The 57,671-nt window shown below is 68.5% G+C and carries 51 protein-coding genes and 1 tRNA gene (2 of these 52 only partly in view); 41 read left to right on the forward strand and 11 right to left on the reverse strand.

Annotated elements, in window-relative coordinates; genetic code table 11:
- A protein-coding gene (cydC, locus tag E3T22_RS09175) for a thiol reductant ABC exporter subunit CydC (protein ID WP_134480795.1) crosses the window boundary here: on the forward strand, positions 1–1,694 show its 3' portion. Its footprint begins 61 nt before the window's first position; the window shows 1,694 of its 1,755 coding nt (coding positions 62–1,755); its start codon lies off the left edge, out of view; the stop codon is at positions 1,692–1,694.
- Here cydC and E3T22_RS09180 read toward each other — a convergent pair.
- Positions 1,666–2,319 (reverse strand): DedA family protein, encoded by a 654-nt coding sequence (locus tag E3T22_RS09180; RefSeq protein WP_088456090.1) that lies wholly within the window; start codon positions 2,317–2,319, stop codon positions 1,666–1,668. The genes cydC and E3T22_RS09180 overlap by 29 nt on opposite strands.
- A gap of 117 nt (positions 2,320–2,436) precedes the next feature.
- On the opposite strand from E3T22_RS09180, the gene E3T22_RS09185 reads away from it, so the two are divergent.
- The 6 genes from E3T22_RS09185 to holA all read left to right on the forward strand — a co-directional run bounded on the left by E3T22_RS09185 (position 2,437) and on the right by holA (position 11,680).
- Positions 2,437–2,817 (forward strand): hypothetical protein, encoded by a 381-nt coding sequence (locus E3T22_RS09185; protein ID WP_134480794.1) that lies wholly within the window; start codon positions 2,437–2,439, stop codon positions 2,815–2,817.
- A 62-nt stretch (positions 2,818–2,879) separates the two neighbouring features.
- Positions 2,880–4,478: an anthranilate synthase component I family protein gene (locus E3T22_RS09190; RefSeq protein ID WP_241983649.1), complete on the forward strand. Its 1,599-nt coding sequence runs from the start codon at positions 2,880–2,882 to the stop codon at positions 4,476–4,478.
- A gap of 94 nt (positions 4,479–4,572) precedes the next feature.
- Positions 4,573–7,149, forward strand: coding sequence for a leucine--tRNA ligase (leuS, locus tag E3T22_RS09195; RefSeq protein WP_088457983.1), 2,577 nt, complete (start codon positions 4,573–4,575; stop codon positions 7,147–7,149).
- Between the two features lie 222 nt (positions 7,150–7,371).
- Positions 7,372–8,169 (forward strand): helix-hairpin-helix domain-containing protein, encoded by a 798-nt coding sequence (locus E3T22_RS09200; RefSeq protein WP_088456092.1) that lies wholly within the window; start codon positions 7,372–7,374, stop codon positions 8,167–8,169.
- A gap of 11 nt (positions 8,170–8,180) precedes the next feature.
- Positions 8,181–10,610, forward strand: coding sequence for a ComEC/Rec2 family competence protein (locus tag E3T22_RS09205; RefSeq protein WP_166789292.1), 2,430 nt, complete (start codon positions 8,181–8,183; stop codon positions 10,608–10,610).
- A gap of 26 nt (positions 10,611–10,636) precedes the next feature.
- On the forward strand, positions 10,637–11,680 hold the full coding sequence (holA, locus tag E3T22_RS09210) for a DNA polymerase III subunit delta (RefSeq protein ID WP_088456094.1): 1,044 nt from the start codon (positions 10,637–10,639) through the stop codon (positions 11,678–11,680).
- A gap of 36 nt (positions 11,681–11,716) precedes the next feature.
- Here holA and E3T22_RS09215 read toward each other — a convergent pair whose 3' ends face one another.
- From E3T22_RS09215 to E3T22_RS09235, 5 genes are all read right to left on the reverse strand, one after another.
- On the reverse strand, positions 11,717–12,421 hold the full coding sequence (locus E3T22_RS09215; RefSeq protein ID WP_088456095.1) for a hypothetical protein: 705 nt from the start codon (positions 12,419–12,421) through the stop codon (positions 11,717–11,719).
- A 127-nt stretch (positions 12,422–12,548) separates the two neighbouring features.
- Positions 12,549–12,809: a 30S ribosomal protein S20 gene (rpsT, locus tag E3T22_RS09220; protein WP_088456096.1), complete on the reverse strand. Its 261-nt coding sequence runs from the start codon at positions 12,807–12,809 to the stop codon at positions 12,549–12,551.
- Between the two features lie 119 nt (positions 12,810–12,928).
- Positions 12,929–13,696 carry an alpha/beta fold hydrolase gene (locus E3T22_RS09225; protein ID WP_134480792.1) on the reverse strand — a complete coding sequence of 256 codons (768 nt, stop codon included), beginning with the start codon at positions 13,694–13,696 and terminating at the stop codon, positions 12,929–12,931.
- On the reverse strand, positions 13,696–14,352 hold the full coding sequence (locus tag E3T22_RS09230; protein WP_088456098.1) for a response regulator transcription factor: 657 nt from the start codon (positions 14,350–14,352) through the stop codon (positions 13,696–13,698). The genes E3T22_RS09225 and E3T22_RS09230 overlap by 1 nt, the downstream gene beginning before the upstream one ends.
- Positions 14,349–15,614, reverse strand: coding sequence for a sensor histidine kinase (locus tag E3T22_RS09235; RefSeq protein WP_240632449.1), 1,266 nt, complete (start codon positions 15,612–15,614; stop codon positions 14,349–14,351). The genes E3T22_RS09230 and E3T22_RS09235 overlap by 4 nt, the downstream gene beginning before the upstream one ends.
- Before the next feature lie 112 nt (positions 15,615–15,726).
- Here E3T22_RS09235 and lepA point away from each other — a divergent pair, with 112 nt between their 5' ends.
- Genes lepA through hemW form a run of 3 tightly spaced genes read left to right on the forward strand, consistent with a single transcriptional unit; the run spans position 15,727 to position 19,464 of the window.
- Positions 15,727–17,580: a translation elongation factor 4 gene (gene lepA, locus E3T22_RS09240; protein WP_088456099.1), complete on the forward strand. Its 1,854-nt coding sequence runs from the start codon at positions 15,727–15,729 to the stop codon at positions 17,578–17,580.
- Between the two features lie 5 nt (positions 17,581–17,585).
- A complete protein-coding gene (locus E3T22_RS09245) occupies positions 17,586–18,233 on the forward strand; it encodes a DUF1990 family protein (RefSeq protein ID WP_088456100.1) in 648 nt (215 codons plus the stop codon).
- A 4-nt stretch (positions 18,234–18,237) separates the two neighbouring features.
- Complete coding sequence (gene hemW / locus E3T22_RS09250; RefSeq protein ID WP_088456101.1) at positions 18,238–19,464, forward strand: radical SAM family heme chaperone HemW; 1,227 nt, start codon at positions 18,238–18,240, stop codon at positions 19,462–19,464.
- A gap of 19 nt (positions 19,465–19,483) precedes the next feature.
- Here the strand turns inward: hemW and E3T22_RS09255 are convergent, their stop codons facing one another.
- Both E3T22_RS09255 and E3T22_RS09260 read right to left on the reverse strand, forming a co-directional pair.
- Positions 19,484–19,858 (reverse strand): DUF4870 domain-containing protein, encoded by a 375-nt coding sequence (locus E3T22_RS09255; protein ID WP_088456102.1) that lies wholly within the window; start codon positions 19,856–19,858, stop codon positions 19,484–19,486.
- 109 nt (positions 19,859–19,967) lie between these two features.
- Entirely contained in the window at positions 19,968–20,369 is a 402-nt protein-coding gene (locus E3T22_RS09260; protein ID WP_088456103.1) for a DUF4870 domain-containing protein, read from the reverse strand.
- A 202-nt stretch (positions 20,370–20,571) separates the two neighbouring features.
- On the opposite strand from E3T22_RS09260, the gene hrcA reads away from it, so the two are divergent.
- From hrcA to leuA, 15 genes are all read left to right on the forward strand, one after another.
- Positions 20,572–21,591: a heat-inducible transcriptional repressor HrcA gene (gene hrcA, locus E3T22_RS09265; RefSeq protein WP_088456104.1), complete on the forward strand. Its 1,020-nt coding sequence runs from the start codon at positions 20,572–20,574 to the stop codon at positions 21,589–21,591.
- 59 nt (positions 21,592–21,650) lie between these two features.
- Positions 21,651–22,757 carry a molecular chaperone DnaJ gene (gene dnaJ, locus E3T22_RS09270; protein ID WP_088456105.1) on the forward strand — a complete coding sequence of 369 codons (1,107 nt, stop codon included), beginning with the start codon at positions 21,651–21,653 and terminating at the stop codon, positions 22,755–22,757.
- Between the two features lie 11 nt (positions 22,758–22,768).
- Positions 22,769–23,530, forward strand: a complete 762-nt coding sequence (locus E3T22_RS09275) for a 16S rRNA (uracil(1498)-N(3))-methyltransferase (RefSeq protein ID WP_088456106.1) — start codon at positions 22,769–22,771, stop codon at positions 23,528–23,530.
- Between the two features lie 19 nt (positions 23,531–23,549).
- Positions 23,550–23,912 carry an HIT domain-containing protein gene (locus tag E3T22_RS09280; protein ID WP_088456107.1) on the forward strand — a complete coding sequence of 121 codons (363 nt, stop codon included), beginning with the start codon at positions 23,550–23,552 and terminating at the stop codon, positions 23,910–23,912.
- Between the two features lie 64 nt (positions 23,913–23,976).
- A complete protein-coding gene (locus E3T22_RS09285; protein WP_088457985.1) occupies positions 23,977–24,990 on the forward strand; it encodes a PhoH family protein in 1,014 nt (337 codons plus the stop codon).
- Positions 24,987–25,454: an rRNA maturation RNase YbeY gene (gene ybeY, locus E3T22_RS09290; protein ID WP_088456108.1), complete on the forward strand. Its 468-nt coding sequence runs from the start codon at positions 24,987–24,989 to the stop codon at positions 25,452–25,454. Before E3T22_RS09285 ends, ybeY begins: the two co-directional genes overlap by 4 nt.
- Positions 25,451–26,779, forward strand: a complete 1,329-nt coding sequence (locus E3T22_RS09295) for a hemolysin family protein (protein ID WP_088456109.1) — start codon at positions 25,451–25,453, stop codon at positions 26,777–26,779. Before ybeY ends, E3T22_RS09295 begins: the two co-directional genes overlap by 4 nt.
- Positions 26,763–27,665 carry a GTPase Era gene (era, locus tag E3T22_RS09300; RefSeq protein WP_088456110.1) on the forward strand — a complete coding sequence of 301 codons (903 nt, stop codon included), beginning with the start codon at positions 26,763–26,765 and terminating at the stop codon, positions 27,663–27,665. Before E3T22_RS09295 ends, era begins: the two co-directional genes overlap by 17 nt.
- A 193-nt stretch (positions 27,666–27,858) precedes the next feature.
- A complete protein-coding gene (locus tag E3T22_RS09305; protein WP_134493534.1) occupies positions 27,859–29,682 on the forward strand; it encodes an HNH endonuclease signature motif containing protein in 1,824 nt (607 codons plus the stop codon).
- Between the two features lie 139 nt (positions 29,683–29,821).
- Positions 29,822–30,706, forward strand: coding sequence for a ketopantoate reductase family protein (locus E3T22_RS09310; RefSeq protein WP_134479973.1), 885 nt, complete (start codon positions 29,822–29,824; stop codon positions 30,704–30,706).
- Between the two features lie 102 nt (positions 30,707–30,808).
- A complete protein-coding gene (locus E3T22_RS09315; protein ID WP_240632450.1) occupies positions 30,809–32,752 on the forward strand; it encodes a sensor histidine kinase in 1,944 nt (647 codons plus the stop codon).
- Positions 32,745–33,434, forward strand: coding sequence for a response regulator transcription factor (locus tag E3T22_RS09320; protein WP_134409405.1), 690 nt, complete (start codon positions 32,745–32,747; stop codon positions 33,432–33,434). Before E3T22_RS09315 ends, E3T22_RS09320 begins: the two co-directional genes overlap by 8 nt.
- Positions 33,435–33,557: 123 nt before the next feature.
- Entirely contained in the window at positions 33,558–34,319 is a 762-nt protein-coding gene (locus E3T22_RS09325; RefSeq protein WP_088456114.1) for an ABC transporter ATP-binding protein, read from the forward strand.
- On the forward strand, positions 34,316–35,692 hold the full coding sequence (locus E3T22_RS09330) for an FtsX-like permease family protein (protein ID WP_134409404.1): 1,377 nt from the start codon (positions 34,316–34,318) through the stop codon (positions 35,690–35,692). The genes E3T22_RS09325 and E3T22_RS09330 overlap by 4 nt, the downstream gene beginning before the upstream one ends.
- A 156-nt stretch (positions 35,693–35,848) precedes the next feature.
- Positions 35,849–37,615, forward strand: coding sequence for a 2-isopropylmalate synthase (leuA, locus tag E3T22_RS09335; protein WP_134479974.1), 1,767 nt, complete (start codon positions 35,849–35,851; stop codon positions 37,613–37,615).
- Positions 37,616–37,693: 78 nt separating this feature from the next.
- On the opposite strand, the gene E3T22_RS09340 is transcribed toward leuA, so the two are convergent.
- Complete coding sequence (locus E3T22_RS09340) at positions 37,694–38,314, reverse strand: hypothetical protein (protein WP_174776225.1); 621 nt, start codon at positions 38,312–38,314, stop codon at positions 37,694–37,696.
- Between the two features lie 198 nt (positions 38,315–38,512).
- Positions 38,513–39,250 carry a trimeric intracellular cation channel family protein gene (locus E3T22_RS09345; RefSeq protein ID WP_088456117.1) on the reverse strand — a complete coding sequence of 246 codons (738 nt, stop codon included), beginning with the start codon at positions 39,248–39,250 and terminating at the stop codon, positions 38,513–38,515.
- Positions 39,251–39,326: 76 nt separating this feature from the next.
- Between E3T22_RS09345 and recO the strand changes: the two genes are divergently transcribed.
- The 14 genes from recO to E3T22_RS09415 all read left to right on the forward strand — a co-directional run bounded on the left by recO (position 39,327) and on the right by E3T22_RS09415 (position 54,890).
- On the forward strand, positions 39,327–40,049 hold the full coding sequence (gene recO / locus E3T22_RS09350) for a DNA repair protein RecO (protein ID WP_088457987.1): 723 nt from the start codon (positions 39,327–39,329) through the stop codon (positions 40,047–40,049).
- Entirely contained in the window at positions 40,046–40,873 is an 828-nt protein-coding gene (locus tag E3T22_RS09355; RefSeq protein WP_088456118.1) for an isoprenyl transferase, read from the forward strand. The genes recO and E3T22_RS09355 overlap by 4 nt, the downstream gene beginning before the upstream one ends.
- A gap of 52 nt (positions 40,874–40,925) precedes the next feature.
- Complete coding sequence (locus E3T22_RS09360; protein WP_088456119.1) at positions 40,926–41,606, forward strand: DsbA family protein; 681 nt, start codon at positions 40,926–40,928, stop codon at positions 41,604–41,606.
- A 209-nt stretch (positions 41,607–41,815) separates the two neighbouring features.
- The gene (gene dusB, locus E3T22_RS19395; protein WP_134479976.1) at positions 41,816–42,979 is read left to right on the forward strand and encodes a tRNA dihydrouridine synthase DusB; all 1,164 of its coding nucleotides are present in this window, start codon (positions 41,816–41,818) and stop codon (positions 42,977–42,979) included.
- Positions 42,972–44,270: a deoxyguanosinetriphosphate triphosphohydrolase gene (locus tag E3T22_RS09370; protein ID WP_241983650.1), complete on the forward strand. Its 1,299-nt coding sequence runs from the start codon at positions 42,972–42,974 to the stop codon at positions 44,268–44,270. Before dusB ends, E3T22_RS09370 begins: the two co-directional genes overlap by 8 nt.
- On the forward strand, positions 44,258–46,117 hold the full coding sequence (dnaG, locus tag E3T22_RS09375; RefSeq protein WP_134479980.1) for a DNA primase: 1,860 nt from the start codon (positions 44,258–44,260) through the stop codon (positions 46,115–46,117). The genes E3T22_RS09370 and dnaG overlap by 13 nt, the downstream gene beginning before the upstream one ends.
- 157 nt (positions 46,118–46,274) lie before the next feature.
- Positions 46,275–47,903 carry an ABC transporter substrate-binding protein gene (locus E3T22_RS09380; protein WP_088456123.1) on the forward strand — a complete coding sequence of 543 codons (1,629 nt, stop codon included), beginning with the start codon at positions 46,275–46,277 and terminating at the stop codon, positions 47,901–47,903.
- 91 nt (positions 47,904–47,994) lie between these two features.
- Entirely contained in the window at positions 47,995–49,098 is a 1,104-nt protein-coding gene (locus E3T22_RS09385; protein ID WP_134479982.1) for an ABC transporter permease, read from the forward strand.
- Between the two features lie 2 nt (positions 49,099–49,100).
- Positions 49,101–50,168, forward strand: a complete 1,068-nt coding sequence (locus E3T22_RS09390) for an ABC transporter permease (protein ID WP_088456125.1) — start codon at positions 49,101–49,103, stop codon at positions 50,166–50,168.
- Positions 50,165–51,874 (forward strand): ABC transporter ATP-binding protein, encoded by a 1,710-nt coding sequence (locus E3T22_RS09395; RefSeq protein WP_134479984.1) that lies wholly within the window; start codon positions 50,165–50,167, stop codon positions 51,872–51,874. The genes E3T22_RS09390 and E3T22_RS09395 overlap by 4 nt, the downstream gene beginning before the upstream one ends.
- A 5-nt stretch (positions 51,875–51,879) precedes the next feature.
- A complete protein-coding gene (locus E3T22_RS09400) occupies positions 51,880–52,779 on the forward strand; it encodes an ATP-binding cassette domain-containing protein (RefSeq protein ID WP_134479986.1) in 900 nt (299 codons plus the stop codon).
- Positions 52,776–53,768: a D-isomer specific 2-hydroxyacid dehydrogenase family protein gene (locus E3T22_RS09405; protein WP_134479988.1), complete on the forward strand. Its 993-nt coding sequence runs from the start codon at positions 52,776–52,778 to the stop codon at positions 53,766–53,768. Before E3T22_RS09400 ends, E3T22_RS09405 begins: the two co-directional genes overlap by 4 nt.
- 85 nt (positions 53,769–53,853) lie before the next feature.
- Positions 53,854–53,926 (forward strand) — tRNA-Asn (locus E3T22_RS09410).
- An 88-nt stretch (positions 53,927–54,014) separates the two neighbouring features.
- Positions 54,015–54,890: a sensor histidine kinase gene (locus E3T22_RS09415; protein ID WP_241983651.1), complete on the forward strand. Its 876-nt coding sequence runs from the start codon at positions 54,015–54,017 to the stop codon at positions 54,888–54,890.
- 21 nt (positions 54,891–54,911) lie between these two features.
- Here the strand turns inward: E3T22_RS09415 and def are convergent, their stop codons facing one another.
- Positions 54,912–55,478, reverse strand: a complete 567-nt coding sequence (gene def / locus E3T22_RS09420) for a peptide deformylase (RefSeq protein ID WP_103459751.1) — start codon at positions 55,476–55,478, stop codon at positions 54,912–54,914.
- A gap of 40 nt (positions 55,479–55,518) precedes the next feature.
- On the opposite strand from def, the gene E3T22_RS09425 reads away from it, so the two are divergent.
- The gene (locus E3T22_RS09425; RefSeq protein WP_088456131.1) at positions 55,519–56,433 is read left to right on the forward strand and encodes a DMT family transporter; all 915 of its coding nucleotides are present in this window, start codon (positions 55,519–55,521) and stop codon (positions 56,431–56,433) included.
- A 201-nt stretch (positions 56,434–56,634) separates the two neighbouring features.
- A protein-coding gene (locus E3T22_RS09430; protein ID WP_134479989.1) for a glycosyltransferase crosses the window boundary here: on the forward strand, positions 56,635–57,671 show its 5' portion. The gene runs 214 nt beyond the window's last position; only the first 1,037 of its 1,251 coding nucleotides appear in the window; the start codon lies at positions 56,635–56,637; the stop codon falls past the right edge of the window.

Raw genomic sequence — 57,671 nt, forward strand, 5'->3', positions numbered from 1 at the left:
GACTCGCCCAACCGCCGGCACGCCGCAGCCTGCCCGGCCTCGCGGCCGGGGTGGGCAGCGCCGCCAGTGCGGTGGCGCTCCTGGCCTGCTCGGCGTGGCTCATCACCCGCGCCTCCGAAATGCCGCCGATCCTGTTCCTCGGCCTGGCCGTCGTCGGTGTACGCGCGTTCGCCCTGTCCCGCGCGGCGCTCCGCTATCTGGAGCGACTGCTCAGCCACGATGCGGCGTTCCGCCAGCTCGGAGAACTGCGGCTGGGCATCTTCGCCCGTCTGCTGCCCCTGGCCCCCGCCGGACTCGCCGGCACCAGGAGGGGCGACCTACTGACCCGGCTGGTGCGCGATGTCGACGACCTGCAGGACCTGCCGCTGCGGGTAGTGCAGCCCCTGGCGACCTCTGGCCTGGTGGCCGTTCTCAGCGTCGTCGGGGTCTGGTGGGTGCTGCCGTCGGCGGGGCTCACCCTGATGGTGTGCCTGATCGTGGCCGGCATCGTCGGCACCCTCGCGACAGCGGCGCTGTCGGCTCGCTCCGAGCGCGACCTGGCACCGCTTCGAGGTGCCCTGGCCGACGAGGTGCTCGAGGTCGTCGAGAACCTCGACGTGCTCACGGCCTTCGGCGCCCTCGAGACCCGACTGACCGAACTCGCAGCGGTGGAGAACAGGCTGCGGACGGCGTCGCTCCGCAGCTCAACGGGAGCCGGAGTGCAGGCCGCCGTGATCTCACTGTGCGCCGGCGCCGCGACCGTACTCGCACTCATTGCGGCAATCCCGGCCCTGGGCTCCGGCGGTGTGTCCGGCCCCGCCCTCGCCGTGGTCGTGCTGATTCCCATGGCAGTGTTCGAGGTCTTCGCCATGATCCCCCCGGCCATCAGTGCCTGGCGCCAGGTCCGCTCCAGTGCCGAGCGGGTGGCGACGGCGGTGCCCGAGACGATTCCAGCCGAAATCCCGTCGGATGTCGCCCTGCGAGAGGCGTCAGAGCCGACCGCCGTCGTTCCTCAGACCGGCAGCCCGCTCATTGAGCTCACGGCGCTGGGAGCCAGCTGGCCGGGAACAGATCATCCCGCGCTGGCCGGGGTGACGCTACGGCTGAACGCCGGCGACCGCGTCCACCTGGCGGGGGCCAGTGGAGCGGGCAAGACCACCCTCGCGCAGACCTTGGTGCGTTTCCTCGACTACACAGGGTCATACAGGGTCAACGGCGTCGAAGCCAGAGACCTGGCTCCGGCCGAGGTGCGGCGGATCGTGGGACTGTGCGAGCAACGACCGTGGCTGTTCGACGACACCGTACGGCAGAACCTGCTCTTCGCGCGGGACACCGCCACCGACGATGACCTTCTCGACGTGCTCGCCCGGGTCGGGCTCGCCGACTGGGTTCGCCGGCGCGGCGGCCTGGATGCCCGGGTGGGCGAGCGCGGGGCCCTCGTCTCCGGCGGCCAGGCCCAGCGGATAGCCCTGGCCAGGGCGCTGCTGGCCGACTTCCCGGTCCTCATCGTCGATGAGCCCACGGCCAACGTAGACACCGGACTCGGCGACACTCTCGTGCGGGACATCCTGTCGGCGGCGGCCGGCGCCGGCCGGGCCGTGCTGCTCATCTCGCACACCCCGGTTCCGGTCGGGCTGATCACGAGCACCTACACTCTCACGGCCGGATCCGGCCTGAAGCTGGACCCTACTCCGGGGGAAGCTCTCGTTCCATGAATCTGGCCTCCCGGCGCTTCAGCCAGCGCTTGACGAGGACCACAACCACGCCGAAGGCAGCGATCGCGCCGACGAACAGGTACCCCGCGAAGTGCAGCTGGTCTGAAATGCTGCGGTATCCCTCGGCCGCCGCGGCGCCGACGCTCACGTAGGCCACGGTCCAGAGCACACAGGCGGGCACCGTCCAGGTCAGGAAGGTGCGGTACCGCATGGTGCTCATGCCCACGGTGAGCGGGATGACCGAGTGCAGCACCGGCAGGAACCGCGAGAGGAATACGGCGATCCCGCCGCGCCGTGCCAGGTAGCGCTCCGCGGCCGCCCAGTTCTTCTCACCGATGCGCCGGCCGAGCCAGCTGAGCCGGATCCACGGGCCGAATCGGCGCCCCAGATAAAAACCGATGCTCTCGCCGGCCAGTGCGCCCAGGATGACCGCCAGCACCAAGCCGACGTATTCGACGGGTCCCTCCACGGCCGTGCTCGCCACGATCACGATGGTGTCGCCAGGGACGACCAATCCGATCAGCACCGACGTCTCCAGGAGCATGCCCACGCCCGCCAGCAGGGTGCGCACGACGGGGTCGACGGAGCTCACGGCGTCCAGGATCCAGTTGAGTACGTCGTTCACCTCGCCAGCCTAAAGCGTGTGCCTGCGCGGGTGGTGTGCGCCCGTGCGTGCGGGCGTGGCTGGGGATCAGTCATCCCCTGAACTGGGTGCTGGACCCTGCAGAATGCGTGCACGACCATGGACCATGGCAACAAGGATGCGCGGCCCCCACCCTGGCGAAACCGTCAGGATGGTGCGCACCGCCGCCGCATCGTGATCCAGCGCCGAAGCGCCCTGCACCTGCTCTGGGCGATGCCCCTGGTTTTCGTCGTCAGCCTGCCCGCGCTCGCTATCGCCAGACTCAGCTGGTGCCCATGGGGCGGGTGCCGCAGCTGGCAGGGCCCGTACCCCGCAGACACCGGCACGGCGATCACCGCCTGCATCGCTGCCGCCGTGGCCATGACCCTGGCTCTCGCACTTATCCCGTGGCTCAGGCCGCGTACCATCAGGATCGCCTTGGCTCTGCTGACTGGTGCCTGCTGGGGCCTCGTCATCGCGCTCATCGCCCACGAGCTGTAGACAGGGCCACGAGGACAGGCCTGCCCCTCCGGGAGTCATCTCCGCGGCTCTAGGCTGAGGGGATGCCGTCGACACCCAGCCTCCCGCAACCGGACGTCACCCAACGCCCGGCCCGGATGCTGCCCGACCCGGTGTTCTCCCGTCGGCTCCCGCACTGGATCGACCCGGCCGCGGCCTTCGATCTATTGCACCGCGAGGCCAGCCATGCCGTCTGGCTGGACGCCGGAACCGGCGCGACGGCAGGTGTGAGCTATCTGGCGGCCGCCCACGACGGCTCTCGTTTCGTCACCGCCTCGGCCCGGACCGGAACGGTAACGTGTTCCCGGCCGCTCGACGCCGCCACTGAGGCCCGTACGACGGCCGGCACCATCTTCGACTTCCTGCGTGCCGACCTGAACACAGTGCGCGCGACGTCGGCGGTCGGGACCTCTCCGGACGAGGTCGGTTTCCGGCTCGGCTGGATGGGCTGGTTCGGCTACGGTCTGGCGGCGACCGCCGCCGGTCTCCGGGCGGGGGAGCAGGCCGGCGATGCTCCCGATGCCGCGCTGCTCTACGTCGACCGTGTCATCGCCTTCGACCACGCCGCCCGCACGGTCACCCTGCTCGCGAGCAGCGGACCCGACCTCTCCCCTGCCGCCATCGAGGAGTGGGCACTGCACATCTCTCGGGACCTCAGCTCTCGGAACCTCAGCTCTCGGAACCTCAGCTCTCGGGACATCAGCAGCCGGCTGCCCGACTCCGCTCCGCAGGACACGCCGGCGCGACCGCTGCTGCATCTGGCATCCGCCACGGCCGTCGACGTGCGTTGGCGGCACGACGCCGGCGAGTACGCGCGCCTGATCGAGGCCTGCCAGGATCGCATCGAAGCCGGCGACGCCTATCAGCTCTGCCTCACCAACGAGGTCACCATCGCCGGCAGCTTCGACCCCGTCACGGTGTACCGGCAGCTGCGCGCGGGCAGTCCGAGTCACCACGGCGGCCTACTCAGGTTCGGCTCGCATGCGCTGTTGAGTGCCTCTCCGGAGGAATTCCTCTCCGTGACACCACGGGGTCGGGTGCAAACGCGTCCCATCAAGGGCACCAGGCCTCGATCTCCCGATCCGGTCACCGACCGGATGCTCGCCACCGAACTGCTCGCCAGCGACAAGGAGCGCGCCGAGAACCTGATGATCGTCGACCTGATGCGCAACGACCTCGGCCGGGTGGCCGCCCTCGGTACGGTCGCGGTGACGTCGTTGCTGCAGGTCGAGAGCTACCCGCACGTGCACCAGTTGGTCAGCACCGTCGTCGCCCAGCTGGCGCCGGGGATGACCGCGGTCGACGCCATCGAAGCCACCTTCCCGGCCGGGTCGATGACCGGGGCGCCCAAGGCCAGCGCCATGAGCATCCTCGCCGCGCTCGAAGGTGGCGACCGTGGCATCTACGCGGGGGCCTTCGGCTACCTCGGCAACGACGGCGCCGTCGATCTGGCCATGGTCATCCGCAGCATCGTGCTCGGCCCGGCGGGCGCCTCGATCGGAACCGGGGGAGGCATCACGGCGCTCTCGGTGCCCGCCGAGGAGATCGAGGAGACCCGGATCAAGGCCAGGGCCCTGATCGGCGCGATCCTGGCGTCCGCCGCGGCGCCGGACCCGGCGGATGGTCAGGGTTTAGTAACCTAGGAGCTTGGGCGTCGCCAACGGGGTACAGACCCGCTGTGCAGAACGCCACCTCACCACAATGAATGAGAGTCACGTGGCACACGAGCACGACACCATGTCCAACGGCCCCGAGGACGAAGACGGTTACGACTTCGCCGCCATCCAGGCGAAGTGGGCGCCGATCTGGGACGAGCTGGAGCCGTTCCGCACCAGCGACCCCGACGACACCCGGCCGCGCAAGTACGTGCTGGACATGTTCCCGTACCCGTCCGGCGACCTGCACATGGGCCACGCCGAGGTGTACGCGCTCGGCGACATCGTCGCCCGCTACTGGCGCCAGCAGGGTTTCAACGTGCTGCACCCGATCGGCTGGGACTCCTTCGGCCTGCCCGCCGAGAACGCCGCCATCAAGCGCGGCATCGACCCGCGCGGATGGACCTACGACAACATCGCGCAGCAGAAGAAGAGCATGAAGCTCTACGCGGCATCCTTCGACTGGTCCCGCGAGCTGCACACCAGCGACCCCGAGTACTACAAGTGGAACCAGTGGCTGTTCCTGCAGCTGTACAAGAAGGGCCTGGCCTACCGCAAGGACAGCTGGGTCAACTGGGACCCGATCGACCAGACCGTGCTCGCCAACGAGCAGGTGCTCGCCGACGGCACCAGCGAACGCAGCGGCGCCGTCGTGGTGAAGAAGAAGCTCACCCAGTGGTACTTCAAGATCACCGACTACGCCGACCGCTTGCTCGATGACCTCAACCAGCTCGAGGGCACCTGGCCGGCCAAGGTCCTGAACATGCAGCGCAACTGGATCGGCCGCTCCATCGGCGCCGACGTCGACTTCACCATCGAAGGTCGCGCGGAGCCGGTCAGCGTCTTCACGACCCGCCCGGACACCCTCTTCGGTGCCACGTTCATGGTCGTCGCCCCCGACGCCGACCTGGCTGCCGACCTCGTCGCCGATGCCTCACCCGAGGTGCGCGAGCGCTTCGCGGCGTACCTGGTGCAGGTGCAGAACAGCACCGAGATCGAACGCCAGGCCACCGACCGGGAGAAGACCGGCGTCTTCCTCGAACGGTATGCGATCAACCCCGCCAACGGTGAGCGCCTGCCGATCTGGGCCGCGGACTACGTGCTGGCCGACTACGGTCACGGCGCCGTGATGTCGGTTCCGGCCCACGACCAGCGCGACCTCGACTTCGCCCTGCGGTTCGACCTTCCGGTACGCGTCGTCGTCGACACCACGGCGCCGGTCACCGGTGTCATCCCGGTGATCACCCCGGGGATGCTGGACGGCTCCGAAGAACTGCCGTCCCTCGACTCCGACGCCCTCGACCCCGCCCAGACCGGCGTCGCGCTCACCGGCGACGGCCGCCTGGTCAACTCCGGGGCCCTCAACGGCCTCACCAAGGCCAACGCCATCAAGCGGATGATCGACAAGCTCGTCGCCGACGGCACCGGGCGGGCGGCCAAGAACTACCGCCTGCGCGACTGGCTGATCTCCCGTCAGCGCTACTGGGGAACCCCCATCCCGATCATTCACGGCGAAGACGGCACCGAGATCCCGGTTCCTGAGGACCAGCTGCCGGTGTTGCTGCCGCCCACTGACGGCCTCGACCTCAAGCCCAAGGGCACCTCCCCGCTCGGCGGTGCCGCGGACTGGGTGAACGTCGTCAACCCCATCGACGGCACCCCGGCCAAGCGCGACGCCGACACCATGGACACCTTCGTGGACAGCTCCTGGTACTTCCTGCGCTTCCTCAACCCCACCGACGACACCAAGGCGTTCGACCCGAAGGAAGCCGACAAGTGGGCCCCCGTCGACCAGTACGTCGGAGGTGTCGAGCACGCCATCCTGCATCTGCTCTACGCCCGCTTCATCACCAAGGTGCTCTTCGACCTCGGCTACGTCACCTTCACCGAACCGTTCACGGCTCTGCTGAACCAGGGCATGGTCATCCTCGACGGTGCCAAGATGTCCAAGAGCAAGGGCAACCTGGTCTACTTCACCGAGGAGGTCGACAAGTACGGCGTCGACGCCGTCCGGTTGACCATGGCGTTCGCCGGCCCGCCCGAAGACGACATCGACTGGGCCGACGTGTCCCCGGTCGGTTCGGCGAAGTTCCTGGCCCGTGCCTGGCGCGTCGCGCGCGACGTCACCAGCGCCCCGGATGTGGAGTGGAAGACCGGGGACGTTGCCCTGCGCCGCGTCACCCACCGGTTCCTGGCCGACGCCCCTTCGCTGATCGAGTCGTTCAAATTCAACGTCGTCGTGGCGCGAATGATGGAGCTCGTCAACGCGACCCGCAAGGTGATCGATACCGGTGCCGGACCGGCCGATGCCGCCGTGCGCGAAGCCGCCGAGGTCACCGCGATGGCGTTGAACCTGTTCTCCCCGTACACGGCCGAAGACATGTGGGAGCGGCTCGGCTACGAACCGTGCGTCGCGCTAGCCCTGTGGCGGAAGCCCGACCGCAGCCTCCTGGTCGCCGAGTCGGTGACCGCGGTGGTGCAGGTCGACGGCAAGGTGCGCGACCGCCTCGAGGTTTCCCCGAAGATCAGCAGCGACGATCTCGAGGCCCTCGCCCGTGCGTCGGCAGCCGCGATCCGTTCGATCGGCGACCGCGAGATCATCAAGGTGATCGTGCGGGCGCCCCGGATGGTGAGCATCGTCACCAAGCCCGCCGCTTAGGCCGCACGCCCCGCCTCCACAGTCGGGCCCGGCTCCGCCCCGCGCACAGGTTCCCCTCAGGGGCCGGTGCGCGGGGCGGAGCGCTGTAACCACCACTAACGTGGACCGGCTCTACAGCCTCGGCGCCCCGCGGGGGTTCCTCCACAGGCTGGCCGGTAGTCGCCCCGACACAGATCCCCTCACGGAACCGGTGCGAGTGGCGGCGCTGTTTAGCCTGTCCGCATGGATTTTGACCCGTTCGCCAGTTTGACGCCGTCATCTCGCACGCGCTCTGGGGAGCCAGGGGCCCTGTCGGCCGGCCCCGGTCGCACCCGCATACGCGTCGGGGTGGGCGCGGCCATCGTCCTGTTGCTCGCGGCGCTGGGCATCAGCGTGACCGTGACCGCCATCGGGCAGGTCAGCCACAGCGTTGCGGTGCCGGCGAATCCGGGCGCGGACCCGCTGGTGGACGACGCGAGTGCGAGCCAGACAGCGGATCCACCCACCGGCGCGACCCCGGAAGCGCAGGCCGACCCGCGCGGCACCGGTGCGCCGACCGGCGAAGCGGAAGCACCCGGAGTGTTTGTGCACGTGCTGGGTGCCGTCGCGCATCCCGGCCTGTTCGAAGTGCACGAGGGTGCCAGGGTCATCGACGTGGTCGCCGCCGCTGGCGGTCTGCTCCCCACCGCAGACGAGGCCGGCCTCAATCTGGCCAGACTCGTCGCCGACGGCGAGCAGCTCTACGTTCCGGCGCACGGCGAGGTCGTGCCCGGTCCGCCTGCCGGGGCGCAGGCCGGAGGCGCCGGGACGCCCGGCGGCGCACCCGGCGCCGCGAACGGGGGTGCAGCGGCGAAGGTCAACCTCAACACGGCCACGTTGGAGGACCTCGACACGCTGCCTCGGATCGGTCCGGTGATGGCCCAGCGCATCCTCGACTACCGCGCGGCGGAGGGCAGATTCGCGAGCATCGACGATCTGCGCAACGTGACCGGGATCGGCGAGAAGACCTTCGCCGCGCTCACGGACCTGATCACCGTATGAACCAGGACGGCATGACCCGAAGCCGGAACAGCGTGGACCTGCGGCTGGTGCTGCCGGCCGCGGCATGTTGGTTGTCGGCCGGGCTGCTGGTGGCGACGACGACGGATGCAGCCCTCGTGGCCGGCCTGGCTGCGGCCGCCGCCGTCCTGCTGACCGTCGGTGCACTCGTGACCGGGTCGCGAGCACGTGGCGCGGGCTTCCTGGTGCAGCGCGTCCGCCCGGTACTGGCCACCGTGGCCGTGTGCTGCGTTGCGGCCGCATTGGCCGGGCTGTCCGTCGCGGTGCAGGCGCCGGTGCGGTTGCCCGAATCCGTTCGCGCTGTCGCAGCCGAACACGGCGAGGCCTCCGTGGTTCTCACGGTCTGGTCGGCGCCGGCGCAGAGCAGTCGGTCGGCCATCGGGGGTGGGGCGCAGATGCGGTTCCGGGCCACGCTCACCACCATCGGCGAGCCACCCGGTCAGGCGAGCACGGGGGAGGCTTCCCCAGCCGGGACCGGCCTCTCGGTGCCCGTCGTCGTATTCGCCCCGGCATCCGCTGAGACCCCCGCCATCGGCGAGGGGATCCGGATGACGGGCACTCTCGGCGCAACGGAGCCGGGTGACGCGGCCGCCGTCCTGATCTTCGGGCGAGCCCCACCGGAACCGGTTCACCCCGCGCCGTGGTGGCTGGCCTGGGCGAACGCCGTTCGCGAGGGGTTCGCGACAGCGTCCGCCGAGCTGCCCGGTGATGGAGCGGGCCTGCTGCCCGGGTTGGCGATCGGCGACACCACGGCGGTGGATGACAGCCTCGACCAGGACATGAAGACGAGCTCGCTCAGCCACCTCACCGCGGTGTCCGGAGCCAATTGCGCCATTGTGCTCGCCATCGTCCTGGTGGCAGCAGCCGCGCTGGGCCTCGGCCGGGGGTGGCGGCTGGTCTGCGGGCTGGTCGTGCTGGCCGGCTTCGTGGTGCTCGTCACTCCGGAACCGAGCGTGGTGAGGGCCGCGACCATGGCGACCATCGTTCTGCTCTCAGGTTCGCTCGGTCGGCCAGGGCGGGGGCTCCCTGCCCTGGCCATGGCCTCGCTGTGTCTGCTGATCTTCGATCCCTGGCTGGCCCGCAATTACGGCTTCGCGCTGTCGGTGCTGGCCACCCTCGGGCTGCTGGTGCTGGCGGGGCCGCTCAGCCGTCGGCTCAGACGCTGGCTTCCCACACCCGTCGCCGCGGTACTCTCGATCCCGATCGCCGCTCAGCTGGCCTGCCAGCCGGTGCTGGTCATGCTCAGTCCGACGCTCCCGGTGTACGGGGTGCCGGCGAACCTGCTCGCAGCCCCCGCCGCGCCGGTGGCCACCGTGGCCGGCCTGGTCGCCTGTCTGCTCCTGCCGTGGGCACCCGTTCTCGCGACCCCGCTGGTGTGGCTGGCCTGGCTGCCGGCCACCTGGATCGCCGCTGTCGCGACCACGACCGCCGGTATGCCTGCCAACAGCCTGCCCTGGCCGGGTGGACCGTTCGGAGTGGTCCTCATCGTGGCCTGTACCGTCGCCGTGCTGACTGTGCTTGCCGCCCGAGGCTCCGGCCGGGTGACAGTGCTGGTGCGGACCGTGAGCGGGACCTTGGTCTGCGTGGTCGCCGGGTGGGCGATCGGAGGCGCGGTCGGCTACGAGCTGGGCCGGGCCGCAGTCTTCCCCACGGCCTGGCAGATCGCCGCCTGCGACATCGGCCAGGGCGATGCCGTGCTCGTGCGTGACGGTGCGTCGGTCGCGCTCGTCGACGTGGGCCCGGACCCGGCGCTGCTGGCCGACTGCCTGGACACCCTCGGCATCGACAGGGTCGATCTTCTGGTCCTCACCCACTACGACCTGGACCACATCGGCGGTCTGGCCGCGGTGATCGGCCGGGTGGACACCGCACTGGTGGGCCGGCCGGAGACCAGCCAGGATGCGGCGCTGCTCGACCGGCTCGCTGCAGGCGGGGCCGACGTGCGCGAAACCGCCCGCGGCGACACCGGCGCCCTCGGCGCACTGACCTGGGAGATCCTGTGGCCGATCCGCGGCTCGACCCTCATGCAGACCGGGAACCCCGGTAGCGTCAGCATGGTGTTCGACGGCGGCGGCATCCGGTCGCTTTTCCTCGGCGACCTCGACGAAGAGGCACAAAAGGGGCTTATGGCCGCCGGTCAGATCGGTGCCGTCGACGTGGTCAAGGTCGCTCATCACGGTTCTCGCGACCAGAGTGCCGCCCTCTACGCCGAGATCGAGGCGAGCATCGGAGTCGTATCGGTCGGTGCGGACAACGGCTACGGACACCCCACCAGGTCGGTGCTCGACATCCTCGGCGCGGCGGGAACCACCGTGCTGCGCACCGACCGGGACGGGATGGTGGTGGTCGCGCCCGGCACCGGTGCCCCGACGGCCCGCCGGGGACTCGTGGTCTGGACGGAGAAGGTCACAGGTGCCGGTTAGGCTGGGTTGGTAGCGAAGGGAGCCGCGTGGCCGCACGAACAACCGCACAGGCACGAACCGGCAAACCGGCCGCCAAGGCCGGCGCGGCGAAGATCCCGCAGCTCGCCTGGCATCAGGTGCGCCCGGCGCCCGTCGTGCTCGTCTCTGGTACCGAGACCTTCCTCGCCGAACGCGCCATCCGGTCGCTGCGGGACTTCCTCAAGCTGGAGGACCCCAGCCTCGAGGTCAGCGACATCCAGGCCGACAGCTACGCGCCCGGTGAGCTGCTCACCCTGGCCAGCCCCTCGCTGTTCGGCGAGCCGCGGCTGATCCGCGTGAGCAACGTCGAGAAGTGCAGCGACACCTTCCTCACCGAGGCCATCGATTACCTGCAGAACCCCGCAGACGACACCTACGTCGTGCTGCGCCACGGCGGCGGCGTGCGCGGCAAGAAGCTCCTGGACACCATCCGCAGCGGCGTGGGCGGCGCCGTGGAAGTGGTCTGCGCCGAGCTCAAGAAGGATTCGGACAAGCACGACTTCGCCACCGCCGAATTCCGCTCGGCGGGCAAAAGAGTCACCCCGAGCGCATTGCGGTCGCTGGTGGCCGCGTTCTCCGACGACCTGGCCGAGCTCTCCGCCGCCTGCCAGCAGCTCATCGCCGACACCGGAGCCGAGGTCACCGAGACCACGGTGGACCGCTATTACGGCGGCCGAGTCGAGACCAACGCGTTCAAGGTCGCCGATTCCGCCATCGCCGGGCGTCTCGGCGAGGCACTCGTCACCCTGCGGCACGCGCTGTCGTCAGGAGCCGACCCGGTCCCGATCGTCGCCGCGTTCGCCAGCAAGATCCGCACCATGGCGAAGCTGTTCGGCGTGCGCGGCGGGTCCGCCCAGCTGGCGGCCACCTACAGCCTGGCCCCCTGGCAGGTGGAGCGCGCCCAACGCGATCTGCGCGGCTGGAGCGATGACGGTCTGGCCCGGTGCATCGTGATGCTCGCCGAGACCGACGCGGCCGTGAAGGGCGCCGGCAGAGACCCGATCTTCGCGCTCGAGCGGCTCGTCACGGTCATCGCCAAACGCGGCGAATGAGGGCGGCCGGTCACGGACCGGGCGGCCGAGGCCGACTCAGGGCTGGCCGGACACCGTGACCGACGAGCGGTTCAGGTAGATCCACACCCCGTCGGTGAACTCGGGGTCGCCGCAGATATCCCCGCTCACCTTCACCGGCAAAATGGTTGAGGAGCCGGCCAGATCGGCCCGCGATGCCGTCGCGGCGAACGACGCCGGCAGGGACGGGCAGTATTCCAGCTGGACCCTGCCATACAGGTCGGTGAACTGCACCATGATCCGCTGGGTGGGCATCGGCAACAGTACCGTGAGCACCACCGCGAGAGCGGCCAGCGCGAGGCCGACGACGCCGAACACCGACCCGAGGATGGTCAGCCCCCGCCGAGGGGCTGCCGTGTGTGCTGCCGGGTGCGCTGCAGGCTGAGCTGCCGGCTGCGCGGCAGCTTCGGTGGCCGGCGGCGTTGCGGCGGGCGCAGTGATGGACGGTGCGGTGATGGACAGTGCGGCGGTGGACGGTGCCGTGTTGGGGGGCGCGGTGGGCAGCGAGGCCGCGAACAGGACGCAGGCCCCGGTCAACACGAGGATGAAACCGAGCAGCCCCGCGAACACCCAGGGGTTCAGGCCCTCGTATGCGGTGACTGCGGGGGCCGACCAGAGGCCGACGGCGATGACGGCGGCTGCCACGGCGAACGCGCCGCCGAGGAACCGGGCCTGATGGCGCCAGGCGGACGGTTTCACCGGGCCGGTCTGCTCGCTTGTCACGACGCCACCATAGCGTCGGCCGGGCACCTCGGAAAGGGCCGGCCGGATCCGGCGGCAACACAGAAAACCCCCGCCCAGGAGGGCGGGGGTGTGTCTGTACTTCTGAACTGCTGAAGAGCGGTGCTGCTTAGAGCGCGTTGACAGCCTTGGCGATAGCGGACTTCTTGTTCGCTGCCTGGTTCTGGTGGATGACGCCCTTGCTGACGGCCTTGTCGAGCTTCTTGGAAGCAACGGCGAGGCTGGCGACAGCCTTGTCCTTGTCACCAGCGGTGACGGCGAGGCGCGTGGCCCGGATGGCGGTCTTGAACTCGCTCTTGACCGCCTTGTTGCGCTCCTGCGACTTCTTGTTCGTGAGGATCCGCTTGATCTGCGACTTGATGTTTGCCACGTTTTATACGCTTTCGTTAGGTTCTTGTTCGGATGGGCCGCCCGGCGATAGAGGGCACCGTGCGGCGAAAATCGTGTGGGGTGGGACCCAACACGCAAGCCAACAGGCAACGATACCAGTTATCTGCCCGGCTGGCTGACCGAATCGGGGGAGCTCTGATCAAGATCGGCCTCGATCTCAGTGATGATGTGCCTGAGCACAGTATCAAACCGGTGCGGCCGATGCAGGCTGACCAGGTGGCCGGCCCCGGGAACCGTCACGAGGGTGCCTCGCTGCGCCGCCGCGAGGAACCGTCGTTGGTGCAGGCGGAAGTGATCGTACGCGCCGTTGACCAGCCAGACCGGTCCGGGAAACGCCCTGAGATCGGCTAGCGGCGACAACCGCCCCGTCGCCGCGAGGCCCGCGTCCATGACGTCCAGGCCTACGCCGCCGGCGAGCACATCCCGCACCCCGGCCGGCGGGAGCATCCGCCGGACCAGGAAGGTGTGCAGCCAGAGACCGCGGTCCGGGAACCTGTGGATGATCCGGGCGAGCCAGCGATAGGCGGCCAGTCCCGGCCCGCCCGGTTCGAACGACGACCCGGCGGCCACCAGGCCGAGCACCCGGTCCGGGTTCCTGGCCGCGTAGGCGATGGCGTAGTAGCCGCCGAGCGACAGTCCGACGAGCAGCACCGGCCCCTCGACGGCGTCCACCGCCCCATCGATGGCACCGAGCGCACCGTCGAGGGTGAACGGCTCGCCCAGGCGCGAGCCGTGGCCGGGCAGGTCCACGGCGACAACCGGATGTCCCGCCGCCGCCAGCCACTCCAGCTGGTGCCGCCACATGCTGGCCGAGGTGCGGATCCCGTGCACGAGCACGACGGGGACCCGGTAACCGGCGGTGGGCATCAGGCGCCCCGCAGGGTGCCCGACGCGCGGGCGCTGGCGACGGCGGAGGTCCGCGACCCGACGCCGAGCTTGCCGAAGATGTGCACAAGGTGCGACTTCACCGTCGCCTCGCTGAGGAACAGGTCCTGACCGATCTGCCGGTTGGAGCGGCCGGCCGCCACGAGGGCAAGCACCTCGACCTCGCGGGGGGAGAGCCGGCCCTCCGGAACGAGCGACCGATCGGCCAGCCGGGTCACGATGGCCGGAGCGAGTGCGCTCTGTCCCGCCGCCGCGGCCCGCACGGCGGCGACGAGTTCGGCGGGCGGCGCGTCCTTGAGCAGGTACCCGCTGGCGCCGGCCTCGATGGCACCGAGGATGTCGGCATCCGTGTCGTAATTGGTGAGGATCAGCACGTGCGGGGCGCCGGGTCGGGACCGGACCAACCGGGTGGCCTCCGCGCCCTGCATGGGGGTGCCCGGTGGGTCGGTATTGGGCAGCGCACCACCGAACTGCAGGTCCATCAGCACCACGTCGACCCGGCCGGAGGCGGCCAGGGCCACGGCTTCCTCCGCCGTGCCGGCCTCCAGCTCGACCTCAAGGTCCGGCTCGGCGCCGAGCATGGCGCGCAGTCCCGCCCGCACCACGGGGTGGTCGTCCGCGAGCAGCACCCGGATCATGCCAGCGCCTGACGAATCGGGAATCGCACCGCGACCGCGGTGCCCAGGCCCGGTGCGGACTCCAGGACGAAGGAGCCGCCGAGCGCTTCGACACGTTGCCGGATGGCGACCAGGCCGAACGAGTCCGGACTCTGAGCCGTGGCGTCCGTGAGGGTGAAACCGCGCCCGTCGTCGACGACGTCGAGGGCCACCTCATCGGTCATGTAGCTCAGGGTGACCTCCGCGCGGTTGGCGCCGGCGTGTTGGGCGACGTTGGCGAGCGAGCCCTGCGCGATCCGCAGCAGGGTCGTCTCCAGCGACATCGGCAGCGCGATCGGGTCACCCGTCACATGCAGGCTGACCCTGGTGGCATGGTCGCCGACCGGTGCGGTGCGCTCTGCCGACGAGGCGAGCCTGGCGAGTGCGCCCGGCAGGGTCTGGCTGTCCAGGGCCGGCGGGGTGAGCTCCCGGATGAACCGGCGGGTCTCCTGCAGATTGGCTGCCGCGGTATCCCTGGCCAGGCGCAGGTGCTCCAGGGCCGCCGGATCGGATACCCGGCCCTCGACGGCGTGCAACAGCATCTGGATGCTCGACAGCCCCTGCGCCACGGTGTCGTGGATCTCCCTGGCCAGGCGTTCCCTCTCGGCGAGGGTGCCCGCGTCACGTGCGGTGGCCGCCAGTTCGGTGCGGGTGGTGAGCAGATCTTCGATCAGGTTCTGCCGTTCGGCGGCCTCGCGCAGCAGTGCCCGGTAGCCCAGGCCCACCGCCACCGCCACGCCCGCGCCCACCAGCGGGCCGAGGGTGGCGCCCAGGCTCAGGCCCACGTGGAAGCTCATCGCCCAGATCGTCAACAGCACGCTGAGCAGGACCAGGGGGATGCCGGCCCTGAGGGGCAGCACGTGCAGCTGCAGGAAGAACAGCGGGAAAACGATGAAGGCGGCATCCGGTGCCAGCAGGGTCAGTGCGAGCCACTCCACCAGCAGCACGGCCATCCAGACCGGCACGACCCATCGCCACGGCCGCCGGCGGGCCAGCTCGCTGCCGCCGACATAGCTGGCCAGGAAGAGCAGCGACAGGCTCACCACGGCGACGGGGTTCGGCACCGCCCCCAACAGGGTCCGCACGATGACCAGCCCGGTCAGCCCGATGATCAGAACGTGCAGGCCGATCCGCAGGCCGGAGAACACCGGGGTGAGCGCTGAGTGCGGAAGACCCTCGCCGATGCTGGCGGGCGGCATGGGATCCCGGCGGAGCGGGGAGGTGCGGAGTGCGAGGCTGGACATGGTGCGCCCAGCCTAATCAGGACCGCTGGTTCCGTCATCCGTCGAATGGATGACCGACTGCCTCCCGGGCAGGTCACACCGATGCTGCGGGGCATGGGAGAATTGGGCCATCATGTCACCGAGAGCTCTCAAGGCGCTGGAACCGGCCGCCACCGCCCCCGCGTTCATCCGTAACTTCTGCATCATCGCGCACATCGACCACGGCAAGTCCACGCTGGCCGACCGGATGCTTCAGATCACCGGCGTCGTCGACGACCGTTCCATGCGTGCCCAGTACCTGGACCGGATGGACATCGAACGCGAACGCGGCATCACCATCAAGAGCCAGGCGGTGCGGATGCCGTGGGAGATGGACGGTCAGACCTACGCGCTGAACATGATCGACACCCCCGGCCACGTCGACTTCACCTACGAGGTCTCCCGCAGCCTGGCGGCCTGCGAGGGCGCCATCCTGCTCGTCGACGCCGCCCAGGGCATCGAAGCCCAGACCCTGGCCAACCTCTACCTGGCGCTCGAGAACGACCTCACCATCATCCCGGTGCTCAACAAGATCGACCTGCCTGCCGCCGACCCCGACAAGTACGCCAAGGAGCTCGCCAGCCTCATCGGCGGCAGCCCCGACGACGTGCTTCGGGTCTCCGGCAAGACCGGCGTCGGCGTGTCCGAACTGCTCGACCGGGCCACCTCGCTGATCCCCGCCCCCGTCGGCGACGCGAACGCGCCGGCCCGCGCCATGATCTTCGACTCCGTCTACGACAGCTATCGCGGCGTCGTCACCTACGTGCGAATGATCGACGGGCACCTCAGCCCGCGCGAGAAGATCCAGATGATGTCGACCCGCGCCACCCACGACATCCTCGAGATCGGCGTCACCAGCCCGGAACCCACCCCCAGCAAGGGCCTGGGCGTCGGAGAGGTCGGCTACCTGATCACCGGCGTGAAGGACGTGCGCCAGTCCAAGGTCGGCGACACCGTCACCACCGCGATGAAGCCCGCCACCGAGGCGCTGCCCGGCTACACCGAACCCAAGCCGATGGTGTTCTCCGGCCTGTACCCGATCGACGGCAGCGACTACCCGGCGCTGCGCGAAGCGCTCGACAAGCTCAAGCTCTCGGATGCATCGCTGGTCTACGAGCCCGAAACCTCCGTCGCCCTCGGCTTCGGCTTCCGGTGTGGCTTCCTCGGCCTGCTGCACCTGGAGATCATCACCGAGCGCATCGACCGGGAGTTCAACCTCGACCTAATCACCACCGCGCCCAGCGTGATCTACGAGGTCACCACCGACGACAAGAAGACCGTCACGGTCACCAACCCGAGCGAGTTCCCCAACGGCAAGATCGCTGTCGTCGAGGAACCCATCGTCAAGGCAGCGATCCTCGCGCCCAAGGACTACGTCGGCGTGATCATGGAACTCTGCCAGGGTCGCCGCGGCACCCTGCTCGGCATGGAGTACCTCGGTGAGGACCGGGTCGAGATCCGGTACACGATGCCGTTGGGCGAGATCGTGTTCGACTTCTTCGACCAGCTCAAGAGCAAGACCGCCGGCTACGCGTCCCTCGACTACGAGCCCATCGGCTCGCAGGAGGCCGATCTGGTCAAGGTCGACATCCTGCTGCAGGGCGAACAGGTCGACGCGTTCAGCGCCATCGTTCACCGCGACAAGGCCTACGACTACGGCGTGCTGATGACCGGACGGCTCCGGAAGCTCATCCCGCGCCAGCAGTTCGACGTGCCCATCCAGGCCGCCATCGGAGCCCGCATCATCGCCCGCGAATCGATCAGCGCCATCCGCAAGGACGTCCTCGCCAAGTGTTACGGCGGCGACATCTCCCGTAAGCGCAAGCTGCTGGAGAAGCAGAAGGAAGGCAAGAAGCGCATGAAGATGGTCGGCAGGGTCGAGGTTCCGCAGGAGGCTTTCATCGCCGCGCTCTCCGGCGACGAGCCGGCCAAGAAGGAAAAGAAGTAACGATCATGCGCCGCTCGACCTTCACCGACGCCGCCGTGACCTACGCCGCCATCGGCGGCACCCTGGCCCCCGACCTGATGCGCTACCCGCCCAAGGGCCACCGCCCGCTGGAGCGTACGGTGCGCCTGGGCAGCGGCGAGGAACGGTTCCGGGTGGCCACGACGGCGTTGATGACCTGGGGCATCCAGCGCGGCAGCGGCATCGACGTCACCGACCTCGACGCCGGCACCGGCGTGCAGTACACCGGCATCGTCTTCACCGAGAACGGCACCCCGGCGCCCAACCAGGAACACCCGGTGAACGAGGCCACCTTCGCCGAGGACGGCACCGCGTTCATCAGCAACGGGATGACCGCCAAGCTGGCCATCCCCACCGGCCCGTTCACCGTCGCCGCACCGGTGCGCGTCGTCTACGTCATCGACGAGGCCGACAAGATCGGCTTCGCCTACGGAACCATGCGCGGCCACCCGCAGACCGGCGAGGAATGCTTCATCGTCGACCGTCGCGCTGACGACTCCGTCTGGCTCACCATCCGCTCCTTCTCGCGTCCCAGCACCTGGTACTACACGCTGGCCTGGCCCATCCTGCGCGTCCAGCAGGAGCGCTACACCCGCAAGTACCTGCTCGCCCTGCACCCCGTCGGACGAGGCTGACCGGATGGCTGGACCGCACCCGGTCGGCGACCCCGCACCACTGGATGGCCTCATCCCGGATTCGGCCGCGCTCGGCGCCTCGACCCGCGACTTCGGGGTCTACCTGCACGTACCGTTCTGCAAGGTGCGCTGTGGCTACTGCGACTTCAACACCTACACCGCCACGGAACTGCGCGGGGTGAAGCAGAGCGACTACGCCAGCCAGGCGGTCCTCGAGGTGGAGTCCGCCGCCCGCATCCTGGCCGAATCCGGTGTGCCGGCCCGGCCCGCCGCGACGGTCTTCTTCGGCGGCGGCACCCCCACGCTGCTGCCCGCAGACCATCTGGTGCGGATGCTGCATGCCGTGCGCGACACCTTCGGCATCGTGCCGGGCGCCGAGATCACCACCGAGGCCAACCCGGACTCCGTCGACCTGGCCTATCTCCGCCAGCTCAAGCAGGCCGGTTTCACCCGGGTGTCCTTCGGCATGCAGTCCGCGGTACCGCGGGTCCTGGCCACCCTCGAGAGAACGCATGATCCCGAACGGGTCCCGCTCGTGGTGGCCTGGGCGCGCGAGGCGGGCCTGGACGTGAGTCTCGACCTGATCTACGGCACACCGGGGGAGACCATCGAGGATTGGCGGGCCAGCCTGGACGCGGCCATCGGCCAGCAGCCCGACCACATCAGCGCCTATTCGCTCATCGTCGAGGACGGTACCAAGCTGGCCAGGCAGATCCGCCGGGGCGAGCTCGTCCAGCCCGACGAAGACCTGCAGGCCGACTTCTACGAACTCGCGGATGCGCGTCTGGCCGAGGCCGGTTACGGCTGGTACGAGGTCAGCAACTGGTCACGGGGAACCGAACACCGGTCCCGGCACAACCTGTCCTACTGGCGCAGCGCCGACTGGTGGGGCATTGGCCCCGGCGCGCACAGCCACGTGGGTGGGGTGCGTTGGTGGAACGTCAAGCATCCGGCGGCGTACGCCGACCGCATTCTGGCCGGCCACTCACCGGCCGCCGGACGGGAAACCCTGGACGAGGCCACCCGCGAAACCGAACGGGTGCTGCTGCTCACGCGCATCCGTGAGGGAATCCCGGTGGCGACGTTGTCGGCGCTCGGCCGCCGAGAGGTCGCCGGTCTGATCGCCGACGAGCTCATCGACGCTCGCGCGGCCATCGGCGGCAACATCGAACTGACCCTCACCGGTCGGCTGCTCGCCGACGCCGTGGTGCGCCGACTGCTTACCGACTAGTGAGGCCCGGTTCTTACGATCAGCTGACGAACTTGATCGTCAGCGGGTAGGTGTACCACTCGCCCTTGTTCGCGGCGATCGCGGCCATGATGCTGAAGACGATGCTGAGGATCCAGGCGGCGGCCAGGATCAGGAAGCCGACGAGGATGACGGTGAGAATCGATCCGACCAGGTAGGCGATGGCCAGGGTGATCTGGAAGTTCAGGGCCGTCGCGGCGTGTGCGCGGATGAACGGACCGCGGTCCTTGAGCACGATGTAACCGATCAGGGCGGGCAGGAAGCCGAAGAGGATTCCGCCGATGTGGATCAGGGTCGCCCACAGCTTCTCGTCGGCCGGGCTCAGCTGGCTGGGTGCCTGGTACGGGTTGGCGGGGGGAGGCGTTGCCTCAGACATTAAATCTCCTTCGTGGGCGCTCGGGGGAGCGAGGATGGTGCTGGTCGAGCTGTCACCAGAATAGCGCCGGTCTCGGGCGCCCGCAGTGAGAAAACTAGCTGATCGGGCGCTAGTTGATCAGGCGCAGAGCGAACGGGTAGCGATACGGGCGGCCGTCTCGGGCGCTGACAAAACCGAGTACCGAGAAGATCGCGCCGATCAGCCAGAGCACCCAGGTGAGCGAGCCGAGCCCGGCCAGCAGGCCGAAGGTGAGAAGTGCCAGGACGGTGCTGAGCACGCTGATGGCGAGATAGCCGATCAACAGCGTGATCTGGAAGTTGAGCGCCTCCTTGGCCTCGCCGGCGGTGAATCGCCCGCGCTCCTTGAAGACCAGCCAGATGATCAGGGCCGGCAGGAACGAGAGGATGCCGCCCAGGTGCGCCAGGGACGCCCACAGCTTGTCCTGCTCCGGAGTCAGCGCAGCAGCGGTGCCCGACCCTGTCGGTTGTCCAGGCCCATTGGGATAGCTCATGACGATGCCCTTCGACGTGCAAGTGGATTCAGCGATGGAGAACAGCGGTGGATACCGCCACGGAGATACGTGTGCCACCACGGTACTGCGCGAATTCGTCCGTGAGCAACGGGTATCCCAGACGCCCGCGTTATGATTGGCAGTCATACGAAGAGAGTGCCAGCCGTCGGCGGCACAAACGGGAGAGGGAGGCGAGCGTCCAGTGGTATCAGACCGCAGCCTCGAAGTCCTTCGGGTCATCGTGCAGGACTACGTGGCCTCCCGCGAACCGGTCGGGTCCAAGTCGATCGTCGACCGGCACGCTTTCGGCGTCTCGGCCGCCACGATCCGCAATGACATGGCCCTGCTCGAAGAGGAAGAACTCATCGTCGCGCCGCACACGTCGTCTGGTCGCATCCCCACCGACAAGGGCTACCGACTGTTCGTGGATCACCTGGCCGACCTGCGTCCACTCACGGGCGTCCAACGGCAGGCCATCGAGGTCTTCCTCGGCCAGTCCGCCGATCTCGACGAAGTCCTCGCCCGCAGTGTCCGCCTGCTCTCCCAGCTCACCCACCAGGTGGCCCTGGTGCAATACCCCTCGTTGTCGCGGGCCACGGTGCGCCACATCGAGCTCGTGCCGCTCAGCGACACCCGGGTGCTCTCGGTGCTGATCACCGACTCCGGCAGGGTGGAGCAACGGGTCGTTGAACTGCCGCGCCCGATCGAGGAAGCCGCCCTGGCTGAGCTGCGCTCCAGGCTGAACGCCGTCGTCGGCGGCCTCGGCATGGCGGCCGCCGCCACGGCCCTGAGCGGCCCGACCGGTCTGGGATCGCCGGAGCAGACCGAGCTCGTCGATCTCATCACCGGCACCCTGCGCGATCAGGTCGGAGCGAACCGGCAGGACCGCCTGGTCATGGCCGGAGCCGCGAACCTCGTGCGCACCGAGGAAGACTTCACCGGGAGCATCTATCCGGTTCTCGAGGCCATCGAGGAGCAGGTGGTGCTGTTGCGCCTGTTCGGCGAAATGGCCACAGACCAGCACGGCGTGTCGGTGAGCATCGGCCGGGAGAACGCACCGTTCGGGCTCGGCGAGACCTCCGTGCTCACCAGCGGCTATACATCCCGCGGCGACGCCGCCCGCCTGGGTGTGCTCGGCCCGACCCGGATGGACTACTCCAACAACATGGCGGCCGTGCGCGCCGTCGCCCGGTACCTCTCCCGACTGCTCGGCGAGAACTAGCCGCCCCACACCTATCTCGACCCGACTTCCCCACCCCAGAACCCCAAGGAGAGCCAGCTTTGGCTGACCACTACGAAGCACTCGGCGTCGCCCGCGACGCCAGCACCGACGAAATCAAGAAGGCGTACCGCAAGCTCGCCCGCCAGCTGCACCCCGACGTGAACCCCGGCGCCGAGGCGTCAGAACGGTTCAAGACCGTCACGCACGCGTACGACGTCCTCAGCGACCCCAAGCAGCGCCAGAACTACGACCGCGGCGGCTCCGGCAACGGCCAGGGCGGCGGCTTCGACGCCGGCAACTTCGGCGACATCTTCGAGACCTTCTTCGGCGGTGGCGGCGGCGGCAGCCGTGGTCCCCGTTCCCGGCGTGAACGCGGCCAGGATGCCCTCATCCGCGTCGAACTCGACCTGGACGAGGTCATCTTCGGCACCCACCGCGACATCGAGGTGGACACGGCGATCGTCTGTGCCACCTGTTCGGGCACCTGCTGCCAGCCGGGTACCTCCCCGGTCACCTGCGACATCTGCCACGGCACCGGCAGCATCCAGCGCGCCGTGCGTTCGCTGCTCGGCAATGTGATGACCTCCAGCCCCTGCGGCTCCTGCCGCGGCTACGGAACCATCATCGCCACCCCGTGCGTCACCTGCCAGGGCCAGGGCCGCGTGCGTGCCCGCCGCACCGTGCCGGTCGACATCCCCGCCGGCGTGGACACGGGCCTGCGCCTGCAGATGCCCGGCAGCGGCGAGGCCGGGCCGGCCGGTGGCCCGAACGGTGACCTGTACCTGGAGATGAAGGTGCGCCACCACGACGTCTTCAGCCGCGACGGTGACGACCTGCTCTGCACCCTCGAGGTGCCGATGACCGACGCGATCCTCGGAGCGACGGCCACGGTGAAGGCCCTCGACGGTGACATCGAAGTGGAACTGCGCCCCGGCGTACAGGCCGGCGAGATCCTCACGGTCAAGGACCGCGGCGTCACGAGGCTCCGCGGCAACGGCCGCGGCGACCTGCGGGTCGGCGTGCAGGTGCTCACCCCCACCAAGCTCGACCACAAGGAGCGGGAACTGATCGAGGCCTTCGCCGCCAGGCACAAGGTTCCGGCGCCCGCCCTCAGCCAGTTCCAGCAGGGCCTGTTCGCGAAGCTCCGCGACAGGTTCCTCGGCTAGGACCACGTTCGATGGCGCACTTCTTCCTGTCAGAGACCCTCGGCGCCTCCGCCGACGGCTCGCCAACCGCGGACCCCGCGGTCGGGGCCACGGTGAGCATTACCGGGGCCGAGGCCAAGCACGCCGTCACCGTCAGCCGGGTGCGCCCCGGCGAGACCCTGCTGCTCGGTAACGGCGCCGGCCTGGTGCTCGGCGTCACGGTCCTGTCGGCCGCGCCGGCCGAGCTCACGGCGAGGGTGGACACCGTGACTCGGACGCCGCCGGCCGTGCCGCGCATCCTGCTCGTACAGGCCCTGGCCAAGGGTGACCGCGACGAACTCGCCGTGCAGGCCGCCACCGAACTCGGCGTCGACGGGGTCATCCCGTGGGCCGCCGCCCGGTCGGTGGCCCGCTGGGAGGGCGTCAAGATCGCCAAGGGGCAGGCGCGCTGGTCCGCCATCGTGCGGGAGGCCAGCAAGCAGTCCATCCGGCCGTGGCTGCCCGACGTGCTGCCGCTGACCAGTACCAAGCAGCTGGCCCAGCTCGCTGGGACCAGCCGGATGCTGTTGCTCGAGCCGACCGCCGAGCTCAGATTGACCGCGATCGCCGTGCCCACCGACGACCGGGATATCGTGCTCGTCGTCGGGCCGGAGGGCGGCATCGCCCCGAGTGAACTGGACATCCTCGAGCAGGCCGGCGCCAGCCGGGTGCGCCTGGGCGATACCGTGCTGCGCACCTCGACGGCCGGCCCCGCCGCGGTCGCCATCCTGAACGCAACCCTCGGGCGCTGGTAGGAGCGCTTAAGATAGAACCATGGCTTCCTCCGGTGCAGAACCCACGATCTTCAGCCGCATTACCGCGCGCGAAATTCCCGCGACCATCGTCGCGGAAACCGATGACATCATCGCGTTCAACGACATCGCCCCGCAGGCGCCCGTGCACGTCGTGGTGACCACGAAGTCGCAGCAGTACCGCAACGTCGGTGAACTCGCCGCGGGGGACCCGGCGCTGTTGGCCGAGCTGATCGCCGTGGCCGGCAGGGTGGCCGACGAACACTGCGCCGGCGAGTACCGCCTGGTCTTCAACACCGGAGCCTCGGCCGGTCAAACCGTCTTCCACGTGCACGCGCACGTCCTCGGTGGCGCTCTTGAGGAGGGCACGCTTGCTGCCCTCTGACGCCGAAACTCCCGACGGCGGTGCGCTCGACGTGGTGCGCAAGCTCCTGGTGGACGGCGTCGCCATGGTGCGCCTGCTCGGCCCGCAGGACCGGTTCCTCAGCACCATCGAGAAGGAATACCCCGACGTCGTCGTGCACGTGCGCGGCAACGAGGTCACCCTCACCGGCGCGGCGGTCTCCGTCGAGGCCGTGGTGCGGTTGATCGAGGAGCTCCAGCTGCTGCTCCGCACCGGCGCCGACCTCGGCGAGGCCGAGGTGAGCACCTCCGCCAGGATGCTCGGGGCCGACGCGACCTCTAGCCCCTCCACGGTGCTCGGGCAGGCCATCCTCACCTCGCGTGGCCTCACCGTGCGGCCCAAGACCCTCGGGCAGAGCGACTACGTCAACGCGATCGACGAGAACGCCATCGTCTTCGGCATCGGCCCGGCCGGCACCGGCAAGACCTACCTCGCCATGGCCAAGGCCGTGCAGGCCCTGCAGCGCAAGGAGGTCGACCGGATCATCCTCACCCGGCCGGCCGTCGAAGCCGGCGAACGGCTCGGCTTCCTTCCCGGCACCTTGACCGACAAGATCGACCCGTACCTGCGACCGCTCTACGACGCCCTGTTCGAGATGATGGACCCCGAGCTGGTGCCCAAGCTCCTCGCGGCCGGCACCATCGAGGTGGCCCCACTGGCCTACATGCGCGGCCGCACCCTCAACTCGGCGTTCATCGTGCTCGACGAAGCGCAGAACACCACCCCGGAGCAGATGAAGATGTTCCTCACCCGCCTCGGCTTCGGCTCCCAGATGGTGGTCACCGGCGACATCACCCAGGTAGACCTGCCCGCCGGCGCCAGCGGCCTCCGCCTGGTCACCAAGGTCCTCGACGGCATCGACGACATCGCCTTCGTGCGCCTGACCAGCGCCGACGTCGTGCGCCACAGCCTCGTCGGCCGCATCGTCGACGCCTACACCGAATACGACGCGCAGAAGCAGGCCCAACGCTACGAAAGCGAACAGGCCCGCGACTTCGCCTCCCGCGCTCCGCACCAGGGGAACCCGCGCGATCGCACCCCGAAACGGAGATCCAGTTGAGCATCGAAATCAACAACGAGTCGGCCATCCCGGTCGACGAAGCCACCATCCAGCGCCTCGCCGCCTTCGCGCTGGACACCATGCATGTGCATGCCGACGCCGAACTGGCCATCGTCCTCGTGGACGAGGGCGCCATGGAAGCGCTGCACGTGCAGTGGATGGACGAGCCGGGTCCCACCGACGTCCTGAGTTTCCCGATGGACGAGCTGCGCCCGGGCACCGAAGACGCCCAGACCCCGCCGGGTCTGCTCGGCGACATCGTGCTGTGCCCGCAGGTGGCCCAGGGCCAGGCCGAAACCGCCGGCCACAGCACCCTCGACGAACTGCTGCTGCTCACCGCGCACGGCGTGCTGCACCTGCTCGGTTTCGACCACGCCGAGCCCGACGAAGAGAAGGAAATGTTCGGCATCCAGCGCGACATCCTGATCGGCTTCGCCATGCAGGAACGACGCCGGCCCCGATGATCGTCGGGTGGTTCCTGGCCGCCGCCATCCTGCTCGTCGCCTTCGGCGGGCTGATGGCCGCCGTCGATGCGGCGATCATGTCCCAGTCCAGGGCCGATATCGCCGAGCTCGCCGTGACGGCGCGATCCAAGCGGTCCCTGAGCGCGATCGCCGCCGACACCGGCGCGCACCTGAACGCCATCAACTTCGTGCGCATCATCGCGGAGACGACCGCAGCAGTACTGGTGACCCTGGTCTTCGCCACGACCATCGACGCGATCTGGCTTGCCCTGCTGTTGTCGGCCCTGCTGATGACGGCGGTGTCCTTCGTCCTCGTCGGGGCGAGCCCCCGCAGCGTCGGCCGGGCTCATCCGCAGACTCTGCTCATGCTCACAGCCGTCCTCGTGCACTTCCTCAGGGTGCTTCTCGGCCCGGTCGCCAACGCCCTCGTCGCCCTCGGCAACCGGGTCACCCCCGGCCGAAGCCGGCTTGCCACGTTCACCTCAGAGGACCAGCTGCTGAGCATGGTCGACGAGGCCACCGAACTCGACGTGATCGAGGAAGACGACCGCGAGCTGATCCACTCGATCTTCGAGTTCAGTGAGACCGTCGTGCGCGAGCTCATGATCCCGCGCACCGACATGGTCACCATCGACGCCGACTCCAGCGTCGGTGCGGCGATGGGTCTGTTCCTCAGCAAGGGCTTTTCCCGGGTCCCCGTGGTCGACGGCGAAGTCGACGACGTGACAGGCATCCTGTATCTGCGGGACGTGTCCAGGCTGGTCTACGAACGGCCCCGCAACCTCGAGACGTTGCGGGTGGGCGAACTCGCCAAACCCGCCCAGTTCGTGCCGGAGTCCAAGAAGGCCGACGCGCTACTGCGCCAAATGCAACTGGAGTCGAACCACCTGGCCATGGTCGTCGACGAGTACGGCGGCATCGCCGGCCTGGTCACCCTCGAGGACCTGATCGAGGAACTCGTCGGGGACATCTCTGACGAGTACGACCGGGACGTCGTCGAGATCGAGGATCTCGGCCACGGCCGTTTCCGGGTCAGCGCCCGCCTGCCCGTCGATGAACTCGGAGAACTCTTCGACCTCGACCTCGACGACGACGAGGTCGACTCCGTCGGCGGACTGTTGGCCAAGGCGCTCGGCAGGTTGCCGGTCGCCGGCTCCGAAGCCAGAACCAGCGGATTGATCCTCACCGCGGAGCGAACCGAGGGTCGACGCAAACGAATCAGCACAGTGCTGGTTGAACCAGACAAGGCGTTGAGAAACGCACAGTCCGCATTCCTGGGAATGCCGGACACCGAAGGAGCACACGGCAATGACACAAGAACCTGATTTCCGGGCGGGATTTGTATCCTTCGTCGGGCGCCCCAACGTGGGCAAGTCCACCCTGACGAACGCCCTGGTGGGAGAGAAGGTGGCGATCACCTCGTCGAAGCCGCAGACCACCCGCCGCGCCATCCGGGGCATCGTGCATCAGAAGAACGGCCAGCTGATCCTGGTCGATACCCCCGGCATCCACCGGCCCCGCACGCTTCTCGGTGAGCGGTTGAACAGTCTCGTGCAGTCGACGCTCAGCGGCGTCGACGTCGTCGGCCTGTGCATTCCGGCCAACGAGCCGATCGGCCCCGGCGACAAGTTCATCAACGAACAGCTGGACAACTTCCCGCGCGCCAAGAAGGTGGCCATCGTCACCAAGATCGACATGTCCTCCAAGACCAGCGTCGCCAACCAGCTTCTCGCGGTCTCGCAGCTGCGCGATTGGGAGGCGATCGTGCCGATCTCGGCGACCAGCCGCATCCAGCTCGATGTGCTCAGCAGCGAGCTGCTGCGCCTGCTGCCGCTCAGCGACGCGCCGCTGTACCCGGCGGATGCCGTGACCGACGAAAGCCTGGAATCGCGCATCTCCGAGTACATCCGCGAGGCGGCGCTCGAGGGCGTCACCGACGAACTGCCGCACTCGATCGCCGTGACGATCGACGACATCATCGAACGTGACGACCAGGAACTCGTCGAAATCTACGCCAACCTTTTCGTGGAGCGGGACAGCCAGAAGGGCATCATCATCGGCAAGTCGGGCAGCCGGCTCAAGGACGTCGGCATGCGCGCCCGCAAGCAGATCGAACCTCTCGTCGGCAAGCGGGTATTCCTCTCGTTGCGGGTCAAGGTCGCCAAGGAATGGCAGCGCGACCCGAAGCAGCTCGGTCGGCTGGGCTTCTAACCGAGCGCCCGGTCGGGTCCGGTCGCACCAGACCCTGGAACCTGTCCTCGCGGGCGACCGACCTCACCCATCGGTCGACCCTGTCGAGACCCTCGCTGCCCGTCCCCTTTGGCTCAGAACTGCGTTCGATATGTGCTCGAGAACTTCCTGACATTTCCTCGCATATAGGTGCGATTCGTGAGAGAATGGGGGTATGGACGACGAGCTGGATAGTGGCTCCACCGCACCGACGGGAATGACTCCCACCGGTCCGAACCTGCACGACTGGAACACGGGCCTGGCCGGTCCGGATCCCCTCCCGGCACTGGATGCCGCCAGTCTGAGCGGCATCTCCGACATGAAGGCCGCCGCTGCCGCCGGCCCTGCGGCCGGCCCCGCGACGGGCTCGAGCCGGGCCGGTCGGGGTCCGTCTAAGCCGCGGCCTGAGTGGCGGGATCCGGCCGAGCTGCCAGGGGTGCAGCGCGCGCATACCGGTGCGTTCGGTCAGAAGCTCCAGGCCCTGGATGATGCGGCGCGGATGGTGATGGCGGTGATGGATTCCATTGACGTGAACGCGTTGAGTGACCCGGAGGTGGTCGCGTTGACGCAGATGGTCGAGCGCACCGGTCGGCCGGTGGATGCCGCCCGGGTGGCCACGGCGACCGTGGTGGGTTACCGGTCCCGCAGCGGGCTGGGCACGGAGTCGTTGGCCTGGCGGTTGGGGGCGTCGCACCAGAATGATCTGCTGATCGGGCTGACCGGCACGTCGGTGCCGGAGGTGAAACGACGCGTGGCCCTGGGTGAGAAGGTCGCCCCGCGGATGTTGGGCGGCACGGTCCTCGAGCCCGAGTTCCCGTTCGTGGCCGCAGCCTTGGCGGCCGGGGAGATCGGTCTTGATGCGGCCGAGAACATTGTGAAGGGCCTGGCCGACTACAAGGTGCACGGCCGGTTCGACGCGGACCAGTCGATGGTGGACGGCGGTGAGGCCGAGCTGGTGGAGTCCGCGACCGGGTCCGTGTTCGGCCGCACCCCCGGACCCGGCGACAGCGCCACCGCCACCGATGCCGATGACGCCGACACCGGTGCTGGCGCCGGGCGAGTCTGCACGGGACCGGTCCGGCGTTTGGGTGCGTCGGCGGGGTTCACCTTCCCGGCGGACCGGATCCGGGAGATGGCGGCGACGTGGCAGGCGGTGTTGAACCCCGACGGCGCCGCGCCGAGCGATGCGGTTTTCGAGGCCAAATCCACGTTCTCGTTCGGCAAGCTCAGCCAAGGCCTGCACCCGCTGCGCGGCGGGGTGACCCCGGAGCTCAAGGGCATCATTCAGAACCTGTTCAACACCTTCCAGTCCGCGCGCAGCGCTCCCGCGTTCCCGTCCGCGGAGGAGCAGCAGCGCATCGAGGCCGGCGAACTCGTGCCCGGCGAGATCCTCGACGAACGCGACGGCGGTCAGAAACGCGCCGATATTCTCCGCGGCATCCTGGTCCAGGTCGCCCAAGACCCCCGCACCCCGACCATGGGCGGAATGCCGCCGACGGTGATGGTGCACGTGAACGCAACCGACCTGATCAACGGGGTCGGGGTCGGTTGGATCGACGGCGTCGAGGGCCCCGTCTCGATGAAAACGATCAACCAGATGGTCGACAACGGCGGCTTCCGGCCGATCCTCTTCGGCGGCACCGGCGCCGTCCTCGCCCTCGGCGACACAGTCCGCTGCTTCACGCCGCTGCAACGCAGGGCGATCACCGCCCGAGACGGCGGCTGCATCATCCCCGGCTGCACCTGCCCACCGCAATGGACCGAAGTCCACCACGTGACACCGTGGCAGCACGGCGGCCCCACCAACGTCTCGAACGGGGTACTGCTGTGCTGGCGCCACCACCACAACATCGACACCTCCGGGTGGCACATCCGCATGGTCCTGGGCATGCCCGAAGTCAAAGCCCCACACTGGATCGACCCCACCGACACCTGGCGAAAACCACCCCAACACCGAGCCCACGACCCCAAAACCCGACGGCCACCCCACAGTGAATGACTGGGGGCACCCGGGCGGTGAGGACTGACTCTGCAGCCGACCCTGCCGCCGACCCTGCCGCTGACGCTGCCGCGACTTTGCCAGAATGGTGTCGGGCACGGTCCATCTGGGCGCCGGAGCCTGGATCGAAGGAGTCAACATGTCGCAGGTAACAATGTCTGAGCCGGTCATTGCCGTTGTCGGCGCCGGGGCCGTGGGCGGCCTGCTCGCTGCGCTGCTGGACCGCGCCGGCGTCGAGGTCGTTGCCGTCGCCAGACCGCAGACCGCTCGAGCGATCGCGGCGGAGGGACTCACCATCCACAGCCCGCACTTCGGCGACGGTGTCTCGAGGATCACCGCGGTCACCGAGATACCCGACGGTGCCAACGTCATCCTCGCCACCAAGGCTTTCGCACTCCCCGCCGTGACCGACTCGCTCGCTCAGGCGCGGCCCACTGAGGTGGTATCCCTGCTCAACGGCATCGAACACCTGGCGATCCTCCGCGACCACGCACCGGGAGCCCTCGTCGCCGGAGCCTCGGTGGCGGTCGAATCGACGAGGCTCAGCCCCACCGTGATCGAGCATCGCAGCCCGTTCCTTCGGCTCACCGTTCCGGCCACTGCCGCCGACTCCGGCATCACCGCGGCGTGGCGGAAGGCCGGACTCGACGTCACGGTGGCCGGCACCGACCAAGAGGTGCTCTGGGCCAAATTTCGCTTTCTGGCCCCGATGGCCTTGCTCACCTCGTACTGGCGGTTGCCCATCGGCGCCGCCCTCGAACGCGACGCCGCACTGACGACCGCGGTGCTGACCGACGTGGCTCGGGTCGCCAGCCTGGACGGCGTGCCCACGGACGCCGGGCAGCTGGCCACGGCCCTCGCCGCGTTGCCGGCATCTATGCGCTCGTCGCTGCAGAACGACCTGGAGGCGGGTCAGCGAAGCGAGCTGGATGCCATCGGGGGAGCCCTCGCCCGCCGCGGTCGCAGTCTCGGTGCGGACACCGCCGCCGTGGATGGGCTGTTGGCGGACCTCACTGCGAGATGACTTTCGGAACGGCTACATCGCTGGGATGACTTCCCGGGGACGCCGGGATGATCTGGTGGCCGGAACCCGGACGCGGCGCTGGGGGAGCCCTACGCTGTAACCATGCCGGTCCCAGGGTTTCTCACGCGTGCCGCCCCGCACCGCTGGGCACTTGAACCCGCGCTCGGTCTGGCTGTGGCCCTGGTGTGGGGGATCCCGGCCCTCTGGGCGGGCCAATCGGCGGCACTGCTGGCGGTCTGGATGTTCGCGATCGCGGTGGGACTGTCCCGCTTCGCCCCTCTGCTGGGGCTGACCATCGGCGCTGTCGCGACACTGGCCGTGGTCACCGCCGGAACCGGCCACTTGACCGGGCCGGGCGCCGTACCGCTGCTGCTCACCTCCGGCTGCCTGGCGGTCTGGGGCGCCGGACTCCACGGGCGGCGCTGGGTCAGGTTCGTCGGCCTGGCCGCGGGGCTCCTCCTCGGCATGCTTGTCACAGTCTTCCTCTTACTGCCTCTGTCGATGCAGGGGGCGCAGGACCTGGACGGGACGCTCCGGTTCTTCGGCGACCTCGGATTTCGGCTCACCGGCGGCTTCCTGGCCGCCCTCGCTCTCGTAGGCGGCTGGGCGCTGGCGCTGGTCGTTCGGGGCCGGGCCGATCGCCGTGGCGCCGCAGGGCCGGTCGAGGCAGATGCCCTCACCCTGGAGACCTGGCTGATGCTGCCGCAGGGCGCACCGACGGGCACGGTGACGATGGGCGTTCCGATCCGAGGCCCCCTCAGCGCCCTGCTCGGTGACCGCACCGGCGGCCGGCTCGTCTTCCGCCCGGTCTCACGGCGCACCGTCACCGTCGACGTCGGAATCGCGGTCACCTTCTCCCTCTTCTGCCTCATCATCGATGCCGGCAATGGCATCGTGTCGTTCCTCGTATTGGTCGGCTTCACGGCCGCCCTGGCCGTGCGCCGGCTGTCACCGGGCCTGGCCCTGACGATCGCCTGGGTCAGCGCCCTCGCCCAGATGCTGGCCGGGCTGCCGGTGCTGACCGGCAACTTCGCGGTGTTGGCCGTTCTGTACGCCACGGCGGCCTACGGCGACAGGATGCTGCGCTGGGTCGGCCTGGTTTCCGTGGGGATCGGCGCCGTACTCGCCGCCGGCTACATCGCGGTTATCCAACAGGGCGCGCTCTCCATCGGCGAGGCACTCGCGCAAGGCAACGCGGCCGGCCTGGTCTGGTCCTTCGTGGCCACCCTGATCGCGAGCGTCGCGGTGCTCGGTCTCTCCTGGACCCTCGGACTACTCATGCGAACCTGGCAGACCGCCAGGGCGGGCCGGCTCAGCCAGCATCGAGCGGTGGAGGAACAGCGCGTCGCGCAGCGCAGCGTGGTCGTCGAGCAGGAACGCAACCGCATCGCCCGCGACATGCACGACGTTGTCGCCCACTCCCTGGCCGTGGTCATCGCCCAGGCCGACGGGGCCCGGTACGCGCGTGCCGCGAACCCCGAGGCCGTCGACGAGGCGTTAACTACCATCTCGACCACGGCCAGGGACGCCCTGGGCGACGTGCGCATCCTGCTCACCCGTCTGCGCCAGGACGCGGCCGACGGACCGCAACCCGTGCTCGCCGACCTCGACCGCCTGGTGGCGCAGATGCAGAGCACCGGGCTCGACATCGAGTGGACCACCACGGGCACACCCACCACCCTGGGCTCCGGCGCCCAGCTGGCCGTCTACCGCATCGTGCAGGAGGCCCTCACCAACGCCCTCCGGCACGGTGACGCTGGTCGGGCGGTATATTTGAGCCTCGCCTGGACGGACGGATGGGTTGCGGTGACGATAGACAACGCGGTGCGACCGAGCCCGGCCGCCGACGCATCCGGTGTACTCGGCCACGGACTACCCGGCATGCGCGAACGGGCGCTCCTCGCCGGCGGCTCGTTGACCGCGGAGCCCATCGGCGGCCGGTTCATCGTGGCCGCGCGCCTGCCGGCCATCACCACCAGTGCCCTGGTACGGCCCACCGTGCTGACCCCGGCCCCGCCCCGACCAACGGAGAACGCCCATGAGTGACGTCCACCCGGAGGATGCTCCGCGCATCCGGGTCGCCCTCGTCGACGACCAGGCCCTCTTCAGGGCCGGGATCCGCATGCTGGTCTCCTCCCAGGACGATCTGGAGTTCGTCGGAGAGGCCGGCAACGGCGCCGCCGGCGTCACCATGGCCGCCGCTGTCTTCCCCGACGTGATCCTGATGGACATCCGCATGCCCGTGATGGACGGCATCGACGCCACTGCGGCCATCATCGCCGCCGCCACCCTGGCCGGAACGACCCCGCCGCGGATCATTGTGCTCACCACCTTCGAACTCGACGAGAGCGCCAGCCGGGCCATCCGCGGCGGGGCGAGCGGCTTCCTGCTCAAGGACGCCGATCCGGAGTTCCTGCTCGCCGCCATCCGCACCGTGCACGCCGGCAGCGCCGTCATCGCCGCCTCCGCCACCCGCGAGCTCTTTGCCCACTTCGACGCTCCGGCCCCGGAGCAGGAGGTGCCGGTGGCGTACACCACCCTGACCAGCCGGGAACGGGACATCTTCGCCCTCGCCGCCCTCGGCCTGAGCAACGCCGAGATCGCCGCAGGTGAGTTCCTGAGCGAGGCCACCGTCAAGACTCACATCAGCCGCATCCTGGCCAAGCTCTCGCTGCGCGACAGGGTGCAGCTCGTGGTCTTCGCCTTTCAGCACCGCCTCACCCAGTAGCTCTGCTCCACCCGGTAACCGCCCAGCGGATGACCCGGCACCGCCGGCACTCATCCGTCCGGCCCCGCTGATTACACCCGGGGCCCGATGCGGCCGCTGGCACCGGATTCGTACCGTGGAAACATGGAAAATTCACCGTCAGAACTCGGCCTCGCGGCCAGAGTCACCTCCCTGCGCAAGACCTACGGCTCCGCCACCACGTCGGTGACGGCCCTCGACGACGTGTCCATCGGCATCCGTCGGGGCCAGTTCACCGCCATCATGGGCCCGAGCGGCTCGGGCAAGTCCACCCTGATGCACATCATGGCGGGGTTGGACACGGCGAGCGCGGGCCAGGCCTGGCTCGGTGACACCGAGATCAGCGCCCTGGATGACGCCGCACTGACGGTCCTCCGCCGGCGGCGGATCGGCTTCATCTTCCAGGCCTTCAACCTCGTACCCACGCTGGACGTGCGCGGCAACATCCTGCTGCCCTTCGCCCTGGACGGCCGGAAGCCGAGCACCACCGAGAACAACTGGATCGAGCAGCTCATCGACTCGCTCGGCCTGGCCGACAGGCTCACGCACCGGCCGCACGAGCTCTCCGGCGGACAGCAGCAGCGCGTCGCCATCGCCAGGGCCCTGGCCACCCGGCCTGAACTGGTGTTCGCCGACGAACCCACCGGCAACCTCGACTCACGGAGCGGTCGGGAGGTGCTGGCCCTGCTCAAGGCGGCGAGCACCGGCTACGGCCAGAGCATCGCCATGGTCACCCATGACCCCATTGCGGCCAGCTTCGCCGACCGGATCCTCTTCCTCGCCGACGGCCGCCTGGTCGAAGACCGGGAACGGTCCTCGGCCGAAGACATCTCCCGCATCATGCTCGGCATGGAGCAGCGCGCATGAGCGGCCGCGGTGCAAGCCTGCTCGTAGCCGGCCTCGCCTCGGCCTTCGGCGTGGTGCTGCTGCAGGTCACCAGCGTGCTCGCCACGGTGATCAGTGGTGACGGCGTTTCCGACATCGGGGCGGTGCGCTCGGCACTGTCAATCGTGGCGGTCCTGTTCATCACCATCGCCGTGTACGTCAGTTCGATCGTCACCACGAACACCGTCGCGACGATCATCGCCGGCCGCACCCGCACCATCGCCCTGATGCGCCTGATCGGCTCCAGCGCACGTGATCAGCGCCGCGCGGTGGCCAAGGAAGGCCTTCTCGTCGGTGCCGTCGGCGCCGTCCTCGGCGCGGTCGTGGGATCGGTGCTTCTCAGCATCGGACTGTGGATAGCCGTGGCCGCCGGCACGCTCCCTGACCTGCGGTACAGCCTGATCGAACCGCTCCTGGCGCTTCCCGTCCTCGTTGTGGTGCTCTCCACCTGGTGCGCGGCCTGGGTGGGCTCGCGCCGGGTGCTCTCGGTCAGTCCGATGCAGGCCGTCGGCGCCGCCCAGGAACGCTCGCTCGAGGAAACGGTCCGACGTCCGGCCCGCAACATCGTCGCCGTGCTGCTGATCGTGGCCGGGGTCCTGTTCCTCGCCGGCGGTGTCGTCGTGGGCCAGATCAGCGAGTACGGAGTCCTGCTGGGCCTGGTAGGCGGGCTGCTGTCCTTCAGCGGGCTCGTGCTGGGCTCGCACCTGATCATGCCGCCCGTCCTTGGCCTCGTGGGTCGTCTGCTGGGTTCGAACGCTCCGTCCAGGCTCGCGGCCGCCAACGCGCAGCAGCATCCGGAGCGGAGCTCCAGGGCCACCATCGGCCTGGTCATCGGCGTGACGCTGATCACTATGTTCGCCGTCGCCGGGGCCACCTTCGAGAAGATGATGGCGCTGGCCATGGAGGACCCGTCGGTGCGCGCAGCGATCAGTGAGATGGTCGGCATCAGCCTGGCGGTGATCTCGGTGCTGGTGGGCTTCAGTGCCCTCATCGCGGCGGTGGGCATGGTGAACAACCTGGCCCTGAGCGTGCTCCAGCGGTCCAGGGAGATCGGGTTGCTGCGGGCGCTCGGCTTCACCGGCGGACAGGTGCGCAGGATGATCCTGGCCGAGAGCCTGCAGATGACCGTGGCCGCGGTCGCCCTCGGGCTGGCCCTCGGCGTCGTCTACGGCTGGGCTGCCGCGCAGTCGCTGTTCGGCACGGTGGCCAACATCGGTTTCGTCACACCGGCGGTGCCCTGGTTGCTCGTGGTGCTCAGCGTGACCGGGACCGCCGTCCTGGCAGTCGCTGCGACCATCGTGCCCGCCCGGCGCGCGGTGTCCGTCGCCCCGGTGACCGCCCTGGCCGCCGGCTGAGCGGATGCTGAGGAACTCTTCGGCAATCGGTGTTACCCTCTTTGTGTGCTGTTCGGTCTGCTCCTCCTTAGCTGCCGCGACGAGTCCTAATCTGAGGCCTCACTCGTCGCGGAGTTTGTCGTCGGCTGACCACCACTCGCGAGGAGAGATTAGACCATGAAGAACAATCAGGCCGCATCGACTATGCCGGTACACAAGTACCGCCCGTATCAGGACCAGTTCAACGTCGACCTGCCGGACCGCACCTGGCCGGCCAACCGCATCACCGTCGCACCGCGCTGGTGCGCCGTCGACCTGCGAGACGGCAACCAGGCTCTCATCGACCCGATGAGCCCCGAACGCAAGCGCATCATGTTCGACCTGCTGGTGCGGATGGGCTACAAGGAGATCGAGGTCGGCTTCCCGTCGGCCAGCCAGACCGACTTCGACTTCGTCCGCAGTCTCATCGACGACGGCGCGATCCCCGACGACGTGACCATCCAGGTGCTCACCCAGGCTCGTGAGCACCTGATCCGTCGCACCTACGAGTCCATCGTCGGCGCCAAACAGGCCATCGTGCACCTGTACAACTCCACCAGTGTGCTGCAGCGCGATGTCGTGTTCCGGGAGGACAAGCAGGGCATCATCGACCTGGCCCTGTTCGGCGCCCGCACCTGCCGGGCCCTCGAGGCTACGGTTCCCGGCACCGCCGTGTACTACGAGTACTCGCCGGAGAGCTTCACGGGCACCGAGCTGGAGTTCGCCGTGGACATCTCCAACCAGGTGATCGAGATCTTCGAGCCCACCCCGGAGCGCAAGGTCATCATCAACCTGCCGGCCACCGTCGAGATGGCCACGCCCAACGTCTACGCCGACTCCATCGAGTGGATGAGCCGGCACCTGGCCCACCGCGAGAACGTTATCCTGTCGCTGCACCCGCACAACGACCGCGGCACCGCGATCGCGGCTGCGGAGCTGGGCTACCTCGCCGGCGCCGACCGTATCGAGGGCTGCCTGTTCGGCAACGGCGAACGCACCGGCAACGTCGACCTCGTCGCCCTGGGCATCAACCTATTCACCCAGGGCATCGACCCGCAGATCGACTTCGGCAACATCGACGAGGTCAAGCGCACAGCGGAGTACTGCAACCAGCTGCCCGTTCCCGAACGCAGCCCCTGGGCGGGCGACCTGGTCTTCACCGCCTTCAGCGGCTCCCACCAGGACGCCATCAAGAAGGGCTTCGAGGCCATGGCCGCCGAAGCCGCCGAGACCGGGGCCAGCGTCGACGAACTGGTCTGGGCCGTACCGTACCTGCCGATCGACCCCAAGGACCTCGGCCGCAGCTACGAAGCGGTCATCAGGGTCAACTCGCAGTCCGGCAAGGGCGGCGTCGCCTACCTGCTCAAGACGGACCACCACCTCGACCTGCCGCGGAAGCTGCAGATCGAGTTCTCCGGCGTCGTGCAGGCCAAGACCGACACCGACGGCGGCGAGGTCACCAGTGATCAGATCTGGGACATCTTCAACGACGAGTACCTGCCCGCCAACCACACCAACCCGGATGCGAAGTGGGGCCGGTTCGAGTTGTTCTCCACCCGCACCTCCAGCGACCTGGCCGGCGCGGTAGACCTCACCGTCGACCTGCGCGATTCGGACGCCGTCGCCCCGGCCACGGCGACAGGCAACGGCCCGATCGCCGCGTTCCTGGGCATCATGGCGGACCGTGGCGTCACGATCACCCTGTACGACTACGTTGAGCACGCCATGGCCGCCGGCGGAGACGCCTCGGCCGCGGCGTACGTCGAACTCGACGTGAACGGCAAGCGGTTCTGGGGCGTCGGTATCGACCCCGACATCTCGACGGCATCACTGAAGGCCGTCGTGTCGGCGGTCAACCGCGGCATCCGGGCCGAAGCGGGCGATCGGGAATTGGCGACCGTCTGACCTGCACGCGGATGGCCCCGGCTGCGACTCTCGTCGCGGCCGGGGCCATCCTGCGTATTGCGCCGTCCTGTGTACGGCTCAGACCCGCATGGCCCGTCGGGCCTGGCTGGGTGTGAGCGGCTGAGGAACCGGCACTGGTTCGCCGTCCGGCTTGCCCAGCACCGCCGTGCAGTCATCGATCGCCTGCGCCAACAGTGCGTAGAGACGCTCATCGGTGTCGGGAATGCATGCCTCGGCGATGCCCTGCACCGTGATGCGGATGATCGACTCCGCGGTGCGGTCGGTGAACCGGGTACGAGACCACGACCCGACCGAACCCATGAACTCGCGCGCCCAGCGTTCGGTTTGCGGTGCCTTGTCGAATGCCGCACGTACCTGCTCTGACACATCGATCGGGGTGCCCTCCGACGACCGCGCCAGGTGACGCTGACAGTTGAGGATGCCCACGGCCAGGGCCCGCTGGTGATCGGCGCTGACCACCGGCAGACCGGCCGTCGCGGCCCGCAGGGCCACGACAAGACGGACCCGCTGGTCGTCGCCGCGCAGACCGATCACGGACGGGATCAGCATCATCAGGCGGGATCTGGCGTCATCGGAGGTGCAGTCGTTGACCATGCGTGCCAGCGAGGCCAAGACCGGATGTGTGCACGCTGGATGGTCGCTCCACGCCTCACCGGACAGGTGCGACGCGAATTCCATGAAGCACGCTCCGCTGCGTGGGGACTTGTGTTTGCCCCGGGAAAGGACAGGCAACAGCTCGGGCGCAGTGCCCTCGTATCGTTTCATGGAGTACCTCCCTGCGACGTGGTTGTGCCTCAATACTGACCCCAGATTGGGGGAAAGGCGAGGCCAAAACCGGTCCGGATGACAAATGCTCAGAAAACGCTCCGGAACGCGTCAGCGGTCAGCGGTGACGGTGGGCTCGGGGTGCGCCTGGGTGCGGCGCCGTGGCCAGAACCGCAACGGCTGGATCGAACCCCGCCGGCGCCAGTGCGGCCAACTGCCGATGGCCCGTTGCTGCGGCAGGGTCCAGCCGAATCGGGCTGCGAGGACCCGGATGACCGTGGTCGTGACCACGCAGATCATTGCCGCCGCGGTGATCGGCACCTCGAGCACCACAAGAGTGACCAGGAGCCCGCAGCCCACCAGAGCGGCGACGGCGTACAGCGAGCCGACGTGCATCACGGCGATGGGCACGTTCAGCATCATGTCTCGCAGCACGGACCCGCCCACAGCGGAGACCACCCCGACGAACAGGGCGGGAATCTCCGGCAGGCCGGCGGCGAGCGCCTTGGTGGTGCCGATCACGCCGAACAGGCCGATGGTCACGGCGTCCAGGGTGATGATCAGCGGGCCGAGCCGGTTGAACAGGCTCTGCAACAGCATGCCCAGCAGCGCGAACACCGCCGCGACGGGCAGGTACCAGTTGCTCAGCAGCGCGGCCGGCACCCCGCCGAGCAGGATGTCGCGCAGCAGGCCGCCGCCCAGGCCCACCGTGATGCCGATGATCGAGATGCCCAGCAGATCCATCCGGCGGTCGGTGAACCGGCCCGCGAACATCGCCCCCTGGATCGCGCCGATGGCGACGGCGACGAGGTCGATCCAGAGCGGAATGGCGAAGAGGGGAGTGGGCACCGTCAATATCTACCACGGCCCGCATGACCTCCGGCGCGGGCGTCGGCATCCGTCCGCCGGAGTGGGAGAATTGACCGTGCCCGTTTACCGTGATGAAGCCGTCGTGCTGCGTACCCACAAGCTGGGCGAAGCCGACCGCATCATCACCCTGCTCACCCGCCAGCACGGCAAGGTGCGTGCTGTCGCCAAGGGCGTGCGCCGTACGGCGTCGAAATTCGGTGCCAGGCTCGAGCCGTTCATGGTCGTCGACGTGCAGCTCTATATCGGTCGCAGCCTCGACATTGTCAACCAGGCCGAATCGATCGGCTCGTACGGGGCCGTCATCACCGCCGATTACGGCAGCTACACCGCCGCGAGCGCCATGGTCGAAACCGCGGACAAGCTCACCGAATCCGAGGGATCGCTGCAGCAATACCTGCTTCTGGTGGGGGCGCTGCGGTCTCTGTCCAGGCACGAGCACGGCTCCGGCGCCACCCTCAACTCCTACCTGCTCCGGTCACTGTCCATGGCCGGCTGGGCGCCCAGCTTCCACGACTGCGCCCGCTGCGGCGCGCCGGGCCCGCATTCGGCTTTCGTGGCGCAGGTCGGCGGCATCGTCTGCGACAACTGCGCCGCCCCGGGTTCGCCCCGCCTCGACCCCGACACCATCGCCCTGCTCAGCGCACTGCTCACCGGAGACTGGGCCTTCACAGCCGATGCCTCTGACACCACCCACGCCCAGGCCACCGGGGTCGTCGCCGCATACACGCAGTGGCACCTCGGCCGCGGCCTCCGATCACTGGAGCACGTGCGCCCATGACGCCGAATCCCTTCCGTTCCTCCTCGAGCACCCCCTTCACCCACAAGGACGCGGTGCCGTTCAAGCCCGTCGACTGGACCGGGCTCTACCCGCCGGCGCTGCCCGCCAAGGCCGTGCCGGAACACGTGGCCGTGGTGATGGACGGCAACGGCCGTTGGGCCAACGCCAGGGGCCTGTCCAGGGTCGAGGGCCACAAGGCCGGTGAAGCATCACTGCTCGACGTGGTCGCCGGAGCCATCCAGATCGGCGTCAAGCACCTCAGCGTGTACGCGTTCTCCACCGAGAACTGGAAGCGCTCACCCGACGAGGTGCGCTTTCTGATGGGCTTCAACCGGGATGTCCTGCACCGCCGTCGCGACCAGCTCAACGACTGGGGCGTGCGGGTGCGCTGGGCCGGCCGGAAGCCCAAGCTGTGGGCCTCGGTGATCAACGAGCTGCAGTTCGCCGAGAAGCTCACCGCCGGCAACGACGTGCTGACCCTGACCATGTGCGTCAACTACGGCGGCCGCACCGAGATCGCGGATGCCGTGCGGGCCCTGGCCGAGGACGTCGCCGCGGGCCGGCTGAAGCCGTCCGGCATCACCGAGAAGTCCATCCAGCGGCACCTGTACACCGCCGACCTGCCCGACGTCGACCTGTTCGTACGCAGCTCCGGCGAGCAGCGCACCAGCAACTTCCTGCTCTGGCAGAGCGCATACGCCGAGATGGTGTTCCTGGACACCCTCTGGCCCGACTTCACCCGCGTCGACCTCTGGCACGCCATCGAGCTGTACGCCGCCCGCAACCGCCGCTACGGCGGCGCCGTGGACACGCCCACCGCCTGACCGTTCCGGGTACGCGGGAATAACTGGAGGGTCTGCTCGAGTTAGCCTCCACGTGAGCGAAACCATCAAAGTAGACATCTGGTCCGACGTGCAGTGCCCCTGGTGCTATATCGGCAAACGCAAGTTCGAGGCCGGCGTGGCCGCATTCGGCGACGACGTCGAGGTGGAGTACCACTCCTTCGAACTCGCCCCGGACACCCCCGTCGATTTCGCGGGCAGCCCGATCGATTACCTCAGCGAGCGCAAGGGCATCCCGGTGCCGCAGGTGCTCGAGATGCTGGAGCGGGTCACCGGCATCGCCGAGAGTGTCGGCCTGCACTACGACTACGACTCGGTGCACCAGACCAACACCATCAAGGCGCACGAGCTGCTGCACTACGCCAAGGCGCACGGTGTGCAGCTGGAGATGAAGGAGAGCCTGCTCAAGGCGTACTTCGTCGACGGTGGCCACGTCGGCCGCATCGAGGATCTCGCCGACCTCGCCGCCACGGTCGGCCTGGACCGCGCCGACGTGGTGCGCTCCCTCACCGAGAACGAGTACCTGGCCGCGGTCAAGGCCGATGTCGCCCAGGCCACCGAGTACGGCATCCAAGGGGTGCCCTTCTTCGTGATCGACGGCAAATACGGCATCTCCGGCGCACAGGACCCTGATACCTTTGCGCAAGCCCTCCGCCAGGTCCGCAGCGAGCGGACCGACACCGACACCCGCGCAACCGAGGAGACCCACGCATGAGCGAGACCACCACCGCGACCGACACTGCGACCACCCCGGTGCTGCGTCCGATCATCCAGCTGCTCGACCAGCCCGACGCCGGCGGATGCTGCGGCGGCGGGTCCTGCGGCATTTAGCCGTCCGACGTTTCAGCCCGGCCGTCCGACGGTTTTCCACCGTCGAACGAACGTGGCGTCCATGCCCGGCCAGGTCTGGGAGAATTGGATGAGATGAACATTCCCACTTCCACGATCAGCCCGGTGTCCCCGCTACGAATCGGCGACATCGAACTCGATGTGCCCGTGGTGCTGGCACCCATGGCCGGCATCACCAACACGGCGTTCCGCCGGCTCTGCCGCGAATACGGCGCCGGACTCTACGTGAGCGAGATGATCACCTCACGGGCGCTCGTTGAACGCACCCCGGAATCCATGCGGCTGATCACGCACCACGAGAGCGAGAAGACCCGCTCCATCCAGCTCTACGGTGTCGACCCGAAGACGGTCTCAGAGGCCGTCACCATGCTCGTCGCCGAGGACCGCGCCGACCACATCGACCTGAATTTCGGCTGCCCGGTGCCCAAGGTCACCCGCAAGGGCGGGGGAGCGGCGCTGCCGTGGAAGATCACCCTGTTCCGGGAGATCGTCGAGGCCGCCGTGACGGCCGCGGGGACGATCCCGCTGACCGTCAAAATGCGCAAGGGCATCGACTCCGACCACCTCACCTACCTCGAGGCCGGTCGCGTCGCCGAGGGCGCCGGCGTCGCCGCGATCGCGCTGCACGCCCGCACCGCCGCGGATTACTACTCCGGCCACGCCGACTGGGCCGCCATCAAGACCCTCAAGGACACCATCACCAGCGTGCCCGTGCTCGGCAACGGTGACATCTGGTCCGCCGCCGACGCTCTACGCATGATCGAGGAGACCGGGTGCGACGGCGTCGTCGTCGGCCGTGGCTGCCTGGGACGTCCGTGGTTGTTCGGCGACCTCGCGGCGGCCTTCCGCGGTGAAGTGCTCAAGGCCGAACCCTCCCTCGGCCAGGTCGCGGATGCGTTCCGCCGGCACGCCGAACTGCTCACCGAGTTCTTCGACAGCGAAGAACGGGCCTGCCGCGATGTGCGCAAGCACGTGGCCTGGTACTTCAAGGGCTACCCCGTCGGCGGTGACCTGCGCGCCAGCCTGGCCTCCGTCGTGTCGCTCGAGCAGCTGGACGAGCTCCTGGCAACCATGGACCCCGACCAGCCGTATCCCGGCATCGGGGCCGAGGGCCAGCGCGGCCGGGCCGGCAGCCCCAAGAAGACCTCCCTGCCCGAACGCTGGCTCGAGTCTCGCGACATCGTCGGCGCAGAGCGCAGCAATCTCACGGAGGGCGAGGGGGACACCAGCGGTGGTTAATCAGACCGGATACAGCGTTCACGACGAGGCCAGGTTCCGACCTGAAGAGCACGATTCCAGCCGCAGCGACTTCGCCCGCGACAGGGCCAGGCTGCTGCATTCCAGCGCCCTGCGCCGCCTGGCCGCGAAGACCCAGGTGCTCAGCCCTGCCGCCGGTCTGGACTTCGCCCGCAACCGCCTCACCCACTCGCTCGAGGTCGCGCAGATCGGCCGGGAGCTCGCCCTGCGCCTGGCCCTGGACCCCGACATCGTCGATACGGCGTGCCTGGCGCACGACATCGGGCATCCGCCGTTCGGTCACAACGGCGAGAAGGCCCTCAACACCTGGGCCGTCGACATCGGCGGCTTCGAGGGCAACGCGCAAACCCTGCGCCTGCTCAGCCGGCTCGAACCCAAGGTTTTCGGAGACAACGGCGCGAGCTTCGGACTCAACCTCACCCGCGCCAGCCTCGACGCCAGTTGCAAGTACCCGTGGGCAGCCGACTCCTCGGTCGCCGACCCGAGCGGACGCGCCAAATTCGGTTTCTACGAGGACGACCGCGCGGCCTTCGAATGGCTGCGCGACGGCGCACCGGAACGCCAGCTCTGCGTCGAGGCGGAGGTGATGGACCTCTCCGACGACATCGCCTACTCGGTGCACGACTTCGAGGACGCCGTGGTCAGCGGCTACCTCGACGTGGCACTGCTCAGCAGCCGCAGCGATCACGCCGCCCTGGTCACCTCGATGTACGAGTGGACCGGCGGGCAGTTCAGCCACGACGAACTCATCGCCGCCTTCGACAGGCTCGACGCCCTCGACGTATGGCTGCACGGTTGGAACGCAGGCCGCCGGGACCAGGGCCGTCTGAAGAACCTGACCAGCCAGCTCATCGGCCGGTTCAGCGGCGCGGCCGTCTCGGCCACCAGAGCCGCCTACCCCGACCGACACCTCATCAGGTTCGCCGCCCACGTCGTGGTCCCGCGGGAGGTCCAGGCCGAGATCGGCGTGCTCAAGGGCATCGTCGCCGCGTTCGTCATGTCCACCCACGTGCGCCAGCCGATCTACATCGAGCAACGCGAAACACTCACCTACCTGGCGGACACGCTGTTGGCGACGGGCGACGAGCACCTGGACCCCGGCTTCCGGGAGGACTGGGTAGCTGCCGCGGACGACGCGGCCCGCAAACGCGTGATCGTCGACCAGGTGGCCAGCCTGACCGATCAGAGCGCGATCGCCCTGCAGCGCCGGTTGCACCTGACCCGTGAACCCGCCGGGATCACGCTTCGGACCGGTGCCGCATGGCAGGACTGATCCGGCAGGGCGACGTCGAAGAGGTCAAGTCCCGCACCAACATCGCCGACATCATCAGCGACTATGTCAGCCTCAAATCTGCCGGGGTCGGTTCGATGAAGGGCCTGTGCCCGTTCCACGACGAGCGCAGCCCCAGTTTCCACGTGCGTCCGCAGGTCGGGTTCTACCACTGCTTCGGCTGTGGAGAGAGCGGCGACGTCTACTCCTTCCTGCAGAAGATGGACCATGTCAGCTTCAGCGAGGCCGTGGAACGGTTGGCCGGCCGGGCCGGCATCGAACTGCACTACGAGGGTGGCGGCGCCGAGGCCCCTGACCACACCAACCGGGCGCGGCTGTACGCGGCCAACCAGGCCGCCGCCGAGTTCTTCATCGACAAGCTCGGCAGCCCGGGGGCCCAGGTGGGCCGCACCTTCCTCGGCGACCGTGGCTTTGATGCTCAGGCCGCCGAACGGTTCGGCGTCGGCTTCGCGCCGAAAAGCTGGGACGAGCTGACCAAACACCTGCGCGGCCGTGGTTTCAGCACCGAGGAACTCACCCTCTCCGGCCTGGTGTCAGCCGGGGACCGAGGGATCTACGACAGGTTCCGCGGCCGCCTGGTCTGGCCGATCCGTGACATCACCGGGCAGACCATCGGCTTCGGCGCCCGCAAGCTGCTCGAGGACGACAAAGGCCCCAAATACCTCAACACACCCGAAACCCCGATTTACCACAAGGCCCAGGTGCTGTACGGCCTGGACCTGGCCAAGCGTGACATCTCCCGCAACCACCAGGTGGTGGTCGTCGAGGGCTACACCGACGTCATGGCCTGCCACCTGGCCGGCGTGACCACGGCCGTGGCCACCTGCGGAACCTCGTTCGGTGTGGACCACATCAAGGTGCTGCGCCGGGTACTCGGCGACGACAGCGGTGTCGGGGAGGTCGTCTTCACTTTCGACCCCGATGCCGCGGGGCAGAAAGCCGCCGTGCGGGCCTTCGCCGAGGAGCAACGGTTCAGCGCCCAGACCTTCGTGGCCGTCGCCCCGGAAGGGCTCGACCCGTGCGACCTGCGGCTGCACCGCGGAGACGACGCCGTGCGTCGACTGGTCGACTCCAAAAAGCCGATGTTCGAGTTCATGATCCGCCAGCTTCTGGCCCAGTACAACCTCGACACCGTCGAAGGCCGGGTCTCCGCCCTGCGCGCGGCCGCCCCGGTGGTCAGCGACATCCGGGACCCGTCATTGCGACCGGGCTACACCCACGAACTCTCCCGCATGCTGGGAATGGACCTCGGTGAGGTGTCCCGCGCCGTCAGCTCGGCCCAGGCGCGGTCCCGCACCGCGCCCCTCGAGGCACCTCGCCGGGCGGGAGAACCGGCACCGGCCCCGCGCGAGCGCCTCTTCGCCCTCGCCGACCTGCCCCAGGACCCGGTCACCCGGATCGAGCGCGACGCGCTGATGGCGATGCTGCAGCATCCGACTCTCGTCGGGCTCGACCTCGTGCAGCGGGCGGTGTCGACCGGCATGACCAACAGCACCCTCGCCGTCGTCCGGGACGCCGTGGCCGCCGCCCTGCCGCACGCCGCGGCTCCGGACTGGCTGGAACGGGTCGTCGCAGAAACCCCGGCTCCGCTGGCGAACCTGGTCACCGAACTGGCGATGGCCCCGCTGCCTGAGCGCACCGAGCGCGAGGTCACCCGCTATGTGCGAGACATCACCATCGTGCTGATCGAGAAGGACCTGCTGCGGCAGAAGGCCGAACTGCTCGGCCGCCTGCAACGGGCCGATGCGACCAACCGTGAGGTCTACGTCGCGATTCAGCTCGAGCTCGTGCGGGTCGAAGCCGAACGGCGCAACCTCCGGGTCGAGTAGCCGGCTTATATTGCGGGTCTATTAAGATGCATTGCAGAATGGCCGTCTGACGCGCAGAGTGTGCTAATTCTTGGTTTACAGCAACGCATATCTGCGTCTGAGCGCAGATATTCGGTTTCACCAAGACACCCACACCTTGAGGAAGAGGCATTCGACTATGGCTTTTGAACCCACCAGGCGCGGCCGCGCCGTCGGCGTCACCGCCGGTCTCGCCGCCGCAGCACTCGTGCTCGCCGGCTGTGCAGGCTCCACCGCCGAGGAGGCGGGCGCCGCTCCGCTGACCATCGGCACCACCGACAAGGTCACCACCCTTGACCCGGCCGGCTCGTACGACAACGGCTCGTTCGCCGTGCAGAACCAGGTCTTCCCGTTCCTCATGAACACGCCGTACGGCAGCCCCGACGTCGAACCCGACATCGCGGTCTCCGCCGAGTTCACCGCGCCGACGCAGTACACGGTCACCCTCAAGCCCGACCTGGTCTGGGCCAACGGCAACAAGCTGACCTCGTCTGACGTCAAGTTCACCTTCGACCGTCAGTTGGCGATCGCCGCCGACAACGGCCCCTCCTCGCTGCTGTACAACCTGGAAAGCGTCGACACCCCGGACGACACCACCGTCGTGTTCAACCTGCTCGCCCCCGACGACCAGATCTTCCCCCAGATCCTGTCCAGCCCGGCCGGCCCGATCGTGGACGAAGAGTCATTCTCGGCCACCGAGCTCACCAGCGACGACGACATCGTCAAGGCCAATGCGTTCGCCGGACAGTACGTCATCACCAGCTACGACTTCAACAACCTCATCGGCTACAAGGCCAACCCCGACTATGAGGGTCTCCTGGGTGCGGCGAAGACCGACGTCGTGAACGTCAAGTACTTCGCCGACTCGTCCAACCTCAAGCTCGAGGTCCAGGAGGGCGGCATCGATGTGGCATTCCGCAGCCTGTCCGCGACAGACATCGAAGACCTTCGCGGCAACGACAACGTCGAGGTCGTCGACGGACCCGGCGGCGAGATCCGCTACATCACCTTCAACTTCGACACCCAGCCGTTCGGCGCCACCACAGCCGACGCCGACGCGGCCAAGTCCCTCGCCGTTCGCCAGGCGGTTGCCGACCTCGTCGACCGTGAAGAGATCGCCGACCAGGTGTACAAGGGCACCTACACCCCGTTGTACTCCTACGTCCCGGCCGGCCTGACCGGTGCGACCGAGTCCCTCAAGGGCCTCTACGGCGACGGCAACGGCGCTCCGGATGCCGACAAGGCCAAGGCGACCCTCACGGCAGCCGGCGTCACCGAGCCCGTCGAGCTCAACCTGCAGTACAGCAACGACCACTACGGCCCCTCGTCCGGTGACGAATACGCGCTGATCAAGGACCAGCTGGAGTCCAGCGGCCTGTTCACGGTGAACCTGCAGACCACCGAGTGGGTGCAGTACTCCAAGGACCGTTCCAGCGACGTGTACCCCGCGTACCAGCTCGGTTGGTTCCCGGACTACTCCGACGCTGACAACTACCTGACGCCGTTCTTCCTCACGGAGAACTTCCTGAAGAACCACTACGTCGACCAGGAGGTCAACGACCTGATCTTGCAGCAGGCCGTGACGGTCGACCCCGCCGCGCGCACCGCGCTCCTCGAACAGATCCAGGACAAGGTCGCGGCCCAGCTGTCGACGGTGCCGCTGCTCCAGGGTGCGCAGGTCGCCGTGACCGGGACGACGGTCACGGGAGCCAGCGACACGCTCGACGCGTCGTTCAAGTTCCGTTACGCAGCCCTGGCCAAGGGCTAGGCTCGCAGGTTTCACCTAGCTAGACGACGGGGGCGTTCAGGCGACTACGCGCCGAACGCCCCCGTCTTTCGTTTGCATAAGTGAGGTAGGAATGACGACTGTAGCGACAACGCCAGCGGCCCCGGCGGCCGGGCGACAGCCCACCACGACGGCACCGAAGAAAAAGGGTTCCGGCGGCGGAATCATCCGCTACATCGTGATCCGCTTCCTGCTGATCTTCCCGACCATCTTCATCCTGGTGTCCATGGTGTTCTGGCTGATGCGCACCACGGGTGACCCGATCACCGCGGCTCTCGGTGGCCGGCTGAGCGCCGACCAGCTCGCCGAGCGGGTCGCCGCGGCCGGCTACGACAGGCCCATCCTGGTGCAGTACGTCGAATACCTCGGCCAGATTTTCACGGGCAACTTCGGCACCACGATCAGCACCAACCGGCCGGTCTCGGAGGTGCTCCTCACCTACGGCGCCGCCACAGCCGAGCTGGCGTTCTACGCCCTGCTGGTGGCCTTCATCGTCGGGATCCCGCTGGGCATGGTCGCCGCGTACTGGCGGGACAAGTCGCCGGATGCGTCCTTGCGAATCTTCGCAATCCTCTGCTACGCCACCCCGGTGTTCTTCTCCGGCCTGCTCTTCAAGCTCATTTTCGCCGTCTGGCTGAAGGTCCTGCCTGTCGCCGGCCGGGCCTCGACGAGCTCGGAGCTGCAGATGCAGCTGCTGCCGGGCAAAACCGGTCTGTACACCATCGACGCCATCCAGACCGGCAACCCGGCGATCCTGGTCGACGTCCTGACCCACGCGGTGCTGCCCGCCCTGGCCCTCGGTCTGCTGACCGCCGGGGTCTTCCTGCGCCTGGTCCGCACCAACGTGATCGGCACCCTGGGCACCGATTACGTGGACGCCGCCCGGTCCCGCGGGATCAGCGAATTCAGGCTCGTGCGGAAGCACGCGTACCGGCCAGCACTGATTCCGATCATCACGGTGATCGGCCTCCAGATCGCCCTGCTCCTCGGCGGCGCCGTGCTGACCGAGACCACCTTCGAGTGGAAGGGGCTGGGTTTCATGCTTTCCGAATTCCTCCAGGCCAGAGACTTCGTCGCCGTCCAGGGCATCGTCGCCCTGCTCGCCGTCATCGTCGCCCTGTCCAACTTCATCGTGGACATCATCGCCGCGCTGATCGACCCGAGAGTGCGGTACTGATCATGACCCGGATCGATTCCCCGCCGCGCCGGCCCAGCCGCCTGGCCCGCCTGCCCATCATCCACCAGCTCCACCAGAGCGTCGGCCTGCAACGCGGGATGCTCGTGGCCGGCCTGGTCATCACGGCACTGTTCGTGCTCACCGCCATCCTGGCGCCACTCGTCGCGCCGTACGGCTACAGCCAGCTGCGCGGTCCGGACGGGGTCTTCGGCGCCCAGCAGCCGCCAGGTGGCGCACACCTGTTCGGCACCACCGTCGGCGGTTACGACGTGTTGTCCAGGGTGCTCTGGGGTGCCCAGACGGCCCTGTTCGTGATTGTGGTCGCCGTCCTGCTGTCGATCTTCGCCGGCGTGTTCCTGGGCCTGGTGTCCGGGTACTTCGGCGGCTGGCTCGACCGCGTGCTCGTCGTCGTCTGTGACGCCGTGTACGCCTTCCCATCGCTGCTGCTGGCCATCGTGATGTCCATCGTCATCTCCGGCGGCAAATCCGACCTCGTCGGCGGGGTCATGGCGGCAGCCATCTCGATCACCGTGGTGTTCATCCCGCAGTACTTCAGGGTGATCCGGGCCGAGACCGTGCGGATCAAATCCGAGGCCTACGTCGAATCCGCCCGGGTGCTGGGTTCCGGCAACATCCGGATCATGGTGCGGCACGTGTTGCGCAACGCCACCCGAACGCTGCCACTGATCTTCACTCTCAACTCCTCCGAGGCGATCCTCACCCTCGCCGGACTCGGCTTCCTCGGTTTCGGCATCGAACCGACCGCCGCATCCGAATGGGGCTACGACCTCAACAAGGCAATCTCCGACGTGTCCAGCGGCATCTGGTGGACCTCGTTGTTTCCCGGCCTCGCGATCGTGTTGGTGGTGATGGGCATCACCCTGGTCGGCGAGAGTCTCAACGACCTGGCCGACCCACGACTGCGCGGCCGCCGCGCGGTCGGCGCCAACGCCGGCCTGGTCGCCGAGACCTCCGTGGTCCCCGGCGGCACCCTGACCGCCGGCCCCGGCGGGCTCGGCGGGCTCGAAAGCGGCCCCCTCCACACCAACGACGGCGAGGCCACCTCATGAGCGATAACCGCACCGACCAGCAGACCGTCCTCAGGATCGCCGACCTCGGCGTGTCCTTCGCCACCGATGCCGGTGCCGTTCGCGCCGTCGACGGGGTCACCCTCAGCGTGCGTCGCGGCGAGGTCCTCGCCATCGTCGGCGAGAGCGGCAGCGGCAAGACCGTCACCGCCAAGACCATCCTCGGGCTGCTGCCGGAGACCGCGGTCTCCGAGGGCGCCGTGATCCTCACCAGCAGGGATGGGGCGAGTGAGAACAACGTCATCGCGCTCAGCCGCCAGCGTCTGCGCCAGGTGCGTGGCACCGACGTCTCCATGGTGTTCCAGGAGCCGTCCACGGCGCTGAACCCGGTATACACCGTCGGCTGGCAGATCATGGAAGGCATCAGGGCGCACGGCACCGTCAGCCGCGCCGACGCCAGGAAGAAGGCCATCGAGATCCTCGGCAGGGTCGGCATCCCCGACCCCGAGGTGCGGGTCAACTACTACCCGCATCAGTTCTCCGGCGGTCAGAAGCAGCGGGTGGTGATCGCCATGGCCCTGGTCCTCGAACCGGGCCTGATCGTCGCCGACGAACCCACGACCGCGCTCGACGTGACCGTGCAGGCCGAGATCCTCGACCTGCTCCGACGCTGCCGCGACGAGTTCGGGACCGCGATCGTGCTGATCACCCACAACATGGGTGTCGTGGCCGACCTCGCCGACAGGGTCGCGGTGATGTACCAGGGCAAGGTCGTCGAGGAAGCCGACGCTCAGACCCTCTTCAGCTCACCCCAGGATCCGTACACGCAGAAGCTCCTCGCAGCGGTGCCGTATGTGGGCCAGGGGGTCGTGCGGGCGGCGGAGCGGGCCGAGGCCCGTTCCCCGGAGTGGGCCGCACAAACCCCCGTCGTCGTCGCGGACAACCTGCGCATCCAATACCCCGGCAGGCTCGGCCGGCCGGGCTTTGTGGCCGTGGACGGAGTGAGCTTCTCGATCCGCCCGGGCGAGGTGCTCGGCCTGGTGGGGGAGAGCGGGTCGGGTAAGACCACCATCGGCCGGGCCATCGCCGGCCTCACCAGGGTCACCGACGGGTCCCTCACCGTTCTCGGACACGAGATGAACGGATTCAAGGAGCGCCGGTTCAAGCACCTTCGCAGCGATATCGGCTTCGTGTTCCAGGACCCGGCCTCCAGCTTCAACCCGCTGCTCACCATTGCGGACTGCGTCGCCGAACCCCTCGTGGTACACGGCAGGGCCGCCAACCCCCGGGCCGCGCGAGCACGGGTCGACGAACTGCTCGAGGCCGTCCAGCTGCCGCGTGCCTTCGGTGACCGCTTCCCGCACGAGCTCAGCGGGGGTCAGCGCCAGCGGGCCAGCCTGGCCAGGGCCCTGGCGCTGGAACCTGCCCTGCTGATCGCGGACGAACCGACCTCAGCGCTGGACGTGTCTGTGCAGGCCAGGGTGCTGGAACTCTTCGCGGAGCTGCAGCGCGAATTCGGCTTCGCGGCCCTTTTCATCAGCCACGACCTCGCCGTTGTGGACATCCTCGCCGACCGGATCGCCGTGCTCTACCACGGTCGCCTGGTCGAGGAGGGCACCGGCGCCCAGGTGCTCGGATCGCCCCGGGACCCGTACACCCAGCGGCTTCTCGCGTCGCTGCCGGTGCCCGATCCGGCCGCCCAGGCGAAGCGGCGGGACGAACTCCGGAGGCTGCGTGCGGCAGGATAGAAGTCATGAGACGCGTCGAAGCAGATCCGTATCCGATCGTTGCCAGTGACCTGACCGTCGAATACCCGGGCCACGGCGCCAGCCCCGCGTTCGTGGCGCTGCGCGGACTGACCCTGACCCTCGGCCGGGGGGAAGTCCTCGGACTGCTGGGCGAGAGCGGGTCGGGCAAGAGCACGATCGCCCGGGTGCTCTCCGGGGCGGACTCCGGGACCGGCCACGGTGACGTGCGCGCGCAGATCACCGGCGGGCAGGCGACGGTGCTCGGCTACCCGCTGCGGCGCATCGGCCGACGCAAACTCGCCAGGCTCACCTTCGGCGTGGGGATGCTCGCCCAGAACGCCGCGAGCACCCTCCCCGCCAGCCTCACCGTGGCGGACATCGTCGCCGAACCCGTCCTCGAACGCGATCGGCGCTACGACAGAGCGGCGTTGGAGACCCTCGTCGCGACGATGATCGACGCCGTGCGCCTGCCGCTCTCGGTGCTGGGCAAGTACCCCTATGAGCTCAGCAGCGGCCAACGCCAGCGTGTTGCACTGGCCAGGGCCCTGGTCTTCGGGCCGACGCTGCTCATCGCCGATGAACCCACCGCGGGCGTGGATGCCCTGGTGCGCGACGATGTCATCGACCTGATCGGCGAGCTGCAACGAGAACGTGCCTTTTCGGCCGTGCTGATCAGCAACGACCTGAGCGTGCTCCGTCGGGTCGCCGACCGGATCGGGGTCATGCACCAGGGCGTCCTGGTCGGGCTGGGCACCATCGACGAGGTCTTCGACAACCCGTGGCATCCCTACGTCGTCGAACTCGCGGCGGCGCTGACGCTGGACGGCGCAGCTTTGGATTCCACCGTGCTGGATTCCCCGGCGCACGATGTCGGGGCCGACACCGACCGGAGCCCGGAGGCATGACCGGGCAGCACCGCGCGGTCCTCTCCGACGAACCCGAGCGCGACCCGGGCGGATGGCGGCCGACGGCCGGTCCGGTAGCCATCCTGCCCGAGGACAACGCTCTCTTCGCCGGCGCCGTCGCGTCGGCCGGGGGAGTCGTCGCCCCGCTGTCACCGGACACCCGGGGACTCATCTGGCTGTCATACGCCCGCGCCGCGGAACTAGAGGAGGTGCTGGCGGAAAACCCCCAGATCAGCTGGGTGCAGCTGCCCTGGGCCGGTGTCGACGCTTTCGCCGACATTCTCTCCCGGCATCAGCGGCACGACCTGCTCGTGACCAGCGCCAAGGGCGCCTACGCCCAACCGGTGGCCGAACACGCGCTGGCCTTGATCCTGGCGTCGCTGAGGGTGCTCCCCGTGCGGGCCAGGGCGCGGTCCTGGAATTCGGTGCCCGCCGGAACATCGCTCTATGGCCGGTCGGTGCTGATCATCGGGGCCGGCGGCATCGCCCGTGAACTGATCCGGCTGCTCGAACCGTTCGGCACCCGCATCGTGGTGGCGCGTCGCAGCTCGGAGCCCGTGCCGGGAGCCGCCCGCACCGTGCCGGTGGGGCAGCTGAACACGGAGCTGCCCCTGGCCGACATCGTGGTGGTCGCTGCCGCGTTGACCGGCGACACCCGGCACCTGCTCGGCGGGGCCGAACTCGCCCTGATGGCGTCGACCGCCCACCTGGTGAACATCGCCAGAGGCCCCCTGGTCGACACCGACGCGCTCGTGGCCGCTCTGGCCGCCGGCACGCTCGCGGGCGCGGCCATCGACGTCACCGACCCGGAACCGCTGCCGGACGGGCATCCGCTCTGGGGTGAGCCCCGGTGCCTCATCACGCCGCACATGGCCGACACGCCCGAGATGACCGCGCCGCTTCTGGCCGAGAGAATTCGGCTCAATGTGGCCGCTTTGCTGGGAAACGGGCCGTTTGTCGGGGTTGTCGACCCCGCTGCGGGGTACTGAGCGTCCACTCGGATTTGGTGCACGGCGAACTTTTGGTAAAGTAACTACGCCGTTCAAGCGAGGGAAACTTTCGCTGAGCATGCATTCCTCGATAGCTCAATTGGCAGAGCAGCGCACTGTTAATGCGCAGGTTCTTGGTTCGAGTCCAAGTCGGGGAGCGAAAAGGCCACTAGGGGCTCCACCCCCGGTGGCCTTTTTTGTGCGTGCCGCTAGTCTGATCCCGAAAAGATGCGAAAGGTGGCGGTTGTGTTCCCCTGGCAGACCCTCAGCGCTGTACTGGCCGTGCTCACCGTGGCCGTGGTCATTCTCTGGTTGCTTGCCGTGGCGCAGCAACGCCGCAGCCGCTTCGCCAGATCGGCGGCCGAACGCGTGCGAATCGACCTCGAGCTGTCCCTCGCCGAGCAGCACGGGCGTCTCGCGATCATCCGCGAGCTGCAGGACATCGCCGTGCTGTCTCTCGCACGCCTCATCACCCGGGCCGAGGGGGCCCGGTACACGGCCGAGAGCGACCCATCCACGGCCGTGCGCGCGGCGACGGCCCTGGTCGAGGACGGCAGGGTCGCTCTCGCCGACCTGCGCCGGGTTCTGACCATCGCCAGGGAGGGCGAGGCCATCGCGACCAGCGCACCGGGCCTGCAATCGGCCCGCAGCCTCTTCGGCGTGATGCGCGACGCCGGCCTGGCCGTCGCCTTCACCGAGTCTGGTGACAGGTTCCCGCTCAAACCCGGGGCGGAGCTCGCCATCTACCGCATCCTGCAGAGCGCCCTCGCGAACGCGCTCAAGCACGGCGGGCCCGGCACCGAGGCCAGAGTGTCGTTCACCTGGACCCAGGACGGCCTGCAGCTCCTCATCGACGACGACGGCATCCGCGCGGCGGCCAAGCGGGAAAGCGCCTCGCCCTCGGATTTCGCCGCCAAGACGGCCTACACGATCGACGACGACCTCAAGGCCCTGAGCGAGAGCATCTCGGGCGCCGGGATCACCCAGATGCGCGAACGAGCACAGCTCTTCGGCGGGATCTTCAACGCCGGAACCGTGCCGGGGGTCGGCTTCTCGGTCTCAGCCGTCTTCCCGTCGCTGCGGTTCCACAACGGTGTGCACGGCGTCAACCTGACCCGCTGACCCGCACGGCGTCTCAGCAGCTCAGCTTTCGAGGTCGTCCACACCGGGCAGCCAGGTCACGCCGGGCACACCCCAGCCGCGCTTCCGGCTGACCTTGGCGGCGATCTTGGCGTAAAAGTGTTCGAGCCGGTCCACGTAGAGGGTGCCGTCGAGGTGGTCGAACTCGTGCTGGAAAATCCGTGCCAGCCAGCCGTCGGCCCGGATCTCGAAGGGCTTCTGGTCAAGGTCCACGGCGCGCAACACGGCCGAGCCGGCCCGCTGCAGCGGAAACCGCTCGCCGGGAAACGACAGGCACCCCTCGACGTCTTCGTCCTCATCGGCCTCACCGGCGGGGACCGGCGTGATCCAGAGCTCCGGATTGATCGCGACCCCCCTGGTCTCGACCTCGTCGTCGTCGAGGTAGCTGAACGTGAACAGCCGCAGCCCGACCCCCACCTGGGGTCCGGCGAGACCGACACCGGGAGCGGCATCCATCGTCTCGAACATGTCCTGCACCAGCGTGCGCAACTCGTCGTCGAACTCGACGACGGGAGCGGCGGGGGAGTGCAGGACGGGGTCACCTGAAATTACTATCGGTCGAACGGCCATTCACCAAGGATATCGGCATGGATCTCGATAGTCTCGTTGAGTGACTCCCGACCTGACAGACCTGGCTGGAGAGATCGCGATTGATCCGCGCCAGGCAATCGGCATCCCGCTCGCGTTGATCGGCGCTGTCTTCCTCTCCCTTGGCGCACAATTCCAGCACCGCGGTGTGACCAAGGTGGAAGCCCACACGAGGGAAATCACCGGCGGACTGAATACCCGGCAGCTGGTGCTCTTGCTCTCCCGGCCCTCCTGGGTGTTCGGCACCGTGATGCTCGGTCTGGCCATCGCCTTCCAGCTCACCAGCCTCGCCTTCGCGCCCCTCATCGTCGTGCAGCCCCTCGGGGCGGTGGCTCTGGTGATCACGGCGATCCTGAACGCCAGGGTCAGCCACGTCAAGCTGAACCGAGCCTCGGTCATCGCGATCGCGATGTGTGTCGGCGGGGTCGGACTCTTCGTCACGGTCGCCGCGTTCACGGCGGTCGACAAGCCCGTGACGGATGCGAACCTGATCACCATCCTGGTGGTCCTCGCTGTGGTCCTGGCCGCCTTCGCCGTCGCGTTCGTGCTGCTGCGCAGCCGGTTCAAGGCGATTTTTTACATCATCGGCGCCGGCGTGCTGTACGGATTCGTGGCCACCCTCGCCAAGGTGATCATCAACCGCATCCAGAACGGCAACGTCGAGTGGCTCACCGTCGTCTGCGTCGTCGGCCTGCTCCTCGCTGCTGCGTCGGGCGCCTACTTCGTGCAGAACGCATACTCGTCGGGTCCGCCCGACCTCGTCATCGCGGGTCTGACCGTGATCGACCCGATGATCGCCGTCGGCATCGGCGTCATCGTGCTCGGCGAAGCCTCTCAGGCGCCGACCTGGGCCGCCGTTCTTTTCGCGGTCGCCGGCGCCGTGGCGATGTGGGGCGTCTTCAGACTCGCGAAGTATCACCCGCAAACCCAGAGCTGACCGGTGCTTTTTCGTGAACGCGCCGCGTCTGGGGGGCTGCCATGGGTCAAGCGGTTTAGAATAGGGTGCTAACACACCTCGACGGCGAGAATCGTTGAGACCCAGACTTCGCGCCGGACGCTGATCCCCGGCCCACCTACGTAGGGACTATCCCACTTGAGCGCTTCATCTGATTTACCGGGCAGCTCGTCCGACCCGGCCATGCCGGGCACCACCCGACCCATCCGGGTTCTCATCGCCGCAGACACCTTCGCGCCCGATGTGAACGGCGCGGCCCGGTTCGCGGAACGGCTCGCCGCCGGCCTGGTCGGACGCGGCCACGTGGTGCAGATCATGGCTCCGGCTCCGACGCGCAAGCACGGCACCTGGACCGAGGTGCACGAGGGCGAATCGATGACCGTGCACCGTCTGCACAGCTGGCGGTGGCGCCCGCACGACTGGCTCCGCTTCGCGCTGCCGTGGATCGTGCGCAAACAGAGCCGTGCCATCCTCGACTCGTTCCAGCCCGACGTCGTGCACTTCCAGTCCCACATCGTGGTGGGTCGCGGTGTGTCGATCGAGGCACAGAAACGCGGGATCCGCATCATCGGCACCAACCACTTCATGCCGGAGAACATGCTGCAGTTCTCCCTCGTTCCCAAGGGTTTCCAGGACCAGCTCGTCAAGGCACTCTGGAAGGACGCTGAACATACCTTCAAGCGTGCAGAGGCCGTCACCACGCCGACCCGCCGGGCGGCGGAGTTCCTGGAGAAGTACACGGGGCTCGCGGGGGTGCAGGCCATCTCCTGCGGAATCGACGCCGACAACTATTCCCCCAGCTTCGCTCCGCGCACCGAGAACCGGATTCTCTTCGTCGGCCGGGTCACCGGTGAGAAGCAGATCGACGTCCTGGTGCAGGCCGTCGCCCTGTTGGATCCGAACCTGTGTGCCCAGGTTGAAATCGTCGGCGGTGGCGACCAGCGCCGCAACCTGGAACACCTCGTGGAATCGCTCGGACTGAGCGCACAGTTCACGTTCACGGGTTATGTCACCGACGAGGAGCTGCGCGAGGCCTACACGCGTGCCACGGTGTTCGCGATGCCGTCCATTGCGGAACTGCAGAGCATTGCGACCATGGAAGCGATGGCGTCGGGTCTCCCGATCGTGGCGGCGAACGCAATGGCGCTGCCGCACCTGGTCCACGACGGGCAGAACGGCTACCTGTTCGAGCCGGGCAGCGCCCAGGACCTTGCGGACAA

Origin of the sequence: Cryobacterium sp. TMB3-10 (assembly GCF_004402305.1) — a bacterium.
GTDB lineage: Bacteria > Actinomycetota > Actinomycetes > Actinomycetales > Microbacteriaceae > Cryobacterium > Cryobacterium zongtaii.

Excerpts from the sequence above, each read along its gene's own strand:
- E3T22_RS09185 (WP_134480794.1), top strand. The coding sequence starts at position 2,437 with ATGGACCATGGCAACAAGGATGCGCGGCCCCCACCCTGGCGAAACCGT.
- E3T22_RS09190 (WP_241983649.1), top strand. The coding sequence starts at position 2,880 with ATGCCGTCGACACCCAGCCTCCCGCAACCGGACGTCACCCAACGCCCG.
- leuS (WP_088457983.1), top strand. The coding sequence starts at position 4,573 with ATGTCCAACGGCCCCGAGGACGAAGACGGTTACGACTTCGCCGCCATC.
- E3T22_RS09200 (WP_088456092.1), top strand. The coding sequence starts at position 7,372 with ATGGATTTTGACCCGTTCGCCAGTTTGACGCCGTCATCTCGCACGCGC.
- E3T22_RS09205 (WP_166789292.1), top strand. The coding sequence starts at position 8,181 with ATGACCCGAAGCCGGAACAGCGTGGACCTGCGGCTGGTGCTGCCGGCC.
- E3T22_RS09225 (WP_134480792.1), bottom strand. The coding sequence starts at position 13,696 with ATGCCCACCGCCGGTTACCGGGTCCCCGTCGTGCTCGTGCACGGGATC.
- E3T22_RS09230 (WP_088456098.1), bottom strand. The coding sequence starts at position 14,352 with ATGATCCGGGTGCTGCTCGCGGACGACCACCCCGTGGTGCGGGCGGGA.
- E3T22_RS09235 (WP_240632449.1), bottom strand. The coding sequence starts at position 15,614 with ATGTCCAGCCTCGCACTCCGCACCTCCCCGCTCCGCCGGGATCCCATG.
- lepA (WP_088456099.1), top strand. The coding sequence starts at position 15,727 with ATGTCACCGAGAGCTCTCAAGGCGCTGGAACCGGCCGCCACCGCCCCC.
- E3T22_RS09245 (WP_088456100.1), top strand. The coding sequence starts at position 17,586 with ATGCGCCGCTCGACCTTCACCGACGCCGCCGTGACCTACGCCGCCATC.
- hemW (WP_088456101.1), top strand. The coding sequence starts at position 18,238 with ATGGCTGGACCGCACCCGGTCGGCGACCCCGCACCACTGGATGGCCTC.
- E3T22_RS09255 (WP_088456102.1), bottom strand. The coding sequence starts at position 19,858 with ATGTCTGAGGCAACGCCTCCCCCCGCCAACCCGTACCAGGCACCCAGC.
- E3T22_RS09260 (WP_088456103.1), bottom strand. The coding sequence starts at position 20,369 with ATGAGCTATCCCAATGGGCCTGGACAACCGACAGGGTCGGGCACCGCT.
- E3T22_RS09275 (WP_088456106.1), top strand. The coding sequence starts at position 22,769 with ATGGCGCACTTCTTCCTGTCAGAGACCCTCGGCGCCTCCGCCGACGGC.
- E3T22_RS09280 (WP_088456107.1), top strand. The coding sequence starts at position 23,550 with ATGGCTTCCTCCGGTGCAGAACCCACGATCTTCAGCCGCATTACCGCG.
- E3T22_RS09285 (WP_088457985.1), top strand. The coding sequence starts at position 23,977 with ATGGTGCGCCTGCTCGGCCCGCAGGACCGGTTCCTCAGCACCATCGAG.
- E3T22_RS09295 (WP_088456109.1), top strand. The coding sequence starts at position 25,451 with ATGATCGTCGGGTGGTTCCTGGCCGCCGCCATCCTGCTCGTCGCCTTC.
- era (WP_088456110.1), top strand. The coding sequence starts at position 26,763 with ATGACACAAGAACCTGATTTCCGGGCGGGATTTGTATCCTTCGTCGGG.
- E3T22_RS09305 (WP_134493534.1), top strand. The coding sequence starts at position 27,859 with ATGGACGACGAGCTGGATAGTGGCTCCACCGCACCGACGGGAATGACT.
- E3T22_RS09310 (WP_134479973.1), top strand. The coding sequence starts at position 29,822 with ATGTCGCAGGTAACAATGTCTGAGCCGGTCATTGCCGTTGTCGGCGCC.
- E3T22_RS09315 (WP_240632450.1), top strand. The coding sequence starts at position 30,809 with ATGCCGGTCCCAGGGTTTCTCACGCGTGCCGCCCCGCACCGCTGGGCA.
- E3T22_RS09320 (WP_134409405.1), top strand. The coding sequence starts at position 32,745 with ATGAGTGACGTCCACCCGGAGGATGCTCCGCGCATCCGGGTCGCCCTC.
- E3T22_RS09325 (WP_088456114.1), top strand. The coding sequence starts at position 33,558 with ATGGAAAATTCACCGTCAGAACTCGGCCTCGCGGCCAGAGTCACCTCC.
- E3T22_RS09330 (WP_134409404.1), top strand. The coding sequence starts at position 34,316 with ATGAGCGGCCGCGGTGCAAGCCTGCTCGTAGCCGGCCTCGCCTCGGCC.
- leuA (WP_134479974.1), top strand. The coding sequence starts at position 35,849 with ATGAAGAACAATCAGGCCGCATCGACTATGCCGGTACACAAGTACCGC.
- E3T22_RS09340 (WP_174776225.1), bottom strand. The coding sequence starts at position 38,314 with ATGGAATTCGCGTCGCACCTGTCCGGTGAGGCGTGGAGCGACCATCCA.
- E3T22_RS09355 (WP_088456118.1), top strand. The coding sequence starts at position 40,046 with ATGACGCCGAATCCCTTCCGTTCCTCCTCGAGCACCCCCTTCACCCAC.
- dusB (WP_134479976.1), top strand. The coding sequence starts at position 41,816 with ATGAACATTCCCACTTCCACGATCAGCCCGGTGTCCCCGCTACGAATC.
- dnaG (WP_134479980.1), top strand. The coding sequence starts at position 44,258 with ATGGCAGGACTGATCCGGCAGGGCGACGTCGAAGAGGTCAAGTCCCGC.
- E3T22_RS09380 (WP_088456123.1), top strand. The coding sequence starts at position 46,275 with ATGGCTTTTGAACCCACCAGGCGCGGCCGCGCCGTCGGCGTCACCGCC.
- E3T22_RS09385 (WP_134479982.1), top strand. The coding sequence starts at position 47,995 with ATGACGACTGTAGCGACAACGCCAGCGGCCCCGGCGGCCGGGCGACAG.
- E3T22_RS09390 (WP_088456125.1), top strand. The coding sequence starts at position 49,101 with ATGACCCGGATCGATTCCCCGCCGCGCCGGCCCAGCCGCCTGGCCCGC.
- E3T22_RS09395 (WP_134479984.1), top strand. The coding sequence starts at position 50,165 with ATGAGCGATAACCGCACCGACCAGCAGACCGTCCTCAGGATCGCCGAC.
- E3T22_RS09400 (WP_134479986.1), top strand. The coding sequence starts at position 51,880 with ATGAGACGCGTCGAAGCAGATCCGTATCCGATCGTTGCCAGTGACCTG.
- E3T22_RS09405 (WP_134479988.1), top strand. The coding sequence starts at position 52,776 with ATGACCGGGCAGCACCGCGCGGTCCTCTCCGACGAACCCGAGCGCGAC.
- def (WP_103459751.1), bottom strand. The coding sequence starts at position 55,478 with ATGGCCGTTCGACCGATAGTAATTTCAGGTGACCCCGTCCTGCACTCC.